This is a genomic window from Stenotrophomonas sp. GD03794, assembly GCF_029842145.1.
GTDB lineage: Bacteria > Pseudomonadota > Gammaproteobacteria > Xanthomonadales > Xanthomonadaceae > Stenotrophomonas > Stenotrophomonas riyadhensis.
This window is the reverse complement of the sequence record NZ_JAOCFV010000006.1, coordinates 1-56,930: the sequence shown is the minus strand read 5'-3', so window position 1 is coordinate 56,930 and position 56,930 is coordinate 1. Positions and strand designations below refer to the sequence as shown.

Here is a 56,930-nt window from a genome sequence, read left to right as displayed (position 1 = left end):
GAAACCGGCGTAGTGCGCATTCCGGCACGCGGCCATCTACTGGATGCGCACACCGTGGCCTGCAGCGATGGCGTGCGTTACAGCGCCGAGCACATCCTGATCGCCACCGGCGCACACCCGTTGCGTCCGGACATTCCCGGCGCGGAACTGGGTCTGGTCTCCGACGATTTCTTCGACCTGCGTGCCGCGCCGGCCGAGGTGGCGATCATCGGAGGTGGTTACATCGCAGTGGAACTGGCCGGCCTGCTGCAGGCACTGGGCAGCAGGGTGAGTCTGCTGGTGCGCGGCAAGCGGCTGCTGGAGCGCTTCGACTATGAGTTGACCGATCAGCTGGCCGAGAACCTGAAGCAGCAGGGCGTGCGCATCCATTTCGACTACCGGCTGCGCGAGCTGCAGCGTGATGGCGAACGCGTGCGTGCGTTTGGTCATGACGGCCCGCTCGACAACGTGTTCGATGCAGTGTTCTTCGCGACCGGTCGCCGCGGCAACAGTCGTGACCTCGGCCTGGAAGCGCTCGGTATCGGCATCGGCGAACACCAGCAGGTGCAGGTGGACGAATGGCAGACCACCAGCGTGCCGAGCGTGCACGCGGTGGGTGACATCGCCGGCAAGGTCGGCTTGACCCCGGTGGCGGTGGCGGCGTCGCGGCGGCTGATGGATCGCCTGTTCGGTGGCCGCCCGCAGTCGAAGATGGACTACGAGAATGTGGCCAGCGTGGTGTTCTCGCACCCGCCGCTGGGTGCGGTGGGCATGAGCGAGGAAGAAGCGCGCGCGCGGTTTGACCAGGTGAGTGTCTACCACAGCCGTTTCCGCCCGATGCTGCAGGCACTGGCCAACGGCACCCAGCGCAGCCTGTTCAAGATGGTCTGCGCGGGCCCGGACGAACGGGTGGTGGGCATCCACCTGCTGGGCGAAGCGGCGGACGAGATCCTGCAGGGCTTCGCGGTGGCGGTGAAGATGGGCGCGACCAAGGCCCAGTTCGACGACACCGTGGCGATCCACCCGACCTCGGCCGAGGAAGTGGTGCTGATGCGCTGACCTGCGGTTGCTGCAGAGCCGAGCCCATGCTCGGCCGTCGCTCTTTGTAGAGTCGAGCCATGCTCGACTGCGGTGGAAAGACAGTCGAGCATGGCTCGACTCTACAAGGCGGGCACCGGACGCCCCCGTGCGACAATGGCCGCCCCCACGCCTTCCCGGGCCGCTCCACGCGGCCCGCCGTCGTCCTGATGTCCAGCCCCACTTCCCGTATCGCCACCGCTTCTCCTCGCGTCGCGCTGGGGGGTATCGGCCTGGCCGCGATCGGCGCCATCGCTGCTTCCGGCAAGGCGATCATCGTCAAGCTCGGCCTGCGCCACGGCGTTGATGCCACCACCTTGCTCGCGCTGCGCATGCTGATGGCGCTGCCGCTGTTCGTACTGATGGCGCTGTGGGCCGCGCGCCGGGCCGAACCACTGTCCTGGGCCGACCGTGCCCGCGTGCTGTGGCTGGGTTTCACCGGCTACTACCTGTCCAGCCTGCTCGACTTCCAGGGCCTGCAGTACATCAGCGTGACGCTGGAACGGCTGATCCTGTACTTGAACCCGACCCTGGTGCTGCTGATCAACGTGCTGCTGGCGCGCCAGCGGCCGGGCCGATGGCAGATCGGCGCGCTGGTGCTGAGTTATCTGGGCGTGCTGCTGGCGTTCGGCCATGACCTGCAGCGTGAAGGCGGGCAGATCATCGTTGGCAGCCTGCTGGTGCTGGGCAGTGCGCTCAGCTATGCGCTGTACCTGTTCGGCAGCGGGCAGGTGGTCGCGCGCATCGGCGCGGTGCGGCTGACCGCTTACGCCAGCTGCGTGGCCAGCGTGCTGGTGCTGCTGCATTTCGCGGTGACCCATCCGCTGCCGTTGTTGTGGCAGGCACCGGCGCCGGTGCAGTGGTTGTCGCTGGTCAATGCCACCGTGTGCACGGTGTTGCCGGTGCTTGCGATCATGCTGGCGGTGCAGCGCGTGGGTTCGTCGCTGGCCGCGCAGGTCGGTATGCTGGGCCCTGTTTCCACCATCGTGATGAGCCTATGGCTGCTCGACGAACCGATGGGGCCGGCGCAGATCGCCGGCACCGTGCTGGTGCTGATCGGCGTATTGCTGGTAACCCGCCTGCGGCGCTGACGCCGGAGCAGGCGCGTGCGCGCATCCTGGCAGTGATCCGCGCGATCCCGGCGGGGCAGGTGATGGGCTATGGGCAGGTGGCGATGCGCGCGGGCCTGCCCGGGCGTGCACGCCTGACCGCGCGCATCCTGGGCCAGAACGACGACCCGGACCTGCCCTGGCATCGCGTGCTGCGCTCGGATGGGCGCATTGCCATGGAGGAAGGTTCGGCCGGTTGGCGCGAACAGTCGCAGCGGTTGCGCGCGGAGGGCGTGGTGGTGGAGAACGGCCGGGTGCGGATGCCGGCGGCTGATCCGGCGGCGGCACTGGATGCCGCCGTGTGGGGACCGGGCTGAGCACCGCTGGCGACTGAACGGGCCGCGCCTGCCGGTCGCCAACAAGACACGGTGCTGCGGCTATGATGGAGACCGTTCCATGCCGGTGCTCCCATGTTCCCGCGACTGCCAACCGTCACCAAGGCCCTGCTGATCGCCAACGCGATCCTGTTCCTGCTGCAGCAGCCGTTCCTGCTCGGCATGCAGACCTTCGAGCCGTTCATGCTGCAACCGCTGCAGCAGGGCTTCGATGCGTTCTCGCCGGGCGGCAACTTCCAGCCCTGGCAGCTGCTGACCTATGGCTTCCTGCATGGCAGCTTCGGCCATCTGTTCTTCAACATGCTGGCGGTCTTCATGTTCGGCGCGCCGCTGGAGCAGACCTGGGGCGAGAAGCGCTTCCTGCTGTATTACCTGGTGTGCGTGGCCGGTGCAGGCGTCTGCCAGCTGTTGGTGGGCACGCTGCTGGAAAACCCGGCCACGGTGCTGGGCGCCTCCGGCGGCGTGTTTGGCCTGCTGCTGGCCTACGGCATGCTGTTCCCCAACCAGCGGGTGATGCTGCTGTTCCCGCCGATCCCGATGAAGGCACGGACCTTTGTGATCCTGTTCGGTGTGGGCGAGCTGGTGCTGGGAATGACCGGCTGGCAGCCCGGCGTGGCCCATTTCGCGCACCTGGGCGGCATGCTGTTCGGCTGGTTGCTGATCCGCTACTGGCGCGGGCAGCCGCCGTTCAACAAGCGCCGCCCCCCCGGCCCGCCGAATCGCCCGAACCACCTGCGCAGCGTCAAATGATCCGAAGGATCATTTGACGCTGTAGGTGCCAACCTTGGTTGGCACGCTTTGAATGGGATCATTTGACGCTGTAGGTGCCGGCCGTTGGTCGGCACACCTTGTCCCACGCGGGTAGGTGCCAACCTTGGTTGGCACGCTGTAGATGTTGTAGGTGCCGACCGTTGGTCGGCACACCTCTACAGATCCTGCAGCACCACCTGCGCGGCGTTGTGCCCCGGCGCACCGGTGACGCCACCGCCGGGATGGGTGCCCGCACCGCACAGGTACAGGCCGGGCAGGGCGCCGCGATAGCCGGCCTGGCCGACCATCGGCCGTGCCGAGAACAGCTGGTTGGCACTTAGTGCGCCGTGGAAGATGTCGCCACCGACCAGGCCGAAGATCCGCTCCAGATCCAGCGGTGACAGTACCTGCCGACCGAGCACGCTGTCGGCGAAGCCGGGCGCATACCGTTCAACGGTGGCAATCATCAGGTCGGCCACGGTTTCCCGGTGATCATCCCAATGGCGGCCCTCAGGCAACACCGGTGCCACGTGCTGGCAGAACAGGCTGGCCACATGCTGCCCGGGCGGTGCCAGTGAATCGTCCAGCGTACTGGGTATCAGCATTTCCACGATCGGTTCGCGCGACCAACCGTCGCGGCGCGCATCCAGCCAGGCGCGGTCCATGTAGTCCAGGCTGGGGGCCATGATGATGCCGGCGCTGAGGTGATCGCCGGGGCCGGGCAGGGCGCTGAAATCCGGCAGCCGCGACAGCGCCACGTTCATCCGGAGCGTGCCCGAACCACAGCGCCAGTTCGCCATGCGTTCGCGCGTTGCGTTGGGTACCTGTGCTGGTTCCAGCAATTGTTCGTACAGTAGCTTCGGATTGACGTTGGCGACCACCGCGCGTGCGCGCAGGATTTCGCCGTTGGCCAGTTCCACGCCCACCGCGCGGCCCTGTTCGATCCGCACGCGCTGCACCCCGGCCTCCACGCGCAGTTCCGCACCGGCCTCGCGTGCCGAGGCCGCAATCGCCTGGCTGATCGCGCCCATGCCACCAATCGCATGGCCCCACGCACCTTTCACGCCATTGCACTGGCCGAACACGTGGTGCAGCAGCACGTAGGCGCTGCCCGGTGCATAGGGGCTGGCGTAGTTACCGACGATGCCATCGAAGCCAAACAGGGCCTTGATCGGCTCGCTCTCGAACCAGCGGTCCAGATACTCGGCCGCTGAGAGCGTGAACAGGTCCAGCAGTTCCTGCCGCAGCGAGGCATCCAGCGTCGCCAGTTCACGACCAAGGCGACCCATCTGCCACAGGGCGGGCAGGGCGCGCCAACCGCCTGCTGCACCCAGGTCCGGCGGCGCGCGCAGGGCCCATGCGCGCAGTACGTCGGCGAAGATCTCCAGGCGTGCCTCGTACGCGGGCAAGTGCTGCGCATCCCGCTCGGAGAACTTCGCCACCTCGGCCTGGGTGCGACCGGGTGCCGACAGCAGATAGCGGTCATCAGGCAACGGCAGGAAGTTGTTGGCAGGACGCGCGACGATGCGCAGTCCATGGGCATGCAACTGCAGGTCGTCGATTACCTTCGGCTGCAGCAGCGATACCGTGTACGACGCCACCGAGTTGCGGAAACCGGGATGGAATTCCTCGGTGACTGCGGCACCGCCGAGAACGCCACGACGTTCCAGCACCAGCACCTTCTTTCCGGCGCGCGCCAGATAGGCCGCGCAGACCAGGCCGTTGTGGCCACCACCAACGACGATCGCATCCCAGGTCATCAGCACCTCTGAAAAGGGGACGGAGGGGATTAAGTCGCAATCTGCATCTGCGCACAGGACATGGGGAGAAACGACTTAATCCCCTCCGTCCCCTTTTTTGATTGCCGCTTCGATGGTGGCGATGTCGATCTTCTTCATCGGCATCATTGCGTTGAAAGCGCGCTCGGCCAGTGCCTTGTCCTTGCTGGTCACCGCTTCGATCAGCATGCGCGGGCTGATCTGCCAGGAGATGCCCCAGCGGTCCTTGCACCAGCCGCATTGGCTCTCCTGTCCACCGTTGCCGACGATCGCATCCCACAGGCGGTCGGTCTCGGCCTGGTCTTCGGTCTGGATCTGGAAAGAGAAGGCTTCGCTTTGCTTGAACGCGGTGCCGCCGTTGAGGCCGACGCAGGGGATGCCACAGACGGTGAATTCGACGGTCAGCACGTTGCCTTCCTTGCCGTCGGGATAGTCACCGGGGGCGTGATGCACGGCGGTCACTGCGCTGTCTGGCAGGAGGCTGGCATAGAAGGTGGCGGCTTCGAGTGCGCAATTGTCGTACCAGACACAGATCGTGTTCTTGTGCGCCATGTCGGGGCTCCGCGATGGACGAAGCCGCAGCGATAGCACGCCGGGTGTTAACCCGGGATCTCCACGCCGGGGCATCACGCACCGTTGATGGAGACTGCAATCTGGAAGCCAAGTCGCTAATTTTCAAACAGAACGTGAACGGAGTTCACGTTTGTATCGAAATTTCTCTTTTAATTTCAATTGGTTGTTTTTGTTCAGCTGGCATTGCAAATTGAGGATTGGGGAAATTAATATTTGGTTCAGCTGAAACAGAAGCGTCGCTTCTGTGCAGCGCTTCTGCAACAGCAGCCTGATCTCCGTCGAATCAAGGAAACTCAATGAGCAGCAGCAAGCACGTCACAAGGTTGAAGCGCACCGCGCTGGCGGTGGTCATGACGTCTTTCATTGGCGCCGCCGCGGCACAGAGCACGACCGGTTCGTTGTTTGGCAATGCGCCTGCCGGTACCACCATCGTCGTGCAGAGTGACACGGGCCTGACCCGGTCGGCGACCGTCGACAGCAGCGGCCGCTACAATCTAGGTTCCTTGCCAGTGGGTAAATACACCATTACCCAGCAGCGTGATGGCCAGACCATCGAGCGACGTGAGAATGTGCTGCTGAGGGTAGGCGGTGGCACCGAGGTGTCGTTTGGCGGCGGTGCGGCCGGAGCAACTACGCTTGGCACTGTGAACGTTGTTGCGGCCAACGTGCCGAAGATCGACGTCAGCAATACTGTCTCCAAGTCGGTGATCACCTCCGAGCAACTCGACGTGTTGCCCCTGGGCCGTAGCGCCGAAGCCATTGCGCTGCTGGCGCCGGGCGTGGTGTCTGGCAGTGGATCCTTTACCAATGGTTCGCGGTCGGTGCTGTCGTTCGGTGGCTCCAGCGTTACCGAGAACGCCTACTACCTCAATGGCTTCAACGCCTCCAACCCGCTCAGCAACCTCGGTGGTGTCAGCCTGCCCTATGGCTCGATCGACCAGCAGGAAACCTACATGGGCGGCTACGGTGCCGGCTATGGTCGCTCCACCGGTGGCGTGATCAATCAGCTGGGCAAGCGCGGTACCAACGAATGGCATTTTGGTGTCCAAGCTACGTGGGCACCTGACTCGTTGGCCGCCTCCGCAGCGACGGTGATGTATCCGGACCGCGAGTTGCCTGCAGGCTATGCCTATACCAAGGACTCGCTACGTGGCAGCCTTTATCGCTACCGCAAGGACGATGCCGCGACTCGCACCACCTACAGCGGTTATGCCAGTGGCCCGTTGATCGAGGATCGCCTGTTCATCCATCTGGCCGCCGAGAAGGACCGTACGGAAGGCGTGTCGACGAACAGTGCGGCGGCTTCGCAACAGGTTCGCAACCACTACACGATCGACACGCCAAAGTTCTATGGCAAGATCGACTGGAACATCAACGACAGCAATACCCTTGAGTACACACGTGTGCAGAACACCGATCGCACTGGTGGCTACTACCGGTCGTTCGAGTACGACGACCTGACCGAAGGCGATCGCACCGGTACCTTCCCGAACACCACGAAGGTCAAGGACGATTTCGATATTTTCAAGTACACCGGCTACCTGACTGATGACCTGACCCTCAGCGCGGTCTGGGGACGCAGCAAGCAGATCAACCTGGAATCCAACCCTGCCTCGTCCGGCATCCCCTATCTCAGTGCTCCGGGTAACCAGGACCCGGCCATCACGGGTGGGCGTCCCATCCGCAACAGCCAGCCTGAGCTCTATGAAAAGGCTGCAGATGCGGGCAGCAAGACTCGCGGCTTGCGACTGGATCTGCAGTATCGCATCGGTGACCACGAGCTGACCGGTGGTATCGACAACATGTATTACCAGGGGCACAACGAAGGCCAGAAGGTCACGGGCCCCGGCTATGCGTGGATCTATGGCCGTGTCGAACCCGGCGAATCGCCGAGCCCGCGCTTCGACATCGCGCCACCGCCAGGTGATGGCTACTTCGTGCAGAAGTACATCCTCTCCACGACCACCAGCATGTCAGTCAAGCAGAAGGCCTACTACCTGGAGGATCGCTGGCAAGTCACGCCGAACTGGCTGCTGACCATCGGCGTCCGCAACGACAAGTTCACCAACTACAACAGTGATGCCAGGCCCTATGTGGAGAGTGGCGATCAGTGGGCGCCGCGCCTTGGAGCAAGCTGGGACGTGTTCGGCGATTCGTCGCTGAAGTTGTTCGCCAATCTCGGTCGCTACTACCTGGCACTTCCGAACAGCGTGGCCATTCGCGGTGCTTCGGCATCGACCTTCACCCGCGAGTACTTTGCCTACAGCGGTATCGATGAGAACGGTGTTCCGACGGGCCTCACCGCGCTTGGCCCGGGCCCCGTGTCGTCCAACAACGAGTACGGCCAGACCCCGGATCCGCTGTCGGTAGCTCCAACAGACCTGAAGTCGCAGTACCAGGACGAACTCATTCTTGGTTTCGAGAAGACGCTGGGTGAGCGCTGGAACTCCGGTGCTAAATTCACCTATCGCCGCCTGCAGTCAGCTATCGACGACACCTGTGACTCGGACCGCATCATCGACAAGCTGGACGCGATGGGTGTTGATTCAAGCGATCTGGTGATCCCAGGTTGCGTGATCTTCAATCCCGGCAAGACGAACACCATCATGCTCAAGCATGCCGATGGTTCGGGCTATACGCCGGTACGGATGAGTTCGGCAGATTGGGGTTTCGGGAACAAGAAGGCCAAGCGCGATTACATTGCTGTGGACCTGTTCATCGAGCACCCGCTGAGTGACAAGTGGTATGGCCGCCTGGACTACACCTGGTCGCGCAACTTCGGCAACACCGAAGGCCAGGTGAAGTCGGACATCGGACAGGATGATGTTTCCAAGACGCAGGACTGGGATGCTGGGGCGTTGATGGAATACGCGGGCGGGTACCTCGCCAACGACCGGCGCCACCAGCTGAAGGGCTATGGTGCATACATGTTCAATGACGAGTGGTCGGCGTCGGCGACCCTGCGTGTCATGTCTGGAATGCCGAAGAGCTGCCTGGGCTACTACGGCACCGATGAAAGCGATCCTTTGGGTTACGATGCGGCGTATCACTATTGTGGTGGCACGCCGTCGCGCCCGGGTGATGCCGGCCGTACGCCATGGACCACGCGCGTGGATCTGGGTGTGATGTATCGCCCTGCGTTTGCCGATCACAAGTTGGCTTTCGGTCTGGATGTCTTCAATGTGCTCAATCAGCGTCGTGCCGTGCAGACCGATGCGGTATATGAGGATGCTCCCTACACCGTGTCGAACACCTACGGTATGGGCACGTTCTTCAGCGCACCGCGTTCGGTCCGTGTCAGTGCGTCCTACGACTTCTGATCGTAGTCACGTGTCGACCTCTCCATGAGATGAATTGGGCCCCGGCAATGCCGGGGTCCTTTTTTTGGAGTGACTCGCATGACCCGGCCTACCATAGGTTGACATCTACGGGGGGGGGGGGATGGTCCGGCCGCCGGCAGGCGGCCAAGGACGCCCGATGCATCGCATCGGGCGTCTGCACTTTAAGGCACAGGTGGGGCGCTCAGCGTTGCCGCGCATGGATCTTCTGGTAGTAGTCCGAACAGTACTGGATGCCGCGATCAGAGTGATGGATCAGCTTCTGCTGTGTCTTTCTTCCTTTCAATGTCATCTCCAGTGCCTGAGCTACCTGCTCTGTCTGCAGCGTTTCATGCACGTTCCAGACCACGATCTTGCGTGACCATGCATCCGTGATCAGGCTCAGTTACACGAATTTCCACTGCGACGGCAGATAGGTGATATCCGCTACCCATGCCTGTTCGATACCGGTGGGTGTCACGCACCCTTCGTCCGGTTCGAGCAGGTTCGGATGCCTCCGGAAGCGATGATGGCTGTCGGTGGTCTTGTGATAACGGATCTGTTGGCACCAACAGGCGTGCTTCTTGAAACACCTCAGACACGCGGTCGCGCCCCAGGGCGATGCCCACCGCCTGTAGCTTCGGTTCGATCAAATGGTGCAGTTTGCGGGTAACGATCCGCGGCTGGCGTACGGCAATCGCTCACCAGTGCCTGTGCCGTGGCATCGACAGCGTGTCGCCGCTGATGACGGCGTCCAGTCTGACAGAACGCCTGCCGACTGATTGAAGGTCAGCGAGTAATCCCGCTGGCTGCGCCTGATTGTTGATTTCATTGAACATTCCTTTTCCAGAGGGAAAAGGTGTCAACTCAATTCAGGACGGGGCAGCACAAGGAAAAAGGCGCCCTGAAGGCGCCCTTTTCCTGTTGTCGCTATAGCCGCACGATCAGCGCCAGACTTTGATCTGGTCGGCTTCGCTGCGCTGCATCGGCTGGCCGGCCTTGCAGCTGAAGGTGGCACCGAAGGCCGGCAGGTTGGCCAGCGTGCCGTTGCTGCGCCACACGCCCGGTGCACGGATGTCGGCGGTCAGGCGGCGTACGGCCTCGTTCGGCGACAGCTGCTGTGCCCACAGCGCCGACCAGGCACGGAAGAAGCCCTGCTGCTGCGCCTGCTTGGCCTTTGGCTCCTGTGCGACGTAGGCCGCCCAGGCCAGTTCCAGGCCCGCGATGTCGGCCAGGTTCTCTTCCTGGGTGAGCGCACCGTTGACCTTGGCGCCCTTCACGCCCGGGAAGTCGTAGGCGCCGTACTGCGCGGCGACGCGGTTGCCGAGCAGGGTCCAGGCGGTCTTGTCGGCCGGAGTCCACCAGCTGCGCAGTTCGCCCTTGGCGTCCACCAGCGCGCCCTTGGCATCGATGGCTCGGGTCAGCTCGTGGCCGACCAGACCACCGAAGCTGCCGAACTTGTCAGCCGCATCGGCCTTGGCATTGAACACCGGGCCCTGCAGGATCGCGGCGGTGACGATCAGGCGGTTCTGCGCCAGGTCGTAGGCCAGCGACGGCTGCTGCGGCAGCACGTCCCAGCGGCGGTCGGCGTTGCCCTTGCCGATGCGACGCATTTCTTCGCGATGACGCCAGGTCGAAGCGATCAGCATGTTGCCACCGAACGAACCGCGGCCCATCGGCTGCACGGTGTAGTCGAGATCGCGCAGCGGGGTGCCGATCTCGATCTTCAGCGCGGCCAGCTTGGCCTGTGCTTCGGTCTTGGCCTCGGCACTCATCCAGCTGCTGTTCTTGACCGCCTCGATCTGCACTTCGCGCACCTTGTCGACGATCCACGCGGCCTGGCGGCGGTCTTCGGCAGACAGGTAGCGGGCGGCGTACTCACGACCGACCATCGGGCCGGCGGCCACGTTGATCGCATCCAGCACGTCTTCCCAGCGCTGCGGCGGCAGGGTTTCGCCACGCAGCACGCGGCCGCGGAATTCGAATTCGGCGTCGCGGTAGGCCTTGGACAGGTAGGGCGCCATCGAGTCGCCCACGCGCCAGCGCAGGTAGGCCTTCCACTGGTCCGGCTTGAGCTTGGTGACCATGCCATCGAGCTGCTTGAACAGGCCCGGGTCGGCCAGCGAGACCAGATCGTCGTCCACGCCCTGGGCCTTCAGGAAGGCATCCAGCTGCAGGTTGCGGTAGCGGCTGTTGAGCTCCTTGGTGGAGATCGGCGCGTAGTTGTTGAACGGGTTGTTGATGCCGGCCAGCGACTGCGCATTGCGTGCCAGCTCGGTTTCCAGCGCGATCACCGCCTGCGACTCGGCATCCAGCTTGGCGGCCGGGGTGCCGGTCAGCGCCAGGATCTGCTTGACGTAGTTGCGGTAGCGGCCCATCAGGGCCACGGTATCGGCGTCGGTGCGGGTATAGAATGCCGGATCCGGCAGGCCCATGCCGCCCTGCATGAAGTAGCCGATATGGCGGTCCAGCGCCTTCAGGTCGACGTCCGGGCCGAAGTTGAAGGCCACCGGGATACCGACCTGATGCAGCGCAGCGATCGATGCCGGCACATCCTTGGCCTTCTTGATGGCGTTGATGCGGGTCAGCAGCGGGGCGATCGGGTTCGAGCCGTCCGCTTCCACGGCGGCTTCGTCCAGGCCACTGGCCCAGAAGTCGCCCAGCAGTTTCTGCACGTTGCCCTGCGGCGACTTCATCGCGGCGTCGAGCAGTTCGCGCTGCTGCTGGCGGCTGCGATCAACCAGCTGGCCGAGTGCGGTGGTGGCACCGGTCTGCGGCACCGGGTTGGCCTTCAGCCAGCCTGCGTTGGTGGCGTCGTAGAAGTCGCTGCACTGGGCACTGACGGCCGGGGCGCGTGCAGCCTTCTTCTTGGCGGCGGCGAACGCATCGTGGGTCGGGACCAGGGTCGCCAGGCTGATGCCCAGGGCGATGGCAAGCGGACGGAAGTTGGGCATGTGGAACGAATCCGTGATGGATTGAGGGCGCGCGCACTATAGCAAGCCGGGCATCGACGCGGCATGCACGCATCACACCGCTTTCGCAGGACACCGGCATCCATAGATCCACCCCATGCGTGGGTGACATGCGAGGCACCGCAAAAAACAAAGGCCCGGGAATTCCCGGGCCTTTGCAGGTCTGCCGCAGCGTCAGCCAGGGCTTACCAGATCACCACCTGCTGCTCGCCGGTGCGGGCCATCGGCGAACCGGCCTTGCACTGGAAGGCCGCGGCAAAGGTCGGCAGGTTCGACGGCGCACCCATGGCGCGGAACTGCGCCGGGGCGTGCGGGTCGGTCGCCAGGCGGACCTTGGCGTTTTCCGGGGTGTACTTGGTGCGCCACACGGTGGCCCAGTTGAAGAAGAAGCGCTGGTCGCGGGTGAAGCCGTCAACCTTCGGGTCTTCCTTGCCGGCGGTGGCCTTCTGCAGGGCGTCGTAGGCAGTGGCCAGGCCACCCAGGTCGGCGATGTTCTCGCCCAGGGTCAGGTGACCGTTCACGGCCTGGCCGTCGACCTTGTACTGGTCGAACTGCTTGACCAGCTTGCCGGTCAGGCCTTCGAAGTTCTTCTTGTCAGCCGGGGTCCACCAGTCTTCCATGTTGCCGGTCGGCCCGAAGCGTGCGCCCTGGTCGTCGTAACCGTGGGTCATTTCATGGCCGATCACCGCACCGATACCGCCGTAGTTCAGCGCGTCGTCGGCCTTCGGATCGAAGAACGGCGGCTGCAGGATGGCGGCCGGGAACACGATCTCGTTCTGCAGCGGGTTGTAGTAGGCATTGACCGTCTGCGGGGTCATGCCCCACTCGGTCTTGTCCACCGGCTTGCCGATCTTGGACAGGTTGAACTTGTAGTTGAACTCGTTGGCGGCGCGCACGTTGCCCAGGTAGCTGTCACGCTGGGTCTGCAGGCCCGCCCAGTCACGCCACTTGTCCGGGTAACCGATCTTCGGGGTGAAGGTTTCCCACTTGGCGATGGCCTTGGCCTTGGTTTCCTCGCTCATCCAGCTCAGGCCCTGGATGCGTTCCTTCAGCGAGGCGGCCAGGTTCTTCACCAGCTCTTCCATCTTCGCCTTGGCTTCCGGCGAGAAGGCTACCTTCACGTACAGCTGGCCGAAGGCTTCACCGGCATCGTTCTCGATCGTACCCAGCACGCGCTTCCAGCGCGGCTTCTGTTCCTTCTGGCCGTTGAGGGTCTTGCCGTAGAACTCGTAGTTCTCCTGCACGAAGGCATCGGCCAGGTACGGCGAGGCGCTGTCCACGGTGTGGAAGCGCAGGTAGGCACGCCACACCGACGGATCGGTGTCGCCCAGCGCCTTGCTCACTTCCTCATGGAAAGCCGGCATGGCCAGCGAGAACTTCTCCGGCGCGGCTACGCCCTGCGACTTGAAGAACTCGGTCCAGCTGAAGTTCGGGGTCAGCTTGTCGGCGTCGGCCAGGGTGACCGGGTTGTAGAACAGCTCGACGTTGCGCGAGAGCTCTACGCGCGACTTGGAGGCCTTGGCCAGGCGGGTCTCGAATTTGACGACTTCCTCGGCCTGCTTGGCCGCATCGGCGGCGGCGACACCGGACAGTTCCAGCACCTTGGCGACGTGCGCCTGGTAGGCCTTCAGCTTGTCGGCGTTCTTGGCATCGGTGTAATAGGTGGTGTCCGGCAGGCCCAGGCCGCCCTGGCTGGCGTAGGCCATGTTCACGGCCGAATTCTTGAAGTCGGCTTCGGCGCCGAAGCCGAACAGGACGTTGTCGCCCTTGGCGGCGCTGCTGCGCAGGTAGTTGGCGATGGCCGCCTTGTCCTGCAGACCGTCGATCGCGGTCAGGTCGGCCTTCAGCGGCTCGATGCCCTGGGCATTGATCTTGGCTTCGTCCATGCCGGTGGCCCACAGGTCGCCGACGATCTTCTCGATATGGTTCGGGTTCTTGACCTGCGCGACCTGCTCGGCCAGCTGGTGCTGCACGGCCACCGAACGCTCGTCGAGGATGGTGAATGCGCCCCAGCTGGTGCGGTCGCCCGGAATTTCATTGGCGGCCAGCCACTTGCTGTTCACGTAGTCGCCGAAGGCGCCGCAGGCGTCCTTGCTGGCATCCAGGTCGCTGGGCTGGAAGGCGTTGTAGGCCGGCAGCTTGCTCTCGTCCAGCGTGTAGTGGGTGGCTTCGGCCGCAGCCGGCGTGGAGGCGGTGGCGTCCTTGGCCGGGGTTTCAGTCTTGCCGCAGCCGACCAGCGCGGCCGAAACGGCCAGGGTCAGCAGCACGATCTTGGGAGTACGGGTCACTTTGATGGCCTCCAGGCCGAGTGAGTCAGGGAAGGGCCGCGGGGACGGCCGTGGGCCGAACAATACGCCGCCGGCCTGCCCTGCAAGGGTGTCGAAGGTCATGGCCGGACGCAAGGGGGGCTTCGCGGGCACAAAAAAGCAGACCCGGCACAAAGCCGGGTCTGCGGGTTGCAACAAGTTCGGACGGATCAGAACTTGTAGTTGACGCCCATGTACATGAATCGGCCGATGTTGTCGTAGTAAGCCGAGCCGAGGTCCGCGCCGAAGTAATTGACCGGCGGATCCTTGTCGAACACGTTGTCCACGCCCAGGTACACCTCGACACCGGAATCAGCCATTTTGTAGCCGATCTGCATGTTGTGGTAGGTGAACGACGGGTTCCAGATCGGGCTCTGCGAACCCGGGTTGCTGTTGTAGCTCTCCGGGAACACGCGCAGGTTGCGATGGATGTACACCATGTCCCAGCTGGCGCGGAAGTTGCCCAGCGTGTACTTGGCGGTGAACTGACCGCGCCAGCGCGGATTGGTCACGTAGTTCGAGCGTTCCTTGTACTCACTCGGGAAGTCCTGGAACTCCCATTCACGCGATTCCAGCAGGCGGCTACCGACCAGGCGCAGGTTGGTGTGGCCACCGAACATGCCGAAGTCGTAGTTCATTTCCAGATCGATGCCGGTGCGGCGCTTCTTGGCCAGGTTTTCCTGCAGCGCGGTCCAGTCATAGATGCTGTATGCCGGGAACTCGGCACCGTTGGCCCCGGTTGCGCCGCCGACCGGGGCGCGCTTGATCTTGCTGCAGAACGAGTTGTTGATACCCCCCGGCGAATCCACGCAGCGGGTGGCGAGGGTTTCGGCGGTAACCGCACCGATGGCGTCCTTCAGCGTGATGCGCCAGTAGTCGACCGACATGCCGAAGCCTTCGAAGAACTCAGGCTGCCAGACGAAGCCGATCGAGCTGGTGGTTGCACGCTCCGGCTTCAGGTCCGGGTTGCCGCCGCTCAGGCCGGGACGGTTTGCGCTGTAGGAGTCGATCCAGTTGGCCGGAATGCCCAGAGCTGCGCAGTTTGCGGCGCGCAGTGCCGGGTCGCCGGCAGTGCCGGGGCGGTTCGGGTTGGTGCGGTTGGTATTGCAGGGGTCGCTGATGGTCGCGAAGTTCTGCGACTGCTCGTCATACAGTTCGCCAATGTTGGGAGCACGGATGGCCTTGGCCAGGGTGCCGCGGACGCGCAGGGATGGGATGACTTCCCAGTCCAGTCCGACATTCCAGGTCTTGGTCGAGCCGATGGTGCTGTAGTCCGAGTAACGGCCAGCCACGTCCAGCGACAGGCGGCGGATGCCGGGAATGTCAGCCAGCAGCGGAATGTTGGTCTCGGCAAAGACTTCCTTCACGTTGTAGGAACCGCCACCGCCGTTGATGGCGTTGAGGAAGGTGGCACCGGAGGCGGCCAGCGGATCGGTGCGCTCCAGGCTCTTCTCCTTCCGGTACTCCACACCGGCGGCGATGCCCACGTCACCGGCCGGCAGCGAGAACAGCGCGTTGTTGTTCACCGATGCGCTGAACACGGTCTGCTGAAGCTTGCCGAAGTAGTGCGAACGGGTATTGAACCAGTCGGCTGCTTCCTGCGGCACAGCGCCGTTGCCGAAGATGCTGAACGGAATGCAGCCCGAACCGATCAGGCTGCGGTTGTAGGCGCGGCCGCCGGCGTTTGCATTGGTAGCGTTCGCATCGCGATCGACGCGGCAAACGATATTGCCGTTGGCATCACGCACGGCATCCAGACCGGCCTGCCAGCGCTCGTTGATGCGGTTGTTGACGTTGACACGGTTGATCTCGGTCTCGCCGTAGTTGCCGGAAGCCTCGTAGTTCCAGTTGTCGCCAAACATGCCTTCGACGCCGAAGACAAAGCGCTTGGTTTCGCGCTTGACTTCTTCACCACGGCGGCCGGCGTCGACGTTGAAACGAGCGATCTGCAGCTGGGGGAGCCCGTTGGCATCCATCAGTGCGCCCAGTTCCGGGCTGATGAACGCGTTGTCGCGTCGGATACGGATGGTGCTGTCGAAAGCCGGCTGGCCAAAGAAGGTCGATTCAGTCTTGGTGTACTTGCCTTCGAAGAACAGGCGGTGCTTGTCGTTCAGATCGAAGTGGGCAACGGTATTGACGCTGACGCGATCGAACTTCGGCTGCAGGTCGGCAACGGCATTCAGGTCGGCGAAATCACAGTTGACGCACGAGGACGGACTGACCACAGGACCATCGAAACGGTTGCGGCTGAAGCTGCCATCCGGATTGAAGTGGTACCGGTACTTGTAGGTCTCCGGCTTGGTGAAGTCGAACGTACCGCCGGCCTGGAAGGAGCCGCCATAGGACGTGGAATAGTTGCCGCCAGGACGGGCCAGGATGTTCTGCGGGTTGCTCTCGCTCGGCGGCCTGGAGCTGTCGAAGTTCGGGTTGGGCACAGTCACGTCGTAGCGCTGGCCGATCGAACGGTCGCCACGGCCGAAACGATCCTGCTGGCTGTACTCGACGGCGACGGCCACATTGCCGCGGCCGTCGGCGAAGTTGGTGCCTGCCGTAGCCGACACGAAGCCGCGGTTGAAGCCACCTTCACCCGCGATGCCCTTCTGGGCGCGGGCTTCGAAACCTTCGTAGTTCTTCTTCATGATGAAGTTGACCACGCCGGCCACGGCATCCGCACCATAGATGGCCGATGCGCCACCGGTGATGACTTCAACGCGCTCGATCCACTCCACCGGGATGGTGTTGACGTCGACTGCGGTGCTGCCCGGGCTGGCGCCGACGTGGCGGCGGCCGTTGACCAGCACCAGAGTGCGGTCGTAGCCCATGCCACGCAGGTCCATCAGACCCAGGCCAGCGGTACCGATGTACCGGGTGGAATTGCCCAGCGTGAACGACGGTGCCAGCTGCGGCATCTTGTTCATCAGGTCGCTGATGGTCAGCGCGCCGGTCTGGCGGATTTCTTCGGCGGTGATGGCGGTAACCGGCGAAGAGGTCACGAAGCCCGTACGCGCAATGCGCGAGCCGGTCACGCTGACGCGGTCCAGATCGACCGGGTTGGTGCCGGAGCTGGCTTCCTGGGCCAGGGCCGGGCCTGCAGCAGCCATCATCAGACCGGCCAGAAGGGCATTGGTCAGCGGGTGGCGACCGGGAGTGCGGTGGTGCGTCATCGAGTGGATCCCCCTAGTGGACAGAATTCTTTCGCTTCCGTGCAGTTGTTATGTTGATGTTCAGATATCGTCCTGACTTGACGCGAACCTAACATGTCCTTAACGCAAAGTGGCCATTTGCGGCATGCATTGACACATTCTGTATCGCCTTGATACACAAAACTGCAATAAATACAGTTACTTGGTATCAGTTGTAATTGCCTTGTCGAGATCGTGAGGCGAATGCTGAATGGGCTGTTAAGGGCAGCTTTGCGCAAATTGGTGGTTCGCTTTGCATGGACAAGGCCTTGGAAGAGGGGCTGCGCGATCTCTTCCCCGCGTCCTTTCCCCTGCATTCAGCTGCAGGAAGGCCATGGTCGAGGTCTGAGCGGTTCGCGCTGCTGGGCGGGCATTCCGAGACACGCATCCGGTTCGCGCAGGTCGCATTGCGGTGTCACCTGGATCTTCAGAGTGTTGAAGATCGGCCAGCGTCCTGGAATCACAATGGTGCCGCGGGTGGCGGTACCGCCTCCGAAGCTGATCCCGATGATCATGTTGGCCACCTTGGCCGAGCCAGGATGGTCGAAGCGCCTTCGCGCAGCTGGCGCGCCGGCTGCGGCCGCCCGAGAGCTCTTCGTTCCGCGCCGAGCCAGTGAACAGGCCCGGGTTGAAGAGGTAATGTTCAATGAAATCAATGATCAGACGCGGCCAGTGGGACTATCCAGGGGCCGTCAGGTTGTCGGCGGCCGATCATCAGGTCGAACGCGCGGAACCGACCAGCAGAAAGGCTCGGGGAACCCTATGGGATCCCAGGATCCAGCACGATGCTGGCGCGGCTTCGCCGACGTGGCCGGCAAGCTGGGTCAGGGGAGACATCATGTCCTCCCATGACGACTGCCCCGGAAATGGAACAGCCAATGCAGACGCCCGATGCAGTGCATCGGGCGTCCTTGGTCACCTGGCGGCGGCCGGACCCTCCACGCCACAGGTGCCAACCCATGGCGGGATGAGTCATTCACTACGGGATCAGAACTTGTAGGACACGCGCGCGAAGAACGTCCGGCCGTACCAGTCGTACTGCGAGGCGTAGATCGGCACGTTGCCGTAGCGATCACCGGCACCGGCCGAGATCAGGTCCGGTGCCTTGTCGAACAGGTTGCGCACGCCGACCATGATGTTCCAGTCATCCATGTCGTAACCCACCGAGACACTGTGGCGGAACTGCCAGCTGGCCTTGATGTCGCGGGTGGCGTTCTGGTAGCCGGAATAGGTGAAGTTCGGGCTCAGGTCCTTGTTCTGCGTGCTGCTGACGTAGGTTCCCTGCCAGTTGAACGTCCAATCGCCGCGTTCCAGGCTGACGCTGGCCAGGCCAACGGTCTTCGGACGGCCGATGTAGCCGACCTGGTCGGAGGTGCTGATTCCGCTTTCAGCAGCCGAATCGAACAACTGATAGGTGTCCTCCAGGGTATAGGTCACCTGTGCTTCAGCGGAAAGCTTGCCGAACGCGAAGTCGTTGTCGTAATTGATCTGCAGGTCGTAGCCGCGGGTGCGCTCGCGGTTGATGTTGATGTACTTGTTGTAGATCGTGGTGATGTTGTTCGGCGACGTTGGATCCGTGGGGCTGTTGCGGACCAGCTGGTTGCAGAACGCGTTCGGGAAGACCGCCGAGCCGTAGCAGCCGGCGACGATGTCATACTCGTCAAGCTGGGTGATTTCGCCGCGTACGTCGTAATCGAAGTAGTCCAGTGCGACGTTGAGGTTGGCAAAGGTCGGGCTCCAGACCAGGCCCAGAGTCTTGGCCTTGGAGGTCTCCGGCTTCAGGTTGTTCTTGCCGCCACCACCCGAATAGATGGTCGCGCCGGTGCCGCCACCGACGTACGTTTCGGGAATGCCGGCGGCAGCGCAATTGGCACGGATAAAGGAGTTGTTGCTGTCGGCCCACTGGATGCATGGATCGATCTGGTTCTGTGCCTTGAAGCCGGTCTGGTCACCCAGGTACAGCTCATACAGGCCAGGGGCGCGGAACGAGGTGCCAATGGTGCCTCGCATGCGCAGTGACGGGACGATCTGCCAGTTCAGGCCGGTTTTCCAGACATGGTCTGAACCCGGTACCGAGTCGTACTCGAATACGCGACCGGACAGGTTGAGCGAGAGCGACTCGATGCCGGGAATGCCTTTCAGCAGCGGCACATCCACCTCGGCGAAAGCTTCCTTGACCTTGTCCGTGCCACGGGTCACACCGGCCGAGGTCGAGTTCCAGGAGCGGTCAGCCAGCGCAAAGTCAGACGGGGTGTCGTTGATCTTGTAGTGACGGAATTCGACACCGAACGCAGAAGCGACATCACCAGCAGGCAGCTTGAACAGGTTGCCGCTGAAGATGGCGTTGGCGCTGGCCTGTTCATAGGTCGTCTTGCCGGTATGCCATTGGCCGACCGCAGCGATCAGCTCGTTCATGCGGGCGCCGCTCAGGAAGCCGGGGTCGAAGTAATTCACCGGCATGTCATCTTCGGTGTAGTTCAGATCGCCGGCACGATCGACGTCGATCGAGAGCGCGCTGTACTTGCCGCGCGAACGGCTGTAGCCCGCATTGACTTCCCAGGACCAGCTGTCGGTGGACTTGAACTGGCCATCGAACTTGGTGGTGCCGTAGAAGTAGTCGACCGTGACTTTCTGGTCGCTCGGGAACGGCATGATGGTCTGGAAGTAGTCGTCCTCCGCTTCGTTGTACACGGTCGGATAGAACTGGCGCCAGCTGTGTGCCTTGGTTTCGCGACGGTTGTACAGGAACTGGGTCTTCCAGTTGAAACTGTCAAAGCTGAAGTCGGTTGCCCCGTAGAACGATGCGCGTTCACGCTGGTTGATCACTTCCTGGTCATGGAAGAACGGGTAGTTCAGCACATCCTGGTAGTACGCGGTGCCGCCATTGGCGTACGTCGGGGTCGGGCGCGGGCGCGGACGATAGCCCGGGAAGGGGCCGACCGTGCTGCCATCCGGCGAAGGTACATAACGGATGGCTGAGTTGCTCAGCTGGATGATGGTGTTTGCATACAGATTGGCAGAGTTGCAGCCGGCAAGATTGGTGCCAGCCAGAATCGACCGGTCTTCGCGATCGATGCGCTTGCCATCCGTGCCCCATACCCGGTCCTGGGCGCAGCTGAAGAAGTCGCGATCGCCAACAGTCAGCGCGTTCAGGCGATCCCATTGCACGGCAGCCACGATGCTGCCCTTGTCGAAGTTCCAACCATTGGCGATCGATGCCGAGAACTGCTCGCCACCACCGTGCTCCGGCACGCTCATCGCGTACGTCATCTCCGGGCGGTCGAGGCTCTTGCGGGTGATCAGGTTGACCACACCAGCCAGTGCATCCGAGCCGTAGATCGAAGAAGAGCCGTCCTTGACGATCTCGATACGTTGCAGGATCGACTGTGGGATGACGTTGAGATCGAAGGCGGCAACCTGACCGCGCGTACCCGCTGGGCCGGGGCGCTGTCCGTCAAGCAGGATCAGTGTCCGGTTTGCACCCAGGCCGCGCAGAGAAACGGTCTGTACACCCGTGCCGCCTTCGACGACATACCCGCCGAACTGGTTGTTCATCTGGGTGGAGCCAGCGGCGATCGCAGACGTCTGAAGGAAGTCGGCCGTATCGAACTGGCCGGCAGCGACACCCTTGTCGATCGAGATGACCTGCACCGGTGATGTGCTTTCATACTCGGGACGCTTGATCAGCGAGCCGGTAACCGTGACGGTGTCAAGGTTGGTGGCGCGCTTGGAGCTGCTGCTGGTACTTGACTGGGATGAATCCTGCTGTGTTGACTCCTGGGCAAAGGCCGGCAGCGCGGCGAGAGACGCCAGAACTGCAAGGGTCAGCGGAATCCGGTTCGGCATGGAAAGGCGGAAAACGTCGCGCATCGTTGAATATCCCTATTTGTTACGCTTCGGTTAATCGAGTGTATGGCTGGCGTAAAATAAATGCAACATGAACAATTGCGGCGATTATGGCTCAATTGTTAATGTCCAATTCATTATCTGGCCGGGCGCGCAGCCACGCCTGGTCACGTGGCCAGGCGTGGCGTGGGAGGGTCGAGCGCGGCGGCTCAGAGTCCGCCAGGTCCGCAGTCCTTCTTCAGGAAGCTCTCGATCAGGCCGAGCGTTTCGCGCTGTTGGCGGGGATACCACGGCATGCTGTGCTGCTGGTCAGCGATCAGGTGGAACTGTGCAGGCACCTTGTCCTTCACTGCGTCATAGAAACCCTGTGCGTGGAAGGAGGGAGTACGCACGTCACGGTCACCGACGAACAGCATCACCGGGATGTTCGCGCTGGCGGTGTTGCGCATGGGATCCATGCCCTTGACTGTCTGTCCCTGCAGGATGCGTTGCAGGCGGTTGTCACTCCAGGTCGTACCCAGCCGGGCCAGATCGGTAACCGGTGCTCCGGCGATCGCACACTGGTACGGAGAGTTGGGGCGTACGGTTGCTGCTGCGGCGGCGAATCCGCCGTAGGAATAGCCGAAGATCGCGATGCGGTCCTTCGCGGCAAGCTTCTGCGAGACCAGCCATGCGGCGCCATCGTCGTTGTCGTCGGACATCTTCTGGCCCCATTCGCGGTCGCCGGCGATCCACAGCTCACGACCCAGCCCGGATGAACCGCGGTACTGCGGGCGCAGCACCGCATAGCCGCGTGACGTCAGCAATGCGACCCAGCCTGAAGGATCCCATTGCATGTAATCCCGGGCCCAGGGGCCGCCGTGGGGGTGAATGATCGCCGGCGGCGCAGCGTCACCTTCCTTCCATCCAGCGGGAAGGTCCAGGATGGCCGATATCTCCTTGCCATCACGTGCCTTGTAGGTCACCCAGCGTTGCTCGCCTACGGCTCCCTTGGCAACCCATGGCCGTTCGCTGCCCAGGCTCACCACCTTCTTGCGATCAAGCAGCAAATAGTAGTTGGGTGGAGCATCTGAACTGGACGCGCGGAACAGGATGCGCGAGAAGTCGTCGTTGAGCCGGGTGATATCGATCTGCCTGCCCGGAGCCGCCTGTTTGAGTGTGTCCTGGATGGATTTCAGCGTCGGATCGACATAGATGGTTTGCAGCGCGGGTCCATCGAGGGTGAAGCCGACCACCTGGTTGAATGTGCTTGGGCGGGTGCTGAACACCAGGCTTGCGATGGAGAAGTTCGGGTTGGCCAGAACCGGTTCGCGGTCAAACGCCTGGGCTTTGGCGTCATACAGGTGCACCTGTACCTTGTCCGAGAACAGGTCGGTGAGCACGTAATATTTGCCGGTGGCATCATCCACGCCGGCCACTTCCACCGTATGGCGGTTGGACAGGCGTGATAGCAAGGGCTTCTGCAGGACGTACTGGCCACTGGTCGGGTCCAGGATGAGAATCTGCTGGTCGTAGTCGCCGCTGACCGGCTCGATCTGGGTCTTGGCCAGCACCTTGCCGGTGCGCGGGTCGAACAGTGCTGGCTGGGCACGCGTACCGCCGCGGAACAGGAGCTCGGTTTCCTTGGTCTTGAGGTTGTAGAGGTAATAGTTGGCGGTCAGTGAGATCTCGCTGAGCTGGCGGATGATGACCCGATCGGGGTCCAGTGGCAGCATGTTGACCAGTGACGCGCTGCCGCCCAGTTCCAGACAGCGCTGGGTCTGCTCGCTCACGCCGAGCTTGCGTGTGTTGTCGGTGAACGCCTCGTTGAAAGTCTTCTGTGACTGATCGGTCAGGTAGGTTTTGACCACGAAGGTCTTGGTTGCACCCGATACACTGCCTTCACCGCACCCACCCAGTTGCCCCGTCCATTCCTGGCGGCCAACGGCAAGAATCTGGTCGGACTTCAGTGCGCCAGCGGCGATGAACTTCATTCGTTCGCCGGACGGCGTGACGACCTTCGGGGCGCCGCCCAGCGCATCGGTGTCCCAGCTGGCCAGGGCGGTCTCCTCTGGATTGCCCGGTGAGGGGATCAGGGCGACCAGATGCTTGCCATCTGGGCTCATCGACACGGACTGCAGGGCTGGCTGGCGTGCCAGATCCTCGATCGGGATGGGGCCGGCATAAGCGGCCGTGCAGGCCAGGGCCAGCGAGAGGGCGGCGCACAGGGGGCGGCCATTGATCACGTGCATGTCTTGTCCTTTAGCTGCGCGTTGATTGGGTGAAGCTGACTGAAATATGAACGAGATCGGACGTTAGCAGATGTGCCTCTGCGGTGGCAGTGCCCCTTCTTCGGCCGGGGAGGACCGGCAGGGGAGGCGACCGGCGTCCCCGAAGCAAAAAAAAGGCCCCGCCGAAGCGGGGCCTGGTCCAGACACGAAGTCCGGAAAACGACGGGATCAGAAGTTGTACTTGACCTGGGCCGAGATCTGGCGGCCGTAGACGCTGTAGAAGCCGTCATTGAACGGGGTCGATTCGTTGCCCGGGTAGTTGTAGCGCTGGCCTTCCGGCAGCTTGTTGAACACGTTGTTGACCATCAGCGACAGGACCAGATCGTCCTGTGCCTGGTAGTTCATGCTCAGGTTGTACGTGGTGTACGAACCCCACTTGCCGGCCTTGGCGCCGGAAGAGTGGACGTAGCCGTAGCTGCGGCCGGTGTAGGCCAGGTAGTTCGGGGTGCTGCCGACGTAGTTGGCGTACACGGTGGTGGTGAACTTGGCGATGTTCCAGGCCACCGACAGGTCGCCGCGGACCTTGGCGAAGTTGTCGTAGTACCACATGTTGTACGGATCGCTCAGCAGATCCAGCTTGGCGGCACCCGGCATCGGCTGCACTTCACGCTTCAGCATGTTGGTGTAGTTGCCGGAGAACATCAGCGAGCCGAAGCGGCCGATATCCTGCTGGTACTTGGCCGCCACGGTCACCGCTTCCAGGTTCTGGCTGGCAACGTTGAGCTTCGGCGTGTACACGCGGGTCAGGTTGCCACCGGTATCGCGGGACACCCAGTTGGTCACGTCGCCGCAGCTGGCCGAGGTGTTGTTCGGCAGGCCGTTGTGGCACTGGTACTCGGCCAGCAGCAGCTGGTCGCTGCTGAGGGTCTTGACCTCGTTCTTGATCTTCCAGTTGTAGTAGTCCGCCGACAGCGAGAAGTTGCTGACCGGGGCCCACACCACGCCTGCACTCCAGACGTCGGCGGTGATCGGCTTCAGGTCCGGGTTGCCGGACTTTTCGCTGTACACCGAGGTCCCCTTGTAGAACGAGCAGGCCTCGTCACGCAGGCCATAACCCAGCTGGCTGCAGCGGTAGTAGTCGTTCTGGTTGGAGGCGTACGAGCCGCTCATGCCCTGGAAGGCATCGGACAGGGTCGGCGCGCGGAACGCGGTACCGTACTTGCCGCGCAGCAGCAGGCTTTCGATCGGACGGAATTCCAGGCCGATGCTGTAGGTCGCCTTGTCGACGGTCTTGTCGGCGATCTTGAAGGCGTCATAGCGGCCCGATGCACTGACGGTCAGCGTGTCATGCAGCGGCATGCGCAGTTCGCTGGTGACCGCATAGTTGCTGCGGTGGCCGGCGCCGGCGACAGCGGTGGTGCCCCACACGTTGCTGTTCGGGCCGCTGAAGGCCTGATCCGGCGAATAGTCCCAGCCTTCGCTGCCACCTTCCAGCACGACGGCCAGGCCGGCGTCGCCGCCCGGCAGGCTGAACAGCGAACCATTGGTCACCTGCACGCGACCCAGGTTCTGCCAGGTCTTGCTGCGGTGGGTGCCGTAGCCGGTGAAGCTGGCGAACTGGTCCGGGGTGATCGGCGAGTAGAAGGCCGCGTAGTTCGGGTTGTAGATGCCGAACTTGGCTTCCGGGTCCTTCGGGTCGTTGTAGGTGCCCAGACGCTGGCCCATCACGTTCTGGCCGAAGAAGCCATCGATCTTGTCCTTCCAGCGCACGAAGCGGTTCTGGTCCAGGCGGTACTCGCCGCGGGTGAAGCTGGCGCTGTAATCCCAGTTGCCGACCATGCCCTTGCCGCCCAGGGTGACCTGGTAGGCGCGGCTCTCATCGGAGTTGAGGATGTTGTTGTAGTCGCCTTGGCCGATTTCTTCCGGAGCGAAGGAGCGCTGCAGGTTCACGACCTTGCCGGAGTTCTGGTCGTAGAAACCGCCCATGCTCGACTTGGTGCCCCACCACAGGGCGCTGGCGCCGGAGGTGAACTCGGTCTTTTCCTTGCTGTACAGCACGTCGGCGAACAGCTGGAAGTTGTCGTTCACGTCGAAGGTCATCGACGAGTAGAACTGGCCGCTGTTCTTGCCGTTCTTCAGGGTCTTGTAGCCGGCGCTGTACACCGAACCGCAGGACTCGCCCGACGGGCGCTGGCCGACCACGGTGGTGCCGTCGTACAGGCCGGCGACGTTGGCGCAACGGCTCGGGTCCATCATCAGCAGCTTGCTGTCAGCGTTGGTGATGACCGCGAAGTCGTTCGACGGCACCTGTGCGGTGTAGCCGACCGGGTTGTTCTGGCGGGTGATGTCGCGCTGGTAGCCCCAGATCGGGCTGCCGTTCTCGATCTGCACGTTGAACAGTGCATGGAAGCGGTCGTCGAACGCGTTGATGCCCTTGGCAGCGCTGAAGCGGATGTTGCTGCCGCCGCCTTCGGTATAGGTGCCGCCACGGACGGTCATCGTGCCGCCGTCCATGCGCTCCTTGAGGATGATGTTGACCACGCCGGCGATCGCGTCCGAACCGTACAGCGAGGACTGGCCACCCGGCAGCACTTCGATGCGTTCGACGATGTCGATCGGAATGCCGCTGATGTTGTTGAAGGTTTCGCTGCCGTTGTACAGCGCCGGATACGAGAGCATCGGGCGGCCGTTGATCAGGTACTTGGTGTAGCCCGGGTTCAGGCCGAACATGCCGGCGGCTTCGGCGCCCTGGGTGAACGAACCCGAGGTCTGGCCGCCCTGCAGGCCGCCGGTGGTCAGCGAGGACTGCTGCAGCACTTCAGCGACACTGCTGAAACCGCGGGTCTGGATGTCTTCGGCGGTGATGGACATCACCGGGGTCTGGGTCTCGACCTGGGTCTGCGGGATCAGCGAACCGGTGACGGTGATCTTGTCCAGGTTGGTCGCCTTGTCCTGGGCCATTGCCGGTGCGGCGGCCATCAGAGCGGAAATCAGGGCGACGGCGAGCGTGTTGCGACGTGCGGTGTTGCTTACGTATTTCATGTAGTTCCAATGGAGAGCAAAAACAAAAACGGCACTGCGCATGCGCCATCGCGCGGACTGGAAATGCCAGCTCCGCAGCCCAAAACAGTGCGGATCGAACGTAACATGAACTTAACAATCTGTGCACGAATCTGTAGCAATCCTGAATTTCAGTCAGGTTGCGTCCAGCTTGTATGATGCTGGGTTATTCCCCCTGACCCCGCCGGTGCTCGTTGTGAACAGTTCTCCCCGCCGTCCTCATGCAAGCCAGGTCCAGAAGGGACTTACGCCGCATGCCCGCATCCGCAATGTGATCGCGGTTGGTTCGGGCAAGGGCGGCGTCGGCAAGTCCACCACTTCGGTGAACCTGGCCGTGGCGCTGCAGCAGCTGGGCGCCCGTGTTGGTGTGCTGGATGCGGACATCTATGGCCCCAGCGTGCCGGCCATGCTGGGCCTGTCCGGCCGCCCGGAAAGCCCGGACAACAAGAGCATCGAGCCGCTGCGTGCGTTCGGTGTGGATACCATGTCGATCGGCTACCTGATCGAAGAAGACACGCCGATGATCTGGCGTGGCCCGATGGCCACCTCGGCGATGACCCAGCTGTTCAACGACACCCTGTGGGACGACCTGGATTTCCTGCTGATCGATCTGCCGCCGGGCACCGGTGACATCCAGCTGACCCTGACCCAGAAGATTCCGCTGGCCGGTGCGGTGATCGTCACCACCCCGCAGGACATCGCCACGCTGGATGCGAAAAAAGCGCTGAAGATGTTCGAGAAGGTCGAGGTGCCGGTGCTGGGAATCGTCGAGAACATGGCGGTGCATACCTGCAGCAGCTGCGGCCATGTCGAGCACCTGTTCGGCGAAGGCGGCGGCGAGCGCATGGCCGCGCAGTACGGCGTGCCGCTGCTGGGCTCGTTGCCGCTGCAGATCGGCATCCGCGAACAGGGCGATGCAGGCACCCCGATCACCGTGGCCCAGCCGGATTCGGCGCCGGCCCAGGCCTACCGCCATGCCGCACAGCGCCTGATCGAGGAAGTCGGCAAGCGCCCGCGGGCCTCGATCCCGATCCTGTCGTCGCTGCTGTAAGCGCCGTGGCCGGTGCCGCCGGCCGAGGCCGGCCCCCTGCTAGAATCCTCGCGCCCCCTCGTACCCCCAGGACAAAGCATGAGCATCAAGAGTGACCGTTGGATCCGCCGCATGTCCGAGCAGCACGGCATGATCGAGCCGTTCGAGGCCGGGCAGGTCAAGCAGGCCAACGGCGAACGCATCGTCAGCTACGGCACGTCCAGCTATGGCTATGACGTGCGCTGCTCGCGCGAGTTCAAGGTGTTCACCAACATCAACTCGACGATCGTCGATCCCAAGCACTTCGATCCGGGCAGTTTCGTGGATATCGTCGGCGATGAATGCATCATCCCGCCGAACAGTTTCGCGCTGGCGCGTACCGTCGAGTACTTCCGCATTCCGCGCGATACCCTGGTGGTGTGCCTGGGCAAGAGCACCTACGCGCGCTGCGGCATCATCGTCAACGTGACCCCGCTGGAACCGGAGTGGGAAGGCCACGTCACCCTGGAATTCAGCAACACCACGCCGCTGCCGGCGCGCATCTACGCCAACGAAGGTGTGGCGCAGATGCTGTTCTTCCAGGCGGCCGCCGATGACATCTGCGAGACGTCGTACCGCGATCGTGGCGGCAAGTACCAGGGCCAGACCGGCGTGACCCTGCCGCGGACCTGATCGCTCGCGTCATCACCCATCGAAAACGCCGGGACATGCCCGGCGTTTCCGTTTCTGGCGCGTGCCCGGACATGGCCGGGCACTACCCTTATTTGCCGCGACCGAACAGCATCGCGATGCCGACGCCCACCAGGGCCACCGGCCACCAGGTCATCAGCAGCTTGGACAGGTTCAGATGCGTCCAGCCGAGGTTGCTGGCGAGCATGAACAGGCCGATCAGGATCAGCAGGATGGCGGCAACGAGGTTGAATCGCATCGGGTCGGCAAGGGCTCAGGAGTGGGCCGGATATCCTAGCCTTTCCTTCCAGTAGGCGACATGCTGGTCCAGCGCGGCCGGCTCGTAGCGGTGGGCGGGCCCGCTGCCCCAGACCGGGCCCGGCCAGGCCGGATCGCCGTCATGGCGGCCGATCACGTGGAAATGCAATTGGCGCACGATGTTGCCCAGCGCCCCGATGTTGATCTTTTCAACCCCGTCGGAGCCCTTCAGGGCCTTGCAGGCGCGGTTGAGCTCGGTGCGCAGCTTGTCCTGCTGCTCGCCGTCCAGCTCGATCCACTCGGTCACCCCGGCCAGGCGCGGTACCAGCACCAGCCAGGGGAATCGTTCGTCGTTCATCAGCCGCACTTGCGACAACGGTCCTTCGGCCACCAGCACGCTATCGGTGGCCAGGCGTGAATCGAGTTCGAATTCGCTCATCCAAGATGCTCCGAGAAGAAGTCCAGGGTGCGTTGCAGCGCCAGGGTAGCGCTGTCTGGATCATACGCATGTCCGACCTCGCGGTTGAAGGCGTGATCGGCCGGATAGACGAAGGTGGCCATCTGCGGCAGCTTCTCGCGGTGGGCCTGGACCGCCTCCGGTGGGATGCTCTTGTCCTGGGCGCCGAAGTGGAAGATCACCGGGGCCTTGGGCGCCTCATCGAGGAACTGCACGTTGCGCGCACCGTAGTAGCTGACCGAGGGCAGGCCCAGCCGCACTGCCGACAGCATCGCCACGGTACCGCCCCAGCAGTAGCCGACCGTGCCGACCTTGCCGTAGGGAGCCAGTCGGGTTGCCGCGGCGCGGACCACTTCCAGTGCCTTCTCCATGCCCAGTGCGGCGACCCGTTCCAGGCCGTCCTTCACGCCCTCGGGGCTGTAGGGGAGGGCGTCGGGGTCGGCATCGGGGCCGTCGATCAGGTCGAAGAACGACGGCGCCAGCACCGCGTAGCCCTCGGCGGCGAAGCGCTCGGCCACGCTGCGGATGTGCGGGTTGGCGCCGAAGATCTCCTGCACCACCACCAGCCCGCCACGCGGGGTACCTTCCGGCAGGGCCTGCCAGGCCCGTACCGGGCCGTGATGCGTATCCAGGGTGATCCACTCGGCCATCGTCATCTACCTCGTTGCGGGGAACAGGACTGCATTGTCGGTGCTGCGCGGGTTAGCGCGGTGTCAGCGGCTGTGCGTGATCGGGCGACTGGGCGTTCAGAGGGCGGCTGCCAACCCCGGTATACTGGCGCCCTTTCAGGCCCCGGCCCCCAGGAACCCCTGCCATGGCGGCAGGGGCCCAGGCCCCCAGAGTCCCGCGATTCCATGTCCCAGCTGAACCCCAAAGTCGGCTTCGTCAGCCTTGGCTGCCCGAAAGAGGTCTGAAATAGACTTTGGGCGCGTTAGACTTGCTGTGTTCATAACAACATGCGGAGCAAGGATGAACCCATCGAACCCGGCAAAGCTGTACAGCCACGTCGTAGAGTGGTTGGAGCGGAAAGGCGTCGACAAGGGCGGAAAAGTCAATGTGGATGACGTGGTTCACGGGGTGGGCTTTCCAGTGCGCCCTTCCCGGGATTCGGTTGTGAGTGTTCTGGAAACGCTCTACGAGGCCGGTTCCCTGGCGCGCGATGGCTCCAACTACACGCTCACGGAAAAGGGGGAGCGCGATCTTTACTTGGGCACTGACAAGGATCTAGTCGAGGATGTAATTGCAGACCTCAAAAATTACATGCTTCTGCAGTCTTCGCGAACATTCGACTTCAAGGTCTATCGTACGGAGATGCGTACGCGCTTGAACCCCAGGCAGGAACGTATGGTGAGCCCAGCCATCAATGTCCTTGTTAACGAGGGCTACTGGACTCATTCTGGTCAGTTGGTCTACACCTTGACCGGGAATGATTAGCGAAGCCGCAGAGCCTTTGGGGTTATGGGTGCTTGATTGCACGCAGGTGCCCGTGCCCCCGCAAGTGATTGCGATAAGCCTCAACCGCTGCTGACCATGCGGCCCGTGCCACTTCGGGACCGGCAGCGATGACATTGCCGCGGCTGTCGATCACAGCGAGCTGGGCCGGTCGGCCCTCGCCGTCGGTGACCGTGATCCCTTCAAAGATCACGGCACCGATAGTCGGCGGTTCTTCGATCTTTTCAGCTGCGCCCATGGCGACCCCCTATCGCGCGCTGTTGCTGCGATTGTTCGGCCAAGCCCAGTTTGAACTGCACCACGTTGTCGGCGACTGCCGGCGCTGGCGACGGCCGCGCGCTGCGCGCGGGGCGGTTGAGCCTGCGCCAGGCAGCAATGGCCGCATCGGGATCAGCATGCTTGCTGGTCGACCTGCAGGCGCACTCGACCAGGTGGCCGCCACCGGCGGACGCACAGCGCTTGTCGTGGATGTGGCGCGCGCGGTGGCCGGCGGCGCAGTTCGGCAACCCTTCCGGGTGGCTGATATGTTCCTGGGTCATGGCTTGTTGCACTCCTCGATGTGGGCTTCGAGCTTTTCGATAAGGAAGGTGGCTTCGGTGGCCCTGCGGCGGCGTTCGTGTGTGCTGACCGGCGCGGGACCGGCATCGCGGATCCACTTCAGCGGCTCAAGGAGCCAGCTCGGGTCGACAGGCAGCAGCTTGCGAGGGTCGGGCTTGTTGTCAGGCGGGAAACAATCCGGCCCCGCCCAGTCCTCGCTCATTCCGCAGCGTGTGCACACGCGCCGCTGGAAGTCGTGGACCTTCTCTGGCTGGATTACGCGCGGCGTCTCGAACAGGGCGCGGACAACGAGGCCACGCTGGTGGGCAGCGTAGACGTGCCCTGCGTCGGCCTGCATCCAGCAGCCTGGCCGGTGATCGTCCTTGTGGCGGTACTCCCAGCGCACTGGCTGTGCGGTGTAGAGCGCTTTCAGCAGGGTGTCAGCCCAAGCACGCACCTCGCGGCCTTCAACTGCGGTGGCCGGATCGACATGACGCATGGCAGAGACAACCGCGGCAACGGGCGACGATGCCTTGGTGGCCTCGACAGCCGTGGTCGGGGAAATGGGCAGTGGTGCGGTCATGCGAACAGATCCAGTTGGGCCGGCGCGGCCGGCTGAGGGGCGGCGATGGCCAAGGGCGACGGCCTTACGCGGATCAGGCACTCTCCCTCGCCACGCATCTGCCACGGTCTGCCGGCGATGGGCACAAGGTCGTGGAAGCCACCACCACCGCCCACGCGGTCCTTGATCTTCACCTGGTAGTAGTCCCTGCCGCCGAACTGTGTGTGGTGCCCGACATGCGGCCGCACGGCGACGACCGTGAAAACGGGAATCAGAAGGTGCCACTCGCTGGCCCGAACTTCATCGTCGTAGTGCCACGAGCCATCCAGATCGCGGTCCATCGAGATAACCTGATCGCCCACTCTGAAAGGCTCCAGGCTCTCGACGTTGCCGTGCGCAGACTTGTGGACCGGCGGGAAGAAGTCGCAGATGGGGAAGAAAAGCCCGCGGCCGTTAGCGTCAGTGAACTCGGCAATAGGGAAGTAGGCAACGGCGATGCCGCCATCCCGCATCAGGTAGAAGGCAGTGCCGCACGGGGTCGGCCCGGCCGCCTCGTGCTTCCGCAGCGACTGGCGCGACCAGCCGCTTTCCAGCAGGTCTAGGATGACGCGCTCTGCGAGATCCATTCCGATCTCCCGATGCATCACGCGTTCGCGCTGGTGGAACACGTGGACCATTGCAGCGGTGAGCAGCTGGTCAGCCATGGGCTTCGGGCTCCTGCGTCGTGGCAGGCTGAGCCATCTCGGCGTGCCGCTTGAAGATGCGCATCTGCAGCGCGATGCATTCGGCTGCCATGTCCAGAGACTCGACGCCGATATGCTCGGGCACATGCAGCACCACCTCGCTACCCTCGGGGATCGAGCAGCGCATGGTTCGGTAGACGACAGGAGCGCGGCTCATTTGCCCACCGCCTGGCTGTCCGTCAATGCCTGCTCGGCGCAATTCGCGCGGCTGTTGGCATAGGCCCTGATCTCACTGGCGGTTTCAAGGAACTCGGTTTCCTTGGTCGAGTCCGCAATCGTCCTCAGTGACCTTGCTGCGGCCCACAGTGCTTCACGCATCTTCACCTGCAAGGCGGCGTCCGCGAGCGCAGCCTGCCAGAGCGGCTCAGCCCAGTGACCGGCCGGCGGCGGCGTGTGGCCCTGCGCGCCGACCATCAACGTGCCGGTGATCACGTCGCACACGCGGGCGCGGATACCTGCCGGGTCGGCATCGAGCGAGTAGGGCAGGTCCACGGCCTGCGCGGGCGGGGCGATCATTTCCGTGGTGCCACGAAGATGATCCGGCTCCCCCACCGGCTGGCGGGCGGCGAGGGCGTCAACTACGCAAGCCAGCAGCTCCGGGCGACCGCCAATGTCGTATTCGTGGTGGCACAGGTGGTCGGTGATGTGCTCAGCGAGTGAGCGCGCATCCCCCTGACCACCCGGGGAGGGCTGGGCGGAGAGGGCGGCGCGCGGAATGTTCTGCTCTACGATCACCACTCTGGGCTTGTACATTTCCAACGCACCGATCCAGTCGGCGTGGGTCACGCGCTTTTCCTCATCGCCGTTGACCCACTCGACTTCCAGGCCAAGTGCTTTGCACAGGATCTCGATCTCGCCAGCAATGGCGCTCTTTCCGCTGCCGGTTAAGCCCGAGACTTCGACGCGGACCTCGCCATCCTTTGGGCGATCCCCCAGCCTCACCCTCCCACCGGGCTGCGCGTTCGCCAGGGTAGGGGCAGCGATAGGCCAGTTCATTGCAGCGATTGCCAGCGGCCGCACGAACCATGCTGCTGGGCCATCTTCGGTATCACCTAGCCACACCAGGCGCCAATCTGCGCCGGGGCCAATGGGCTGCCACGCGCGCATCTCGTCCCAGTAACGGTGGTCGCCGGTCTCCACGGCTTCGTCGGTGAAATCGCCAAACGTCACCTGCAGGTCGAATCCCTGTGCGAGGAACAACGGCCGCAGCGACACCTCGCGACCGTCAGCCCACATCGGCACATCCGGATGGCACGGGATCTCGCCGTCGGCGTTGCGCGCCGGGAGGCGACTGGGGTGGTACAGGCCGCGCCATGGGTCGGCCGGATCGACCACGGTGCGAGTCTGATTCCTGACCAGCTCCAGCAATTCAGTCGCCTGCGCCAGCCGGGCACGGGTGGTATCGCAGAGCGGCGTGTCGCCGTCCTGCAGGCTGCTACGCAGCGTCGAGAAATACGCGGCTACGGGGGCTTCGAACACGCGCAGATCCTGCAAGCGAGGCAGGCGGTGATGCAGGTCGCGCAGCGCGGTTTGGGCTTGGGCGAGCGTGATGGCCTTCGCCTGGTTGGGCAGCCACACAGCTTCGACAGCGATCGCACTGATCGTTTCGAATGCCTCGCGCAGAACGGGGCAGTTTGTTGGAAGAATCGTGAGATTCGCGGTCATTGGGTGGCCTGATCGAATTGAGTGAAGGTGTTCACGAAAGCGCCGGCCAGCGGCGCATCGCATCTGGCGGGCGCGTCTTCGGTAGGGCGGTGGGGAAACGGCGGCATGCGGCGGTAGCGGCAGTTGGGATCGGCTGCGTACTGCCCGTCTTTGAGCCGGATAGCTTGGTACTGAGGGAAAGCCTCATCAGGCAATGTCCGGCGCGCCTCCTGGATCAGCGCGACAAAACGCGCTTGCCAGTCCAAGGGCATGGATTGCAAGGTGCGGCGCGGCAGCACCAGGTAGGCAGCACGACTGAGGCCGAAGGCGTGCCATACCGGGCCATCGGAATAGGTGCTACCCGGCCTGCCGGGCTCGATGACAGTAGCTGTGTGCGATTCGCTGCTCATGCAGGCCTCAGTCGATCTCATGGGCTGCCGTGCACATGTCGCGCATCGCGGAGCCATGATCGAGGACGCGCGACGAATGGTGCGCGATTGCGTGCGGATTGTTGGTCAGGACGAGCGTGCCCTCCAGTGGATACGCGGTGTGGCCGTCCCAGTCGTCCAGCACCTCCTGCAGGCCGAAGTGTGCGCGCAGCTCCTGCGCGTTAGAGGTCTTGCCGCAGCGTTGCGGCCCGTAGATGACAACAGAGCGGTTCATGCGGCGATTCCTCGCGTGCGGCGCGTAGCGCGGTTGTTGGGGGAGATCGAACGAACACGCACGCCCTGGCGGTCGAGCCAGCGGTGCGCGGCCTGTGCGGCAAGTCGGTTGAGGGAAAAGGAGACGCCGCCGAGGGTGAGCGAGTGGTGCGATACCCCCACGCTCCGGCTGGCGCTAGCGGCGACCTTCAGGAGCGACTCGCGCGGCGCGGCGGTGTAAAGGCCGGCCCAGAGCCAGCCCTGGCACACCATCAGGACGAGCGACTCGCCCTGATGGCCGGTGGCGAATTGCTGCTCCACAGGCAGCGTGGTCTGCACGCTCATGCCGTCAGCGCCAGGTCGCGTGCCTTGGCGATCTCGGCCTCGGCTGCGGCGATGCCAGAGGCGGTCAATGTCGCCTTGCGCGGCAGCTGCGGATCGTCGTAGCGGATCAGCACGCGCTCATCCAGCCAGTTCATGACGCGGCGCGTGAACAGCTTCTCGGGGCGGTTGCGGGGCGCGAATCCGTTGGCGGTGCGGTGGAGGGTGAGGTCGGAAGCGCCATGCGCTGCGAGCAACGCGGCTTTTTCCTTCGGTTTCAGTGGAGCGGCCATGGGCAGTTCTCCTGGTCAGGCAGCGATGGACGTGCAAGGGGAAGCGGCGGCGATCTCGGCCAGGACTTCCCCGCGATGGCGGGCGAGCAGGGAGATCGGGATGCGCAGGTGGACAAGGCTCGGATCGGTCCAGCGCAGCTCGGCCAGCGCGGCCTTTTCCATCGGTACCGGACGCGTGGCGAGGCCACACCGATGGCATTCGATGTGCAGCAGCGGCGGGCAGGGCGCGCCCAGGCGATGGCCGGTCGGGGCGCCTTCGGTCACGACGAGTTGCGGTCGATGGCCGGGCGCGCACAGGGGCACTGAGTCGGGAAGCGGGCGAGCGGTCTGGCGCATGGTCAGCCCCTCACCGAAGTGCTGAGCGTCCAGCGCGCCTTGGCCGCATCACGGTCGGCGTTCGCCTGGTTGATCTCAGCGATGCGCAGCGGTACGACAACCGCGGCCAACAGCGCGACAGCTGCCCAGGCGAGTCGGAGACGGCGGCTCACGGGGCACCCCCTTCCTGGTCGTGGGACGGTGCGTGCGGCGAGGTAGGCGCCGCCCCCCTTGCGGTAGGCTGGATGTGCCAACAACACAGCCCGCAAGGAGGGCGACATGAGCACGAAGGATCCGCAGCAGGAACAGATCCGGAATCAGCGCAATGAGGCGCGGAAGAAGATGTATGAGGTTCAGGGCAGCCTGAGCTACTTCCTGGAGGTGTTTGGGGATGGCCTTGCTGCTCGCCAAGGTTGGAAGAACGATCTCGATGGCATCGATGCTGTGCACTACTTCTTGATCCAGAAGCACAACTGGACACCAGCGCAGGTGCGGTCGATGACGCACGAAGACTTGCGATTTGCGCTGAGCGAAGAGATGCAAGGCTGGACTGTGCCGAAAGGCACGCCCTGACGTGGGGTTCAGCGCTTCGTTCTGCACGTAGCGCCAGCAGCTGGCTGCGCAGTTCATGGGACTGCGCAGTCAGTGTCTGAAGTTCAGTCGGCGCGCTCATGCCCGCACCTCGGCCGACATGTCCCGTGAGCAGGCTTCCAGGCGGAGGCTGGCGACACCCATGCGCCGGGAGCGGCGCAGCTGGTTGCGGCTGTGTTCGCCCTTGCTGCGAACCCACAGGGTCCGGGCGGTGCTGTGATCGCGTGCTGCCACTGCCCGCAGGGCCTTCACGGCCAACAACGGCAGCAGGCAGGGGCTTGGATCGGCGTAGCGATGAGACATGGCGCGCTCCTGGTCGAAGGAGGGCACCGGCGGGTCACTGGCCGAGGGGGCAGCTGCTGCCGGCCAGGGAGAGGCCGACAGGGTGGCGACCCGCCGGTCGCCCGCCGGTCATTGGCCGGCGAGAGAATTTATCCCATAGCTAAATTTGCATTGCAATAGCTGTCGGCTAAATTTGTCGTGTGATGCTGAAAAAGGGATGGGCACGCCCGATAATTCCCACGCATACAGGGGCCAGGGAGGCTGCAATGTTGAGCAGGTTGGTGGTGCTAGGGGTTGCGCTTGCGGTTTCGCCTTGGGTTTCGGCAGAGGTGTTCAAGTGCAAGGGGGCAAACGGGGAGACGGTCTACTCGCAAGCCCCTTGTTCCGCAGGCGCAGCGCCGATGAAGCTGCGTCCTAACCGAGCTTCCACGGAGAGTTCGGGCGAGGCTGCCAATCGCGCGGCGGTGTATCAAACGACTGAGCTTGCGGATGCCGGCATAGCCGAACGCAACTGCCTGTCTTCGGAGCAAAGCAGGATCTACGGCCCGGTCAACGCGCGGGGCCGGGATATGTCACGCCAGATCTCCGCTCTAAACCGTGAACTGGCTACCGCAATGAATAACCTTGCAGGCGCCACGTACGCGTCTGGGATACGCTCTCAGATTGCGAGCCTGCAGCAGGCCCAGACAGCGGAAAGGATTTCGGCCGACAGCCAGATGGCCGAAGCCAGGAGGCGATGTGGTGAAGCTCGTAGTGAACGTGAGCGCGCCACGCGGGAAAAATACTCGGGTGCCGGCACGCCATAGGAGTGGGCGCTTAGCGCGCCCACTTGCCTTGGTTCAGATCCAGGTGTCCTGGATGGAAACGTCTCTGATGAAGCCAGCTTCATCCAAAGGAACGCCATCCATGCAACACTCCCTGGCGGCTTCCATTTCCCGATGCAGACGCACTAGTGCATCGTTTTCAAGGCAGTCGATTCCTGGCGTGTTGAACGTTGCCTGATCGATCAGGCAGCCGAGGTTGTAGTGATCGCGGAGCCAGCGGATACGACGGAGTATGCTGTCTCGCGTAACATTATCGACGGTTGATGGCCTGGGGGCTTCGACCAATCGCAGCTTGGGCTTTTGCCCATCACGCCTTGCGACGCGCTGGGCGATCACCTGGGCCAATGCTTCGAGTGTCCCGGCGGCCGGGGGTTCCTTCTTCTGGTTCTCCATCCTTCTCCCTGAGCCTTTGCGCAAGAGCCTTGCTGAAGTCGATCAGGTTATCGGGTGTTACCGTCGCCTCACCTCGGTGATAGAGGTACTCGTAGGCGTAAGCCAGTGGCGTACCGTCTTCTTCATTGCTGAAGTCATCAATCCCGAGGTTGGCGAACGTGAGCCTAACGAGCCTGATCGCGGAGGCGATGATCTCAGGGTCGATTCGCAGATCCTGAGAACCGGCAGCAGCCGCACCTGCAGCAGCGTCGTCGGACCTTGGTTGGTCCAGCCAGCCATGTGATAACCCGGCTGCGCGCTCGATCTTGCGCGCGGCGTCATCCCCTAATTTCTTTCCGCTCAGAAGCTGGTTGAGGTAAGAGGGGGCCATATCCAGATGGATGGCGATCGCCTTCTGCGTCCCCAGTTGGGGTTTGAGTGTGGCGACCAGGGCCTGAAGGTTGATGTGTCTGGCGGTGATGGCATCCATACCGGAAGCGTAGCTAGTAGCTAAACACGGTTGTTTCGCCATCAGGTTGACAATGTCATATAGCTGCGGGCTAAATACTGGCCCTATGGACCTACTCACCTTCATTTCGGATCCCGAACGTAAGCGGCGCCTCGCTGCCATGACCGGCAGTTCTGAGGGCTACCTGTGGCAGTGCGCAACTGGATGGAGGAACAAGAAGCCCAGTCCGAGCTTGGCGCGAAAGATTCAGCTGGCGTCGGTTGAGATCGGCAATTCGTTGGGGTGCGAGCCGTTGGCATTGGCGGCAATCCGCCCCGACATCTGGCCGGCTGAAACGGTATGAAGTCCCCGGCCTACGAGAGCCAGGCTCGCCGGTGCGAACAGCACCGCGACCACACCGCCGCAACCCGAAACGGCGGAGTACGTGCGGATTGCGGTGAAGCGCATTCGCTGCGGGAAGCTGATGATCTCTGCCATGGCGCCAATGATGCGCCGAGCGCCGCCCGCCTTCCCACGATGATCGATGGCGCACTTCAGGGGGCAACGTGACCTGCCTCCGCTCTGACCTGTACTGGCGGGATGCGCTGCACAACGCGGTGGCCCGCGCCCCTGGTGGTCTACAGGATGCGGCCGCGCATATCAGCAGGCGCCGAGGCAAATCGATATCGGCCGAGACGCTGCGGAAGAAGCTTCGGGGTATCGATGGTGAGTCGATCTCCATGGAGATGGCCGAGATCCTGACGGACTACCTGCAGCTGTTCGTTGGTACGCAGGGGATTGCGACCGACTGGGTGTGCTCCCTCGCAGGGCAGTACGACCTGATGGTCGACTACGTGCCCCCGCCGCCCCTGGGCGGTTGGCCCGACGAGCTGGCGGCGATCCAGTCAAAGCTGCTGGAGCTGCACAAGCTGACCGGGGCATTGGCCGGTGCGGGCATCGATGCGATAGCCGATCAGCGCCTGACCGTTCCCGAGGCGGATCGAATCCAGGACCTGTCGCGCGAGGTTCGCCGGCTCTGCTACCGACTGGAGCGAAACGCTTGCCGTGCTGCTGGTCAACAGGGGATGGAGGACTGACGTGGCAACCCACCACGCCCATCGATCCCGATATCGACGGCGTGGCATAGCCAGCGCGTCTGCGCGGCAAGCGATGGAACTTGCAGCCCTGGCGCTGACTGATGCGGTGCCTGGGTTGGTTGGTGAAGAAGCTTTGGCAGAGCGCGAGCGCATCCGCCAGCGACAAGAGCAGCAAGACAACCGGCAGCACAGCCTGCCTTTGGGGAACCCTGATGTACCAAGCAAGCATTGATCTGGCCCCATCCCCCCGGGTGGCTTGTGAAAGGCCGCGTGCTGCCCGTGCTACTGAATCCGCCGTGGCATTGCGAGCTATTCGCGATACCAGCGATGGGTCCTCCCTGGATCTGACGAACGCGGGTATTCGGACGCGCATTTCCTGGGTAGATAGCGGCTCGGGAAACTACTGAATGTCTGAGAACTATGGGGATGTGCTGCAGCAGCTGCAGTCTGCCGGCCTGCTGGTCACCGATCTGGACACCACCGGGCGTATGGTCCGCTGCCGCGTCGAAGGCTCACGCGAGCGCCGCGGCTGGTATGCGCTCCACGAGCTGAACACGTCGGCCGGGGAGGTCCTGGTCGTCGGCACGTACGGTGTCTGGCACGGCAACGAAAATGGCGCGACCAAGGTCGATCTGCGCAAGCGCGACAAGACCTTCTCCGAAGAACAACGCGAAGCGCTGCGCAACCGGCTGGCCGAGGATCGTCGCAGGGCCGAGTTCGCTCGCCAGTCACAGGCGAAGCGGGCGGCAGAACGGGCCTCGTCGGCCTGGGCCAAGGCCAACGCTGTTGGCGAGGCCGACTACCTGGTCAGCAAGGGCGTGCAGGGTTTCGGTCTGCGCTATGGCACCACGGGCGCCGCACTTGTCCCGCTGCTGGACGTCAACGGCCAGGTGCACGGCCTGCAGGTGCTGCGCAGCGCGAAGCTGGCGGCGGCAGGGCGCAAGCCAGCCAAGGAATACTGGCCGGCCGGTATGGTCAAGAAGGGCCACTTTCACCTGATCGGCGGAAGCCCGCAGTGGATCCTGCTGGTGGCAGAGGGCTATGCGACTGCGGCCACGCTGCACATGGCGACGGGCTACCCGGTGGCCGTGGCGTTCGATGCTGGCAACATGCTGGCCGTCGCCTCGGCTCTGGCGAAGCGCTATCGCGGCATCAAGATGCTGCTGTGCGCTGACGACGACGTGCTGCAGAAGTGCCGGCATTGCAAGAGCCGCCTGGTGCTGGCCGACCATCCGCAGTTCTGCCCGTCGTGCGCGCAGCCGCATGGCGCGTCGAATGCCGGCCTGCTCGGTGCCGAGGCCGCAGCGCTGGACGTGGGCGGCGCGGTGCTGCATCCGCTCTTCGCCGATGAGCCGGCCAGGCGTGAGCGCTTCATCGACAGCGGCCGAAAGATCAGCGACTTCAACGATCTGCACGCCCAAGAGGGCCTGCATGTCGTGCGGGCGCAGGTCGAGGCCCGTCTCACGGAGCTGTCCTGGAGGGTGCCAGCAGAAAAACGCGCGCCTTCCATCACCAGCAACGGGGGCGCGGGGAAAGACCGCCTGACTCCTATCCACGCTCTCGGCGAGTTGCTTGAGCGGTTCGCGCTGGTCTATGGGCAGGGCGGTACTGTTTTCGACCACAAGGAACACATGCTGGTTGCGCTGGGCGACATGCGCGATGCCTGCGTGCGCAAGGAGTTGCACCGGGCGTGGATGGAGCATTCGGATAGGTCCATAGTGCGGGTTTCTGAGGTGGACTTTGATCCGTCGGGAGAGAAGCCGGGCGTTACCTGCAATCTGTTTGCTGGCTGGCCAACCGTGCCGCAGGAGGGCAACTGCGAGCGCCTGCTGCAGCTGCTCTGGCACATGTGCGGCAACGAAGCCAACCAGAAGGCGCTGTACGACTGGGTGGTCAAGTGGCTTGCCTACCCGTTGCAGCATCCTGGTGCCAAGATGAAATCGACCATCGTCATTCATGGTCCGCAGGGCACCGGAAAGAACATGTTCTTTGATGAGTACATGAAGCTCTACGGGGAGTACGGACGGGTCCTTGACCAAGCGGCGCTGGAAGACAAATTCAACGACTGGGCGAGTCGCAAACTTTTCCTGCTGGCCGACGAGGTGGTTGCACGCACCGAGGTGTACCACCTCAAGAACAAGCTGAAGGCGTTGATCACGGGTGAACGCATCCGCATCAACCCGAAGAACATCCAGGCCTACGAGGAAGACAACCACGCAAACCTGGTGTTCCTCTCCAACGAGGCGATGCCTGTCGTGCTGGAGGAGGATGACCGGCGCCACGCGGTGATCTGGACGCCGGACAAGCTCAGTCAAGAGTTCTACACCGAGGTTCTGGCGGACATCCGCAATGGCGCGACGGCAGCGCTGCACCATTATCTGCTGCAGGTGGATCTGACCGGCTTCACCAATGGCACCAACCCGCCGATGACCCAGGCGAAAGAGGAGCTGATTGGCCTGAGCCAAGACAGCCCGCAACGGTTCCTGGACGAGCTCTACGGCGATGACATTCCTGGGCTCAAGCCGATGCCGGCGCTCTCGAAGGAGTGGTACGAGGTCTACAAGGTCTGGTGCGCGCGGGAGGGCCTGCCACGTCCTGCGCCCTCACCAAAATTCATCAATGCGCTGGTACGCAAACGCCAGATCATCCACCCCGACCGGGCCCGGAAGCGCTACCAGATCGAGCAGAGCGTGAACGGGCCACACGGCTTCCTGATGCTTGGCAACTGCACCGTGCCTGACGGGCAGACAGAGGCGGCGTGGCTTGGAGACCAGGTCGTGTCCTTCCGCCGCATGTTCTCTGACTACAAGGGGCGTGCGTGATCACTATGCCCATCAATGTGCGGAGTGTGCGGGATGTGCGGGCATATGTGCGGGCACGGGATTTCCGTGAATCGCCCGTCGCAGTAGGCATGTGCGGGACGTGCGGGCATCGGCATACATGGGCGGGCGCGGGCGCGAACGGGTATAGGGCTACCTCATCAGGATGCGTCTCGCGTGCGTATGTAGGTGACCGCACATCCCGCACGCGACGCACACGCCTTGTGCCACAGCGATTCGGCGCCAATGGCGTCCCGCACACACCGCCGCACAGCCCGCACATGCTCGCGCGCGCGCGTTTTTCCGCTTTAACGATCTTCGAAGGAAATGGAGTGGGGGTAGTAATGGCTGAGGAAGACGTGACGATCACTGGCAAAGAGCTGGCCTCCCTGATCGGCTGCAGGCCGTCCTACGTGGTCGAGCTGAGGAAGAAGGGTAGGGTAGTGGTGGGGGCCGGCGGCAAAGGATTCCTGAAGACCGCCTCCCTGGAGCTCTACGCTCGTACCGCTGACCCGGTCTATGCCGGTGTCGCCCAGCGACACGCAGATGAGCGTGGCAGCCCGCTGGTGGGGAGCGTGGAGGGTGCCAACGCCGTCGACGCCGAAATCGAAGACGATGAAGAGGACGGCGATGACGACGATGCCAGGCCCTCACGCGCCGGCCGCCCCCAAACCCCGGATTCCGCGCGCAAGGCCAAGGCGCTCGCCGACAAGGCGGAGACCGACGCGCACATGGCCCACATCGCGCTGCAAAAGGAGCTGGGGTTGCTGCTGCCGCGCGCGGACGTGGAGGCATTCCTGGCTGAGCACGCAACGATGTTCCGGGGAGCGATGGAGCGCCTCGCCGATACGCTGGCGCCGCAGCTCGCCGCGACACTGGATGAGGCTGGGTGCCGGCGTTTGGTCTGGGATGAGGTGAGCCACGCCCTGGAAGAGCTCAGCCAGGGCTTCCGCACGCTGGCAGCCAAGGCGGCGGAGGCTTCGGAATGATGCAGGCACAGCACTGCCTGGCATCGGTGTTGGCGCGCTCGCTGCAGCCGCGGCGGCCCATGAGCGTGTCGCAGTGGTGCGATGAGCACATGCGCCTTTCCACCAAGAGCGGCAGCAAGCCCGGGCGCTGGGTGACGGACCGCAACCCGCCGCTGCGCGAGCCGATGGACAACATGTCCGCCCGTAGCCCGGTGCATGACCAGGTCTGCATGTTCCCGATCCAGTTCGGCAAGAGCCAGCTGGCGACCAATGCCATGGCCTACTGGATGGACTACGCGCCCGGCCCGATGATGTATGCGCTGCCGGGTGAGGTGTCCATGAACAAATGGATCGCCCAGAAGCTCAATCCGATGATCGAGGTGTGCGCAGCGGTGAAGAAGGCGCTGACCAGCACCGCCAGCCGCGACAGCGCGAACCAGCGCACGTTCAAGGATTTCGCCGGCGGCCAGCTGTTCGTGGAGCACATGGGCAGCCCGCAGCGCCTGAAGTCCTCGACGGTGAAGTACCTGCAGGTGGATGAGATCGATGAGGCGCCGCAGCAGCTGTCCACGGGTGACGATCCGGTCAAGATGCTTGATGGCCGCACGTCCTCGTTCCCAACGACGTACAAGCGCCAGTACATCAGCACCCCTGGCATCGCCGGACTCAGCCGTATTGCCAAGCTGTACGACAAGAGCGATCAGCGCCGGTACCACGTTCCGTGCCCCCACTGTGGTCACTACCAGGCTCTGCAATGGAGCGGTCTGGTGTGGTCGCCCGACAAGAGCCACGCGTGGTATGCGTGCTGCGAGTGTGGTGTCGCCATCGAGGAACACTTCAAGACCGAGATGATCGCCAACGGGCGCTGGGTCGCGGCCAACCCTGATTCGCCCATTCGCGGCTACACCATCAACTGCCTGTACTACCAGTTCGGTCTGGGGCCGCGGTGGTTGGACTTGGTAAAGGAGTGGTTGGAGGCACAGGGTGATCCTGCTTCCCTCAAAACCTTCGTGAATGACCGGCTTGCCGAGACCTGGGAAGACCCGTCGATGCGCGCGGTCAAACACAACGTGATCAAGGATCGTGCTGAGCCCTATGCCTTGCGCCTGGCTCCACCTGGGGTGCTGGCAATCACCGTGGGTGTCGATACCCAAGACGGCCGCCTTGCGGTTCACACCGTTGGCTGGGGGCGTGGCATGACCGCTTGGACCTTGGACTACGTGGAACTTCAGGGTGACCCGGCGGAGGAAGCCGTGTGGGTTGCTCTGACGGACCTGCTCAATCGCGCCATTGAGCGAGAGGATGGTGTGCTGCTGCGCGCGATGGCGGTCGCTATTGACGCCGGTGGCCACCGGACCGAAGCGGTCAAGAACTACGTCCGTCAGCGACGTGTCACGCGGCCGATGTGCATCTTTGGTGCCGTGCCAAATAACGCCCCGGTACTATCAAAAGGGAAGTTGGTTGACGTGACCTGGAAGGGGAAAACCGACAAGCGCGGCATCGTCATTCACCATGTGGGCACGGTCAATGCGAAGCACTACCTCTACAGCAGGCTCTCGGCCGACGCCGAGCGCGCGGTGGCGATGCGGATGGTGCATTTCAGCGATCAGCTTCCGGAGGAGTTCTTTCCTGGATTGGTTTCGGAGGTCTACAACCCGGTGAAGAATCGATTTGAGAAGAGAGTGACCCGCAATGAACCGCTGGACACTTGGGTGTACGCCTATGCAGCGACGCATCACCCGGAGGTACGTTTGAATCGCTTTACCCGAGCGGATTGGGATCTGGTGGAGCAGCGCTTGTTGTCCTCGGTCACGCCATTGGACGACGTTCCACGCGAAACGAGCGGGGAAACCGTCTCGCCGGTCGAAGAATCCGATTCCCGTGAAACATCCCTCCCGCCGAGGAAGGTTCGCTCCACGTCTGCGCAGCAGTTCCGGAGGCAGTGGTGAGCCGGAACACTATTCGCCAGCGCATCCGTATCAACGAGCTGACGGATGAGCTGACCATTGGGGCGGCGCTTCGCCTTCGCTGCGACAGCGACGAAATCCGCGACGTGGTGGCGGCGGTCGTGGCCTACCTGGTCGAGGAGTATCCAGCACAGGATCTGTACATTCCGGCTAGCCTCCAGGCAGCCCAATACCCTGTGGGCGAAATCCGGAAAGGGTTGGAGCGACAGGAATCCGTTCGTTCCCTCTGCAAGCGGTTCCGGATCGATCGACGGACGCTGTACCGGCTGTTGGATGAGCCTTCTGCCAATGGGTGAGGGGTGCGGGTGAGTTCCCCGAGACTCACCCGCACTTGGTACGGAAACTGGCATCCATGGAATCGCGGATGCCCTTGCCATGAGCTGGACCCATGACGATGTGAAGCGCCTGAAGGCCGCTATCGCCAGCGGCCAGCTTTCGGTGCGGCACGGGGATCGTCAGGTCACATATCAGTCCGTCGAGGCAATGCTGACGGCGCTGGATCGTATGGAGGCGGAGCTTGCCGCCGCTGCACCTGTGCGGAAACCGGCGACGCGCCGCTATCGATTCACGACGTTGAGGGGATTCTGAGGTGGCGATTCCCTTGCTCGAGCGTGCCATCGCTGCGGTAGCCCCCGGCTTCGCGCTGCATCGCCACCGGGCGCGTGTGATGCTCGATGCTGCCAGAGCCTACGAAGGTGCTTCGCGTGGTGATGGCTGGCGGGTGCGCCGGGCCGGTGCCAGTGCCAACACCGATCACATGGCTGATGCGCGCGAGCTGCGCAATCGCGCGCGTTCGCTGGTGCAGAACGTCCCGTACTGCGCACGGTCGCTGCAGGTGCTTGTGAGCGCAACCATTGGCACGGGCATCACCCCGAAGGCTGAGGGTCCAGACGCTGCACGCCTGGACAAGCTGTGGTCGCGCTGGGCGGACGTTGCTGACGCTGACGGAAAGTCCGATATCTACGGGCTGATGGCAACCGCATATCGAGCGATGGAGCAGGATGGTGAAGTCCTGATCCGCCGTCGCACGCGTCGCATGTCAGATGGCCTTGCGGTTCCGCTGCAGCTGCAGGTCCTGGAGATCGACTGGCTGGACGGCAGCAAGAATGGCTCGTTGCGTGGTGGTGGCCAGATCATCAACGGGATCGAGTACGACGTGCTCGGCCGCGTACGGGCGTACTGGCTGTTTGCTGCCCATCCGGGCGAGGCCGTTCGCGGCTCCGTACGTATGACCAGCGCTGCAGTTCCCGCTGCCGACATTATCCATCTGTTCAACCCCGTGCGCCCCGGTCAGGGCCGCGGTATCAGCCGGTTTGCGCCAGTCATTGCGCGCGTGCGCGACCTGATGCTGTACGAAGATGCTGAGCTGGCGCGCAAGAATCTTGAGGCTCGCCTGGGCGTCATCGTCAGTGGCGATCCAGAAGCCATGGCGAACAGCGAAGAGGACGGTCCTTCCCAGCTGAGCGGGGACCGGGAGTCGATGACTGACCTCGGGCCGCTGCCGAGTGGCGGTATCACGCATGTTTCCGGCGCGACTGGCTTCCAGACCATCGAGCCTAAGCCGGCTGGTGGCTACGTGGAGTACTGCAAGTACAACGCGCACATCATCACTGCGGGCATCGGGGTTCCCTACGAGTCTGCAACGGGCGACATGCGCGAGGTCAATTTCTCCAGTGCACGCATCCGCCAGATGGAGTTCCGCCGTGACACTGAGCAGCTCCAGTGGCTGGTTCTGATCCCGCAGATGTGCAAGCCCATCTGGCGTTGGTTCGATGAGGCTGCGGCGCTGGGAGGCGAAGTACGCAACCCGGGCAGCTCGGCCGACTGGAGCACTCCGCGCTGGGACTACGTCAATCCCAAGCAGGACATCGACTCGGAGATTGCTGGAATGGGCGCAGGGCTGCTGTCGCCCAGCGAATCCCTGCGGCGGCGCGGCTATGACGCCGACGCTGTCTTTGTCGAGATGGGCAAGGACTACGCCCGAATGGAGCAGACGGGCGCGCTCAAGCTCATGAGCTTCCTGCAATCCAGCGCTGCCCGGTCGATGCCGGCCGCAGCCCCTTCACCCAACGAGGAATAGTCATGCCTCAGGCAACACAGCCTTCGGCTATCGAGGGAACCCGGCTGATGCCACAGCAGCTGCGCGAGGCGCGGCTGCTGCCCGCCAGCTTCAACAAGGAGGCGCGTACGGTCGAGCTGGTGTGGACCGAGGGTGCTCGCGTCCGGCGCTACGACTGGTGGAACGATACGGCCTATTGGGAAGAACTGGTCGTCGACGACGCTTCCGTGAACATGTCGCGCCTGGAGTCGGGGACCGCGCCTGTCCTTGACAGCCACAACACCTGGAACCTGAGGTCGCAGATGGGCGTGGTCGAGCGTGCGTGGCTTGCCGATGGCAAGGGTCATGCGCTCATCCGTCTTTCCGAGCGCGAAGAATTGGCCGGGGTCGTGGCCGATATCAAGGCCGGGATCATCCGCAACATCTCGGTTGGCTATAGCGTCCAGCGCTATGAAGTCGAGCGTGCGGTGAACCCGGGTGATCTTCCCGTGTACCGCGCGGTGGAATGGACACCGACCGAAATCAGTTTCGTCACCGTGCCCGCCGACCAGGGCGCAGCCACCCGCAGCAACCAACCCGCGCAGGGAACCCCTTGCGTGTTCACCCGTAGCGCATCGTCGCAGGAGACCGTTATGCCCCAGCCCACCGCCCGTGCCGCCGATCCGGTGGTGCAGCAGGAGCCCACCCCCAGCACCTCTACCCCGACCGCAGCAGCTCCTGCCGCGCCGGTTCAGCCGCCCCAGGCTGACACTCGCGCAGCGGACATCGTCGATTTGGCCCAGCGCCACGGCCAGAGCGAGCACGCCGCCGACTGGATCCGAGCGGGTCACAGTGTCGACCACGTGCGCGGCCTCATCCTCGACAGCTTGGAGCGCGCGGACAAAGCCGCCGGCGGCAATATCAACCGCATCAGCGTCACCGAGGATGAAAGCGAGCTGCAGCGGGCCGCAGTTACCGATGCGCTGCTGTCGCGTGCACAGGTCATTGATCCCAGCACGAAGCGCACGTTCGTTCTGACCGGCGACAACCCGGTACGCGGGCTGACGCTCATGGACCTGGCACGACGCAGTCTGGAGCGCAGTGGTGTGCGCACCGATGGTATGTCGAAGCTGGAGCTGGTGGGCCGCGCCTTCACCCAGACCGGCAGCGATTTCCCGATCCTGCTGGAAGCGACCATGCACAAGGCACTGCAGTCGGCCTACGCCGTGGCGCCTGATACCTGGTCGCGCTGGTGCGCTACCGGCACTGTCAGCGACTTCCGCCAGCATTCCCGCTATCGCGTGGGCAGCCTCGGCAACCTGGACGCCCTGACCGAGGCCGGTGAATTCAGGAACAAGACGATTCCGGATGGCGAGAAGGCGACGGTCACTGCTGGCACCAAGGGCAACATCATCAACCTGACCCGCCAGGCCATCATCAACGATGACTTGGGTGCGTTCATCGGATTGGCAACGGCATTCGGTCGCGCGGCCAAGCGAACCATCGAAGCGGATGCCTATGCGTTCCTGGCCAGCAACCCCAAGCTGGAATCTGGTAAGGCGCTGTTCCACGCCGACCACGGCAACATCCTGGCTGCTGCCCTGCCGGGCGTTGAATCGGTGGACGCCCTGCGCGTGCAGTTGGCTGGCCAGAAGGATGTGGGTGGGAACGATGTGCTGGATCTGTCGCCAGCCCTGTGGCTGGGCCCGACCAAGTATGGCAGTGCGGCACGGGTGACCAACAAGGCCGAGTACGACCCGGACACGGCAGGGAAGCTGCAGCGCCCCAACGCAGTGCAGGGCTTGTTCCGCGACATCGTGGATACCGCGCGAATCAAGGATGACAAGTGGTACCTGTTCGCTGATCCCGCCGACTGCCCGGTTATCGAGGTGGCCTTCCTGGACGGTGTTACCGAGCCGTTCCTCGACTACGAAGAAGGCTTCACCGTGGACGGCGTGCGCTGGAAGGCTCGCTTGGACTTCGGCCTGGCTGCCCTCGACTACCGTGGCGCGCAGCGCTGCGGCTAACCCCTCTGGAGCACAACGACATGGCAAAGAACTTCGTTTCCGATGGGGACGTGATCCTCTGGACCAACAACAGCGGGCAGGCCGTTGCCTCCGGCCAGGCGGTGGTGATCGGTCACCAGCTGGGGGTCGCCCTGGTGGCCATTGCCGTCGGTGCCGCTGGTAGCGTGGCACTGGGTGGTGTCTTCACCCTGCCCAAGGTGCCGGCTGCGACCTTTGAGCAGGGCGAGAAGCTGGTGTGGGATGCCAGCGCCAATGCCTTCGACGGCAGTGACGCGACCGCTGCGGCTGGCGATATCACGGGTGCGGCGTTTGCCTGGGCTGCTGGTGCTGCCGGGCAGGCCACCGCCGAGGTGCGCCTCTCGCCGGGTAACGCCACCAAGGCGTAACCGAATAGGCCGGCACCGCTCACAGACGCCCGGGTGGCATGGGCGGTGCCGGTTCTTCCACAGCGACCACAGGGGATCGCATGAGCACCACCAGCGCGCCGCGCGGCGTACGCAACAACAATCCTGGCAACATCGACCGCACCAGCACGCCGTGGCAGGGTGAGGATCGATCCGCCGCGGCCATCGCCCGCGAACAGCGCTTCTGCGTGTTCCTGACCCCGCAGGCCGGGTTCCGCGCCCTGGCGAAAACCCTGCTCACCTACCAGCGCAAGCACGGCCTGCGCACGGTGAAGGAGATCATCGGGCGCTGGGCTCCGCCGGTGGAGAACGATACTGGCGCATACGTGCAGCAGGTTGCAAATGCCGTAGGCGTGTCTCCGTCCGAAGTCATCCGGTTGGACAACCCTGTGACGCTGGGTCGTCTTGCGACCGCCATCGCAAAGCACGAGAACGGTGGCATGTACTGGAACGCCGACGTAGTTGCTTCAGGCATCGCCGAGGCGCTGAAGTGATCGGGGGCGCCGAGGCTGCTGGTGCTCCTTGGTGGCTGGCTGCCAGCGCAGTCGCGCTGTGGCTGCTCCGGGAAACGTGGGGTGCGGTTCTGGCGCGTCGCAAAGAGCGCACCGAGACCGATGCCAACGTCGATCTGCTCAACGGGCTCGTTGAGCGGGTGAAATCGTTGGAAACCTCCCAGGCGGAGGTGGTCAAGCAGTACAACGAGGAGGTCCGCTTGCGTATGAAGGCGCAAGAGGATGCCCATAGGTTGAGGCTTCGTGTCATCTCGCTGGAGTCCGCTCTCAAGCAGTTGGGAGTGGTCGTCCCTCCCGTCGAGGAGCCTGTGGCATGAATCGGGTGCTTCTGGCGCTGCTGCTTGGCTTGAGCGTCCTGGTCATTTGGCAGAGGGGTTCGGTTGCTCAAGCGCGCCGGGTTGCCGACATCGCATCGGCTGCCCGAGACAAAGCTCGCGATGAGCGTGATGCCGCTGCCACGGCACTGGCTGACGCGAATGACGTGCTTGCGGCGGAGCGCGGAAGCGCTCAAGCAGCCAATCACCTGGCTGCCACATATGAAAAGGAAAAGAACGATGCACAGAAAGCATCTGATCGCCTTATCGCTGATCTTCGCGCTGGCAACCAGCGCCTGCACCAGCGTTGGCAAGCGTCCGTCGCTACCGCCGAGCTGTCCGCAGCCGCCGCTGCCGCCAGCCAGCCTGATGGTCGAGCCGACGACCGAATTGAGAGTGCGGGCCGAGCTGTTGGCGCCGCCGCCCAGTGCGACGCCCAAGTGAGGGCTCTGCAGGCATATGCGTTGCTGTGTTCGGGAGGTGCCCAGTGAGCGAGGTGGATTTCCTTCGTGACATGGACGCAACCATTCACGCGTCGCTGGCCCTCGCGGGGATGGCTTCCACCGCCAAGGTGACTGCGCTGAAGACGGGGGTGGTTACTGAAGGTGTGCGGGTCTACATCGATCGCGACGTAGAGACCATTGGCGATCTGCGGCAGTTCGTCTCGGGCCGTATCGAAATAGCCTTTCTGCGTGCGGATGTCGAACCGGAACAGGGCGATCTTGTTGAGGTTGGTGGCGAAGTGTTCGTGAATTCGAAGAGGCTCAGTGATGACGGCTCGCGCAGCCTCTGGTTGGTGCGCCGTGGTTGAGCTGGTCGAACCACTCTCCTGGCAGCTGGTCGAGTTCCTGCGCGATCGCGTGAAACTGATCCGTACCTCGGCCGGTTTCCGCACCGATATCGGCAGTGGGCTGATCGTGGTGGACGATGATGAGGTGAGCGAGGACGAATCCGAGCCCGCCACCGTCATCTCGGTCCCGCAACTCTCGCGTAGCGGCGGTAGTAGTGCCCAGGTCAGCTCCGATGCGGCAATCACCATCGAGTTCGAAGTGCCGCGCGGAAGTGGACAGGCGAATCCGAAGCTACTTGTGCACCGTGCCAGGCACGACTTGATCCGGGCACTGACCTTCAACCCCAAGCTGCTGCCGAAGGGCGTCACTGCGTTCGAGCTGGTTTCAACCCAGATGGCAACCCTGGAAGACGACGCAGGGCATACCGCCGTCGTCGCTCAGATCACCGCGCGGGCTGGTCTGACCGAGACCTTTGAGCCCGTCCCCAACCCGTAGGAGCAATACCATGGCACAGCCCAAAGTCCGCAAGTTCGCAGGCGATCTGCGTTTCTGGGAGTACGGCGCGAACGGCGCCCGCATTCCTGTCATCCCTGAGCCGGCCGACAAGTTCGGCAATCAGCCACTCGAACAGTCGTCGCTGACATTCAGCTACGAAGCTGGCGATTCGGTGGAGATCAAGAGCAAGCGCCGTGATGCGCGGTATCAGCAGATCATCCACAAGGACTCCAATCCCGGTGTCACCAGCGTCTCCATCACTGCGCTGGAGGTGCCGACCGCCATCCTGGCCCGCATGCTGTACGGCACACTGGTGTCCACGCAGGTCGCTGCCGGTACTGCCACCGACGTTTCCGTAATCGTGGGTAGCTTGGACACGCCGGTGAAGCTGCCGCACAACTTCCTCTTGGCCGATACCGAGCCGACTTTCAAGAAGGGCGCTGTCGACCTGGTCAAAGGCACGGACTACACCCTGGACTCGGTGCATGGCCTGCTGATCCCGAAGCCCGGCGGCGCACTGCAGGCCGGTGACACCGTGGTGGCCAACTACAAGTACGACGCGTACCTGGAAACGGCCATCAGCGGCGGCACCACCCCGAGCAAGTCGTTCCAGATCCTGGGCGACATGCAGGACCGCATCAGCGGCGACGAGGGCCTGCTGACGATCCCGAACGTCGACCTCACTGTGGATGGTGACGTGGACTGGTTCAGCGACGAGCCGATCCAGGTGACCCTGACCGGTCCGGTGATCTTCCAGTCCGGTGAGGCCGATCTCTACACCTTCAAGATTGCCGCGCAGTCGGCGGGCTGAGCGAGCTGGTGACCTTGGCAAGGGGAGGGCGCCCGTACGGCGCCCTCCCCGCATGAATCAGGAAGGGCTTAGTGGCATCCAATCGCGCCAACAACCTGCTCAAGTACTACGTCAGCGGTCGGCGGGCTAAAGGCTTCCACGGCCTGACCGACCTGGCCGGCGAGGTGCTGAACCGGTATGACCTTTCGGTTCAGCGGGCCTTTGTCGGTCTGCAGCGCCGTGCAGGGCCGGCCACCACGCAGGAGGTCCGGGCGTCCTACAACATCCGTGCTGCGGCCCTCCGCGGGAAATACCGCGTGGAGACGGGTGAACGGGGCTACAGCACCGGCAAGCGCAGCAGGGATGACTTCCTGTCGATCTGGGCCAGCACCCGGCAGATCTCGCTGATCGAGTTCGGTGGCCGCTGGGCTGGCAGGAAATCAAAGGGCGCGACGGCCAGCATCGGCCTAGGCGAATCAAAAACCTACGACGGCGCCTTCATCGCCACGATCAAGGGGCGCAAGGCCATCCGGGTGCGCAGCTGGGATCGGGCGCAGCAGAAGCGGTACGGCCGTGGGCCGGTTCGCATCCTGCGCGGGCCTAGCCCCTTCGAGATGCTCTCCGGCGCCGACGGTAACAGCCGCGCCCTCACCGCACGTGGCCGGCTGATGGACCGCCTGCACACCACCTACGTGACTGAACTGCGCCGCCAGTGGCGCATCAACGGAAATACCAATGGCTGATCGGCTGGAAGAAGCAATTCGGGTTGTCATTGAAACCCAGGGCCGCGAGGGTGTGGACGAACTGCGCGCGGCGTTCGGCGACCTGGGTGACGTATCGGTCGAGACGGCCGGCAAGGCCTCGAAACTGCTTGACTCTCTCACCGGGCTGAACGCCGCTGCAGCGAAGGCGGATGCCTTTGATGGCATGTTGACCGACCTGGCCGAGTTGGAACGGCAGTTTGGCGACAACCAGAAGGCCGCGCTTTCGCTCAGCCTCAGTATCGGCGAGATGGAGAAGCCCTCGCGCGAAGTGCTGGCGGCCCAGCGCGACTTGCGCAAGGAGGGTGAGCGGCTGCAGAAGGCACTTACCGAGCAGTGGGATGCGGTTGCCAAGGCTGATGACGAACTGTCCTCGCTTGGCGTCAACACCGCCAACCTGGCTGACCACCAGCAGCGCCTGCGTATCGAGGCAACCCGCAGCGCGGCGGCACTCACTGAGCAGGCGCGGGCCGCTGCGGCAGAGGCCGAGGCGGGGCGTCGGCGCAAGCAGCAGATCGAGGAAGGCGAGGCTGCCTTCCGCAAACAGGCCACCACCAGTAAGGCGGCGGCCAAATCGCTGGCCGAATACCGCGAGCGCGCCGCTGATGCTGCAGCCGGCAGCGGCGACCTGGCCTCGGCTACCGAGAGCACGGTCAGCTGGTTCGGTAAGCTGAAGGCTGTGGCTGCGGGTGCGATCGCGTTTGTCGGCCTGAACCGGGTGGTCGAGGGCATCAAGGCCATCGTGAAGGAAGGCAGCGACGCCGAGCAGGAGCTGGCGCAGCTGGAAGCTGCCTTGCACGCCACGGGGCGCACCAGTGAATTCACGGCGCAGAGCCTGGCCGCCATGCGGAAGGAGCTTCAGGGTGGGTTGTTTGACGATGGGGAAATCAGTGCAGCTCAGGTGCGCCTTCTGTCCTACAGCAACATCGTCGGTGAGCAGTTCCCGGCGGCGATGCAGATCACCATCGATCAGGCCCAGCGGTTGGGTATGTCGCTGGAGCAGTCGGCCGAGGTGGTGGGCAAGGCGCTGCAGACGCCGTCCAAGGCCATGGAGAGTCTGAGCAAGCAAGGCTTCACCCTGGATGACAGCCAGAAGGCCCTGATCAAGAGTCTGGAAGCGACGGGTCAGGTTGCGCAGGCACAGTCCATCATCTTGGACCTGCTTGCCGAGTCGTACGGCGGCGCGGCCGCAGCGGCGAAGGTGGGCACCATCGCCGGCCTGTGGAAGGCGGCCACTGATCGGTTCAAGGACTGGAAGCAGGAAGTCGCCGACCAGGGCGTCCTGACCTACTTCAAGGAACAGCTCACCACGCTTCTGGAAACGCTGGACCGTCTGGCCAAGGACGGTAGTCTCACCCGATGGGCCAGGCAGACGGCCCAGGCCATCATCACCATGGCCGAGGCGGTAAAAGGCACGACGCAGTTCGTATTCGAACATGTTCGTGTTATCGGAATGATGATTGCCGTATACGCCCAGTTCAAGATTGTTGGTGCATTGCTTCAGCTCAACGCATGGCGCTTGGCGTTGATCGCGACGACCCAGGCTCAACTTGCGAACAATGCAGCAGTTGCGACTGGTCGGCGGGGGATCAGCAGTTTCGGGGCGCTGCTAAGCAGTCTTCCGAAGACTATCAAGATCAATCTTCCTCTTCTATTCATATGGGCCGCGATTGAAGGGTTGAAGCGGCTGAAGATATTCACCGAGGACGTACTTCGTCACAACAGCACTGAGTTGAAGGCAGCGGGGGAGGCACAACGCGCCTACATCAGCCAAGTGCGTGATTCCGCGTTGCAACTCCGCCAGCAGGCGGTGTCCTTCATTGCTTACCGTGACGTGGTCATCAAGTCAGCCGAGGAAGTCACTAAGCTGGGAGAGGCAGAGCGGCTGGCCTATGAAAAGCGTCTGTCTGGACTTGAACAGTACCTGACCGCGCAGGAGGGCTTCCTGCTAATGCAGAAGAAGTCCGGTATGGCGACGGCAGAGCAGCTGCAGCAGTTGGGCCAGGTGACGCAGCAGCTGCTGGACGTCTCGACAGGTTTTGCAGCGCTGCGGACCGCTGTCCGGACGGCGTCCGACGCGATGAAGAACGGCATCGGCGGCGCGGCGCAGCTGGTTGTCCAGCAGCTGGAGGGGATTGATGGCAACGCCAAGCTGGCGGCCGAGTCCATCCGCAAGATGTTCTCCGGGCTCAATTTTGCCGATACGGCTAGCCTTGCCTCAGTAGGAGAAGCGCTGGGCTTCATCGCTACTCAGGGTGCTGTGGCCGAGCGGAACGTGCGCGATGGCCTTCTCGCTACGCTGCAGCAGTTGTCGGGTGAAGAGCTCGCCCGGTTCCAGGGTGCGACGCAGGCGGCGTTCAACTCGCTGCCACAGGGCGCTGTGAACGCTGCTGCGGTACTGCAGACCACTCTGCTTGCCGCGATGACCAAGCTGGGCGTCGCCTCGGGAAAGCTGGGGGTCGGCTTCACCCAGGCCGGCCGTGATGCTATCGCCGCATTCGGGGCAATTACCGAGAACGCGGTGGCGACCAGCGCCCAGATCGAGGCTGCCTTCAAGGCTGCGCTGGGCAACGTCGCCACGCTGGACGAGGCGCGCACTCTCGGCAATCTGCTGCAAGCAGCGGGCGAGCAGGGACGGGTCGGCTTCGATTCGGCGGCCCGCGCGGCTGCGGCGCTACGTGCGCGGCTTCGCGAGATCGAGGCGGGCCTGAACCCGCTGGCCGATGAATTCCAGCGTCTCGGTATTCAGTCGCAGCAGTCGCTGAATGCTGCACGCGACTCAGCCTGGGAAGCGTTCGAGACTATCCGCAAGGGGGCCTCCAGCGGGAAGGCCTCTGTTGATGACGTGCGCCGTGCGTTCCGCGCGTATGCCGATACCGCCAAGGCCGCTGTGGCCGACAGTGATGCATGGCGCCGGAACCAGGTGCAGTCGCAGCTGGATGTGCAGGGCGCCATCTACGAGACGGGTGACGCGTTGGGTGAACTCGGCACGAAGGGCGAGTCGGCTATGGGGCGCGTGGAGCAGGGAGCGCAGAAGGTCACGGGTGCGCTGAAGGAAGTCAAGCAGGCGTCTGATGAGGCGGGTAGTGGCGTGGAGCGGGTGGCTGCCGGCGCCGCTGCGGCTGGCGACAACCTCGGTAGCGCATCCACAGCTGCCCGTGGATTCTCCCTCAACATGGGAGAAATCTCCGACAAGACCCGAGAACTGTTGGGTCAAATGAACGGGCCGAACAGCCTGCAGCAGTTCGCGAACATCTGGAATTCTCTCTACAGGCAGCGTCAGGACCTGGCGAAGTACACGGAGGAACAGAAGAAGCTGCTGGACGGCATGGACGAGATTTCCGGCAAGCGGAAGGAGCTGGCCGAGCGCTTCGACTTGGTTGGAGCGGGTGAGCTGGATGCCATCGTTCAGCTCGAAAACCAGATCGAGTCCAAGCGATTGGAAAAGGAGAAAGCGGCACAGCAGGCTGCCCAAGAGCGCCGCAAGGCGGCGTTGGCCGAGGCCGAGGCGCAAGCCAAGGCCGATGCTTCTCGCATTCAAGCAGGCGATACGAAAGAGCAGGTTCTGACCATCGATTGGAAGGCTCCCAGCAAGGAAGTGGTAGCGGGCGCGACGGCGGCAGAAATCCAGCAGGCCGAGCGCATTGCAGGTCTGGTTGCCCCCATCGTGCTGCGAAAGATCGAGCGAAGCCGTGCGGTGTCGGTCAGGGGGGCGCGATGAGCCGAGTTGTCCTGGCCGGGGTTGAGCTTCCGGCAGATCTGCAATGGACGGACGAATTCACTGCTTGGCGCGTCGGGCAGCAGGTTCGTACCAGCCTGACCGGGGCGCTGATCGTCCAGGAGTCTGCGCGACAGGCCGGTCGGCCGATCACGTTGCAAACCACCCGGGATGGCCAGGCGTACGTCGGCCCGGTGCGGTTGGATGTGCTGCGCCAGCTGCAGGAGCTGAGCGGGCAGCTGCAGGTTGCCCCGTTGACGCTGATCCTGCCGGCGCACAACGGCGGTGACCGCACG

General features: G+C 63.5%; 57 protein-coding genes and 1 pseudogene (1 of these 58 running past the window's edge). 29 read left to right on the top strand and 29 right to left on the bottom strand.

The window, feature by feature from the left end:
- From gorA to N5D91_RS05330, 4 genes are all read left to right on the top strand, one after another.
- A protein-coding gene (gorA, locus tag N5D91_RS05345) for a glutathione-disulfide reductase (RefSeq protein WP_180853801.1) crosses the window boundary here: on the top strand, nt 1–1,038 show its 3' portion. 321 nt of this gene lie to the left of the window's left edge; 1,038 of the gene's 1,359 nt are visible here — the last part of the coding sequence; its start codon lies beyond the left edge, outside the window; the stop codon is at nt 1,036–1,038.
- Between the two features lie 188 nt (nt 1,039–1,226).
- Nucleotides 1,227–2,147, top strand: coding sequence for a DMT family transporter (locus N5D91_RS05340; RefSeq protein WP_110713035.1), 921 nt, complete (start codon nt 1,227–1,229; stop codon nt 2,145–2,147).
- The gene (locus N5D91_RS05335) at nt 2,120–2,482 is read left to right on the top strand and encodes an MGMT family protein (protein WP_180853815.1); all 363 of its coding nucleotides are present in this window, start codon (nt 2,120–2,122) and stop codon (nt 2,480–2,482) included. Before N5D91_RS05340 ends, N5D91_RS05335 begins: the two co-directional genes overlap by 28 nt.
- 93 nt (nt 2,483–2,575) lie before the next feature.
- Nucleotides 2,576–3,250 (top strand): rhomboid family intramembrane serine protease, encoded by a 675-nt coding sequence (locus N5D91_RS05330; protein WP_008267505.1) that lies wholly within the window; start codon nt 2,576–2,578, stop codon nt 3,248–3,250.
- 176 nt (nt 3,251–3,426) lie between these two features.
- Here the strand turns inward: N5D91_RS05330 and N5D91_RS05325 are convergent, their stop codons facing one another.
- The gene (locus N5D91_RS05325) at nt 3,427–5,010 is read right to left on the bottom strand and encodes an NAD(P)/FAD-dependent oxidoreductase (RefSeq protein WP_180846276.1); all 1,584 of its coding nucleotides are present in this window, start codon (nt 5,008–5,010) and stop codon (nt 3,427–3,429) included.
- 75 nt (nt 5,011–5,085) lie between these two features.
- Complete coding sequence (locus tag N5D91_RS05320; protein ID WP_180853814.1) at nt 5,086–5,580, bottom strand: VOC family protein; 495 nt, start codon at nt 5,578–5,580, stop codon at nt 5,086–5,088.
- 317 nt (nt 5,581–5,897) lie between these two features.
- Here N5D91_RS05320 and N5D91_RS05315 point away from each other — a divergent pair, with 317 nt between their 5' ends.
- Entirely contained in the window at nt 5,898–8,921 is a 3,024-nt protein-coding gene (locus tag N5D91_RS05315; protein WP_110713032.1) for a TonB-dependent receptor, read from the top strand.
- A gap of 205 nt (nt 8,922–9,126) precedes the next feature.
- Here the strand turns inward: N5D91_RS05315 and N5D91_RS05310 are convergent.
- From N5D91_RS05310 to N5D91_RS05275, 8 genes and pseudogenes are all read right to left on the bottom strand, one after another.
- Nucleotides 9,127–9,626: pseudogene (locus tag N5D91_RS05310) on the bottom strand (DDE-type integrase/transposase/recombinase); the annotation flags it as partial.
- A 236-nt stretch (nt 9,627–9,862) separates the two neighbouring features.
- Nucleotides 9,863–11,872 (bottom strand): M13 family metallopeptidase, encoded by a 2,010-nt coding sequence (locus tag N5D91_RS05305; RefSeq protein WP_110713029.1) that lies wholly within the window; start codon nt 11,870–11,872, stop codon nt 9,863–9,865.
- Between the two features lie 203 nt (nt 11,873–12,075).
- Complete coding sequence (locus N5D91_RS05300) at nt 12,076–14,178, bottom strand: M13-type metalloendopeptidase (protein WP_164161518.1); 2,103 nt, start codon at nt 14,176–14,178, stop codon at nt 12,076–12,078.
- 188 nt (nt 14,179–14,366) lie between these two features.
- Nucleotides 14,367–17,369: a TonB-dependent receptor gene (locus tag N5D91_RS05295; RefSeq protein ID WP_164161534.1), complete on the bottom strand. Its 3,003-nt coding sequence runs from the start codon at nt 17,367–17,369 to the stop codon at nt 14,367–14,369.
- A gap of 326 nt (nt 17,370–17,695) precedes the next feature.
- Nucleotides 17,696–17,893, bottom strand: coding sequence for a hypothetical protein (locus tag N5D91_RS05290; protein WP_164161519.1), 198 nt, complete (start codon nt 17,891–17,893; stop codon nt 17,696–17,698).
- 472 nt (nt 17,894–18,365) lie between these two features.
- Nucleotides 18,366–21,248 carry a TonB-dependent receptor gene (locus tag N5D91_RS05285; RefSeq protein ID WP_180853799.1) on the bottom strand — a complete coding sequence of 961 codons (2,883 nt, stop codon included), beginning with the start codon at nt 21,246–21,248 and terminating at the stop codon, nt 18,366–18,368.
- 185 nt (nt 21,249–21,433) lie between these two features.
- On the bottom strand, nt 21,434–23,455 hold the full coding sequence (locus N5D91_RS05280; protein WP_180853798.1) for a prolyl oligopeptidase family serine peptidase: 2,022 nt from the start codon (nt 23,453–23,455) through the stop codon (nt 21,434–21,436).
- A gap of 207 nt (nt 23,456–23,662) precedes the next feature.
- On the bottom strand, nt 23,663–26,476 hold the full coding sequence (locus N5D91_RS05275; RefSeq protein WP_180853797.1) for a TonB-dependent receptor: 2,814 nt from the start codon (nt 26,474–26,476) through the stop codon (nt 23,663–23,665).
- Nucleotides 26,477–26,690: 214 nt separating this feature from the next.
- Between N5D91_RS05275 and apbC the strand changes: the two genes are divergently transcribed.
- Both apbC and dcd read left to right on the top strand, forming a co-directional pair.
- Nucleotides 26,691–27,545 (top strand): iron-sulfur cluster carrier protein ApbC, encoded by an 855-nt coding sequence (gene apbC, locus N5D91_RS05270; protein WP_110714355.1) that lies wholly within the window; start codon nt 26,691–26,693, stop codon nt 27,543–27,545.
- A 78-nt stretch (nt 27,546–27,623) separates the two neighbouring features.
- The gene (gene dcd, locus N5D91_RS05265; RefSeq protein ID WP_010483020.1) at nt 27,624–28,196 is read left to right on the top strand and encodes a dCTP deaminase; all 573 of its coding nucleotides are present in this window, start codon (nt 27,624–27,626) and stop codon (nt 28,194–28,196) included.
- Nucleotides 28,197–28,284: 88 nt separating this feature from the next.
- Here dcd and N5D91_RS05260 read toward each other — a convergent pair whose 3' ends face one another.
- From N5D91_RS05260 to N5D91_RS05250, 3 genes are read right to left on the bottom strand one after another with little or no spacing between them, the layout of a single operon-like run.
- A complete protein-coding gene (locus tag N5D91_RS05260; protein ID WP_180846270.1) occupies nt 28,285–28,452 on the bottom strand; it encodes a DUF5668 domain-containing protein in 168 nt (55 codons plus the stop codon).
- Between the two features lie 15 nt (nt 28,453–28,467).
- Nucleotides 28,468–28,890 (bottom strand): HIT family protein, encoded by a 423-nt coding sequence (locus tag N5D91_RS05255; RefSeq protein ID WP_110713023.1) that lies wholly within the window; start codon nt 28,888–28,890, stop codon nt 28,468–28,470.
- On the bottom strand, nt 28,887–29,558 hold the full coding sequence (locus N5D91_RS05250; RefSeq protein ID WP_180853796.1) for a dienelactone hydrolase family protein: 672 nt from the start codon (nt 29,556–29,558) through the stop codon (nt 28,887–28,889). Before N5D91_RS05250 ends, N5D91_RS05255 begins: the two co-directional genes overlap by 4 nt.
- A gap of 319 nt (nt 29,559–29,877) precedes the next feature.
- Between N5D91_RS05250 and N5D91_RS05245 the strand changes: the two genes are divergently transcribed.
- Nucleotides 29,878–30,342 (top strand): hypothetical protein, encoded by a 465-nt coding sequence (locus N5D91_RS05245; RefSeq protein WP_279907076.1) that lies wholly within the window; start codon nt 29,878–29,880, stop codon nt 30,340–30,342.
- 22 nt (nt 30,343–30,364) lie between these two features.
- Here N5D91_RS05245 and N5D91_RS05240 read toward each other — a convergent pair whose 3' ends face one another.
- The 12 genes from N5D91_RS05240 to N5D91_RS05185 all read right to left on the bottom strand — a co-directional run bounded on the left by N5D91_RS05240 (nt 30,365) and on the right by N5D91_RS05185 (nt 35,589).
- Nucleotides 30,365–30,598, bottom strand: a complete 234-nt coding sequence (locus N5D91_RS05240) for a hypothetical protein (protein WP_279907075.1) — start codon at nt 30,596–30,598, stop codon at nt 30,365–30,367.
- Nucleotides 30,585–30,899, bottom strand: a complete 315-nt coding sequence (locus tag N5D91_RS05235) for a hypothetical protein (protein WP_279907074.1) — start codon at nt 30,897–30,899, stop codon at nt 30,585–30,587. Before N5D91_RS05235 ends, N5D91_RS05240 begins: the two co-directional genes overlap by 14 nt.
- A complete protein-coding gene (locus N5D91_RS05230) occupies nt 30,896–31,480 on the bottom strand; it encodes a hypothetical protein (protein ID WP_279907073.1) in 585 nt (194 codons plus the stop codon). The genes N5D91_RS05235 and N5D91_RS05230 overlap by 4 nt, the downstream gene beginning before the upstream one ends.
- Nucleotides 31,477–32,163: a hypothetical protein gene (locus N5D91_RS05225; protein WP_279907072.1), complete on the bottom strand. Its 687-nt coding sequence runs from the start codon at nt 32,161–32,163 to the stop codon at nt 31,477–31,479. Before N5D91_RS05225 ends, N5D91_RS05230 begins: the two co-directional genes overlap by 4 nt.
- On the bottom strand, nt 32,156–32,359 hold the full coding sequence (locus N5D91_RS05220) for a hypothetical protein (RefSeq protein WP_279907071.1): 204 nt from the start codon (nt 32,357–32,359) through the stop codon (nt 32,156–32,158). The genes N5D91_RS05225 and N5D91_RS05220 overlap by 8 nt, the downstream gene beginning before the upstream one ends.
- Entirely contained in the window at nt 32,356–33,867 is a 1,512-nt protein-coding gene (locus N5D91_RS05215) for a hypothetical protein (protein WP_279907070.1), read from the bottom strand. The genes N5D91_RS05220 and N5D91_RS05215 overlap by 4 nt, the downstream gene beginning before the upstream one ends.
- Nucleotides 33,864–34,256 carry a hypothetical protein gene (locus N5D91_RS05210; protein ID WP_279907069.1) on the bottom strand — a complete coding sequence of 131 codons (393 nt, stop codon included), beginning with the start codon at nt 34,254–34,256 and terminating at the stop codon, nt 33,864–33,866. Before N5D91_RS05210 ends, N5D91_RS05215 begins: the two co-directional genes overlap by 4 nt.
- 7 nt (nt 34,257–34,263) lie before the next feature.
- Nucleotides 34,264–34,509, bottom strand: a complete 246-nt coding sequence (locus N5D91_RS05205) for a hypothetical protein (protein WP_180847299.1) — start codon at nt 34,507–34,509, stop codon at nt 34,264–34,266.
- Nucleotides 34,506–34,832, bottom strand: coding sequence for a hypothetical protein (locus N5D91_RS05200; RefSeq protein ID WP_180860007.1), 327 nt, complete (start codon nt 34,830–34,832; stop codon nt 34,506–34,508). The genes N5D91_RS05205 and N5D91_RS05200 overlap by 4 nt, the downstream gene beginning before the upstream one ends.
- Entirely contained in the window at nt 34,829–35,101 is a 273-nt protein-coding gene (locus tag N5D91_RS05195) for a hypothetical protein (RefSeq protein WP_180860010.1), read from the bottom strand. The genes N5D91_RS05200 and N5D91_RS05195 overlap by 4 nt, the downstream gene beginning before the upstream one ends.
- Nucleotides 35,102–35,116: 15 nt before the next feature.
- Nucleotides 35,117–35,365 carry a hypothetical protein gene (locus N5D91_RS05190; RefSeq protein ID WP_279907068.1) on the bottom strand — a complete coding sequence of 83 codons (249 nt, stop codon included), beginning with the start codon at nt 35,363–35,365 and terminating at the stop codon, nt 35,117–35,119.
- A gap of 74 nt (nt 35,366–35,439) precedes the next feature.
- The gene (locus N5D91_RS05185; protein ID WP_153856539.1) at nt 35,440–35,589 is read right to left on the bottom strand and encodes a hypothetical protein; all 150 of its coding nucleotides are present in this window, start codon (nt 35,587–35,589) and stop codon (nt 35,440–35,442) included.
- Nucleotides 35,590–35,695: 106 nt separating this feature from the next.
- On the opposite strand from N5D91_RS05185, the gene N5D91_RS05180 reads away from it, so the two are divergent.
- The gene (locus N5D91_RS05180; protein WP_279907067.1) at nt 35,696–35,989 is read left to right on the top strand and encodes a hypothetical protein; all 294 of its coding nucleotides are present in this window, start codon (nt 35,696–35,698) and stop codon (nt 35,987–35,989) included.
- Nucleotides 35,990–36,085: 96 nt separating this feature from the next.
- Here N5D91_RS05180 and N5D91_RS05175 read toward each other — a convergent pair whose 3' ends face one another.
- A complete protein-coding gene (locus N5D91_RS05175) occupies nt 36,086–36,310 on the bottom strand; it encodes a hypothetical protein (protein WP_049400533.1) in 225 nt (74 codons plus the stop codon).
- 182 nt (nt 36,311–36,492) lie between these two features.
- Here N5D91_RS05175 and N5D91_RS05170 point away from each other — a divergent pair, with 182 nt between their 5' ends.
- Nucleotides 36,493–37,095 (top strand): DUF4124 domain-containing protein, encoded by a 603-nt coding sequence (locus tag N5D91_RS05170; protein ID WP_343238090.1) that lies wholly within the window; start codon nt 36,493–36,495, stop codon nt 37,093–37,095.
- Between the two features lie 33 nt (nt 37,096–37,128).
- On the opposite strand, the gene N5D91_RS05165 is transcribed toward N5D91_RS05170, so the two are convergent.
- From N5D91_RS05165 to N5D91_RS05155, 3 genes are all read right to left on the bottom strand, one after another.
- Nucleotides 37,129–37,449 (bottom strand): hypothetical protein, encoded by a 321-nt coding sequence (locus N5D91_RS05165; RefSeq protein ID WP_279907065.1) that lies wholly within the window; start codon nt 37,447–37,449, stop codon nt 37,129–37,131.
- Complete coding sequence (locus N5D91_RS05160; RefSeq protein ID WP_279907064.1) at nt 37,421–37,975, bottom strand: hypothetical protein; 555 nt, start codon at nt 37,973–37,975, stop codon at nt 37,421–37,423. The genes N5D91_RS05165 and N5D91_RS05160 overlap by 29 nt, the downstream gene beginning before the upstream one ends.
- 225 nt (nt 37,976–38,200) lie before the next feature.
- A complete protein-coding gene (locus N5D91_RS05155) occupies nt 38,201–38,431 on the bottom strand; it encodes a hypothetical protein (protein WP_279907063.1) in 231 nt (76 codons plus the stop codon).
- Nucleotides 38,432–38,499: 68 nt separating this feature from the next.
- Here N5D91_RS05155 and N5D91_RS05150 point away from each other — a divergent pair, with 68 nt between their 5' ends.
- The 19 genes from N5D91_RS05150 to N5D91_RS05060 form a co-directional block, all read left to right on the top strand.
- Nucleotides 38,500–39,030 (top strand): hypothetical protein, encoded by a 531-nt coding sequence (locus N5D91_RS05150; RefSeq protein WP_180847308.1) that lies wholly within the window; start codon nt 38,500–38,502, stop codon nt 39,028–39,030.
- A gap of 73 nt (nt 39,031–39,103) precedes the next feature.
- A complete protein-coding gene (locus N5D91_RS05145; RefSeq protein ID WP_219629383.1) occupies nt 39,104–39,262 on the top strand; it encodes a hypothetical protein in 159 nt (52 codons plus the stop codon).
- Between the two features lie 175 nt (nt 39,263–39,437).
- Nucleotides 39,438–41,852: a DUF5906 domain-containing protein gene (locus N5D91_RS05140; RefSeq protein WP_279907062.1), complete on the top strand. Its 2,415-nt coding sequence runs from the start codon at nt 39,438–39,440 to the stop codon at nt 41,850–41,852.
- Between the two features lie 341 nt (nt 41,853–42,193).
- Entirely contained in the window at nt 42,194–42,838 is a 645-nt protein-coding gene (locus tag N5D91_RS05135; RefSeq protein WP_279907061.1) for a hypothetical protein, read from the top strand.
- Complete coding sequence (locus N5D91_RS05130; protein ID WP_180847311.1) at nt 42,835–44,766, top strand: phage terminase large subunit family protein; 1,932 nt, start codon at nt 42,835–42,837, stop codon at nt 44,764–44,766. Before N5D91_RS05135 ends, N5D91_RS05130 begins: the two co-directional genes overlap by 4 nt.
- The gene (locus N5D91_RS05125; protein ID WP_219629384.1) at nt 44,763–45,080 is read left to right on the top strand and encodes a hypothetical protein; all 318 of its coding nucleotides are present in this window, start codon (nt 44,763–44,765) and stop codon (nt 45,078–45,080) included. The genes N5D91_RS05130 and N5D91_RS05125 overlap by 4 nt, the downstream gene beginning before the upstream one ends.
- 79 nt (nt 45,081–45,159) lie before the next feature.
- Nucleotides 45,160–45,372, top strand: coding sequence for a hypothetical protein (locus N5D91_RS05120; protein WP_153856533.1), 213 nt, complete (start codon nt 45,160–45,162; stop codon nt 45,370–45,372).
- 1 nt (nt 45,373) lies between these two features.
- Nucleotides 45,374–46,864 (top strand): phage portal protein, encoded by a 1,491-nt coding sequence (locus tag N5D91_RS05115; RefSeq protein ID WP_279907060.1) that lies wholly within the window; start codon nt 45,374–45,376, stop codon nt 46,862–46,864.
- 47 nt (nt 46,865–46,911) lie between these two features.
- Nucleotides 46,912–48,849, top strand: a complete 1,938-nt coding sequence (locus tag N5D91_RS05110; protein ID WP_258015110.1) for a prohead protease/major capsid protein fusion protein — start codon at nt 46,912–46,914, stop codon at nt 48,847–48,849.
- 20 nt (nt 48,850–48,869) lie between these two features.
- The gene (locus N5D91_RS05105; RefSeq protein WP_279907059.1) at nt 48,870–49,235 is read left to right on the top strand and encodes a DUF2190 family protein; all 366 of its coding nucleotides are present in this window, start codon (nt 48,870–48,872) and stop codon (nt 49,233–49,235) included.
- Nucleotides 49,236–49,315: 80 nt separating this feature from the next.
- Complete coding sequence (locus N5D91_RS05100) at nt 49,316–49,747, top strand: structural protein P5 (RefSeq protein WP_180847315.1); 432 nt, start codon at nt 49,316–49,318, stop codon at nt 49,745–49,747.
- Nucleotides 49,744–50,082, top strand: a complete 339-nt coding sequence (locus N5D91_RS05095) for a hypothetical protein (RefSeq protein WP_180847316.1) — start codon at nt 49,744–49,746, stop codon at nt 50,080–50,082. The genes N5D91_RS05100 and N5D91_RS05095 overlap by 4 nt, the downstream gene beginning before the upstream one ends.
- Before the next feature lie 63 nt (nt 50,083–50,145).
- The gene (locus tag N5D91_RS05090) at nt 50,146–50,523 is read left to right on the top strand and encodes a hypothetical protein (RefSeq protein WP_180847317.1); all 378 of its coding nucleotides are present in this window, start codon (nt 50,146–50,148) and stop codon (nt 50,521–50,523) included.
- A 43-nt stretch (nt 50,524–50,566) separates the two neighbouring features.
- Nucleotides 50,567–50,890 carry a hypothetical protein gene (locus N5D91_RS05085; RefSeq protein WP_180847318.1) on the top strand — a complete coding sequence of 108 codons (324 nt, stop codon included), beginning with the start codon at nt 50,567–50,569 and terminating at the stop codon, nt 50,888–50,890.
- The gene (locus tag N5D91_RS05080; protein ID WP_180847319.1) at nt 50,883–51,365 is read left to right on the top strand and encodes a hypothetical protein; all 483 of its coding nucleotides are present in this window, start codon (nt 50,883–50,885) and stop codon (nt 51,363–51,365) included. Before N5D91_RS05085 ends, N5D91_RS05080 begins: the two co-directional genes overlap by 8 nt.
- A gap of 10 nt (nt 51,366–51,375) precedes the next feature.
- Nucleotides 51,376–52,176 (top strand): hypothetical protein, encoded by an 801-nt coding sequence (locus N5D91_RS05075; RefSeq protein WP_279907058.1) that lies wholly within the window; start codon nt 51,376–51,378, stop codon nt 52,174–52,176.
- A gap of 71 nt (nt 52,177–52,247) precedes the next feature.
- Nucleotides 52,248–52,898 carry a hypothetical protein gene (locus N5D91_RS05070; protein ID WP_279907057.1) on the top strand — a complete coding sequence of 217 codons (651 nt, stop codon included), beginning with the start codon at nt 52,248–52,250 and terminating at the stop codon, nt 52,896–52,898.
- Entirely contained in the window at nt 52,891–56,637 is a 3,747-nt protein-coding gene (locus tag N5D91_RS05065) for a phage tail length tape measure family protein (protein ID WP_279907056.1), read from the top strand. The genes N5D91_RS05070 and N5D91_RS05065 overlap by 8 nt, the downstream gene beginning before the upstream one ends.
- Nucleotides 56,634–56,930 (top strand): hypothetical protein (locus tag N5D91_RS05060; protein WP_279907055.1); only part of this gene is annotated, 297 nt, incomplete at its 3' end. The genes N5D91_RS05065 and N5D91_RS05060, both read left to right, overlap by 4 nt.

Coding starts and splice junctions, on each gene's coding strand:
- N5D91_RS05340 (WP_110713035.1), top strand. CDS start 1,227: ATGTCCAGCCCCACTTCCCGTATCGCCACCGCTTCTCCTCGCGTCGCG.
- N5D91_RS05330 (WP_008267505.1), top strand. CDS start 2,576: ATGTTCCCGCGACTGCCAACCGTCACCAAGGCCCTGCTGATCGCCAAC.
- N5D91_RS05325 (WP_180846276.1), bottom strand. CDS start 5,010: ATGACCTGGGATGCGATCGTCGTTGGTGGTGGCCACAACGGCCTGGTC.
- N5D91_RS05320 (WP_180853814.1), bottom strand. CDS start 5,580: ATGGCGCACAAGAACACGATCTGTGTCTGGTACGACAATTGCGCACTC.
- N5D91_RS05315 (WP_110713032.1), top strand. CDS start 5,898: ATGAGCAGCAGCAAGCACGTCACAAGGTTGAAGCGCACCGCGCTGGCG.
- N5D91_RS05305 (WP_110713029.1), bottom strand. CDS start 11,872: ATGCCCAACTTCCGTCCGCTTGCCATCGCCCTGGGCATCAGCCTGGCG.
- N5D91_RS05290 (WP_164161519.1), bottom strand. CDS start 17,893: ATGATCATCGGGATCAGCTTCGGAGGCGGTACCGCCACCCGCGGCACC.
- N5D91_RS05285 (WP_180853799.1), bottom strand. CDS start 21,248: ATGCGCGACGTTTTCCGCCTTTCCATGCCGAACCGGATTCCGCTGACC.
- N5D91_RS05280 (WP_180853798.1), bottom strand. CDS start 23,455: ATGCACGTGATCAATGGCCGCCCCCTGTGCGCCGCCCTCTCGCTGGCC.
- N5D91_RS05275 (WP_180853797.1), bottom strand. CDS start 26,476: ATGAAATACGTAAGCAACACCGCACGTCGCAACACGCTCGCCGTCGCC.
- dcd (WP_010483020.1), top strand. CDS start 27,624: ATGAGCATCAAGAGTGACCGTTGGATCCGCCGCATGTCCGAGCAGCAC.
- N5D91_RS05260 (WP_180846270.1), bottom strand. CDS start 28,452: ATGCGATTCAACCTCGTTGCCGCCATCCTGCTGATCCTGATCGGCCTG.
- N5D91_RS05255 (WP_110713023.1), bottom strand. CDS start 28,890: ATGAGCGAATTCGAACTCGATTCACGCCTGGCCACCGATAGCGTGCTG.
- N5D91_RS05250 (WP_180853796.1), bottom strand. CDS start 29,558: ATGGCCGAGTGGATCACCCTGGATACGCATCACGGCCCGGTACGGGCC.
- N5D91_RS05245 (WP_279907076.1), top strand. CDS start 29,878: ATGAACCCATCGAACCCGGCAAAGCTGTACAGCCACGTCGTAGAGTGG.
- N5D91_RS05240 (WP_279907075.1), bottom strand. CDS start 30,598: ATGGGCGCAGCTGAAAAGATCGAAGAACCGCCGACTATCGGTGCCGTG.
- N5D91_RS05235 (WP_279907074.1), bottom strand. CDS start 30,899: ATGACCCAGGAACATATCAGCCACCCGGAAGGGTTGCCGAACTGCGCC.
- N5D91_RS05230 (WP_279907073.1), bottom strand. CDS start 31,480: ATGACCGCACCACTGCCCATTTCCCCGACCACGGCTGTCGAGGCCACC.
- N5D91_RS05225 (WP_279907072.1), bottom strand. CDS start 32,163: ATGGCTGACCAGCTGCTCACCGCTGCAATGGTCCACGTGTTCCACCAG.
- N5D91_RS05220 (WP_279907071.1), bottom strand. CDS start 32,359: ATGAGCCGCGCTCCTGTCGTCTACCGAACCATGCGCTGCTCGATCCCC.
- N5D91_RS05215 (WP_279907070.1), bottom strand. CDS start 33,867: ATGACCGCGAATCTCACGATTCTTCCAACAAACTGCCCCGTTCTGCGC.
- N5D91_RS05210 (WP_279907069.1), bottom strand. CDS start 34,256: ATGAGCAGCGAATCGCACACAGCTACTGTCATCGAGCCCGGCAGGCCG.
- N5D91_RS05205 (WP_180847299.1), bottom strand. CDS start 34,509: ATGAACCGCTCTGTTGTCATCTACGGGCCGCAACGCTGCGGCAAGACC.
- N5D91_RS05200 (WP_180860007.1), bottom strand. CDS start 34,832: ATGAGCGTGCAGACCACGCTGCCTGTGGAGCAGCAATTCGCCACCGGC.
- N5D91_RS05195 (WP_180860010.1), bottom strand. CDS start 35,101: ATGGCCGCTCCACTGAAACCGAAGGAAAAAGCCGCGTTGCTCGCAGCG.
- N5D91_RS05180 (WP_279907067.1), top strand. CDS start 35,696: ATGAGCACGAAGGATCCGCAGCAGGAACAGATCCGGAATCAGCGCAAT.
- N5D91_RS05175 (WP_049400533.1), bottom strand. CDS start 36,310: ATGTCTCATCGCTACGCCGATCCAAGCCCCTGCCTGCTGCCGTTGTTG.
- N5D91_RS05170 (WP_343238090.1), top strand. CDS start 36,493: ATGCTGAAAAAGGGATGGGCACGCCCGATAATTCCCACGCATACAGGG.
- N5D91_RS05160 (WP_279907064.1), bottom strand. CDS start 37,975: ATGGATGCCATCACCGCCAGACACATCAACCTTCAGGCCCTGGTCGCC.
- N5D91_RS05155 (WP_279907063.1), bottom strand. CDS start 38,431: ATGGCAGAGATCATCAGCTTCCCGCAGCGAATGCGCTTCACCGCAATC.
- N5D91_RS05145 (WP_219629383.1), top strand. CDS start 39,104: ATGGAACTTGCAGCCCTGGCGCTGACTGATGCGGTGCCTGGGTTGGTT.
- N5D91_RS05140 (WP_279907062.1), top strand. CDS start 39,438: ATGTCTGAGAACTATGGGGATGTGCTGCAGCAGCTGCAGTCTGCCGGC.
- N5D91_RS05135 (WP_279907061.1), top strand. CDS start 42,194: ATGGCTGAGGAAGACGTGACGATCACTGGCAAAGAGCTGGCCTCCCTG.
- N5D91_RS05130 (WP_180847311.1), top strand. CDS start 42,835: ATGATGCAGGCACAGCACTGCCTGGCATCGGTGTTGGCGCGCTCGCTG.
- N5D91_RS05120 (WP_153856533.1), top strand. CDS start 45,160: ATGAGCTGGACCCATGACGATGTGAAGCGCCTGAAGGCCGCTATCGCC.
- N5D91_RS05110 (WP_258015110.1), top strand. CDS start 46,912: ATGCCACAGCAGCTGCGCGAGGCGCGGCTGCTGCCCGCCAGCTTCAAC.
- N5D91_RS05105 (WP_279907059.1), top strand. CDS start 48,870: ATGGCAAAGAACTTCGTTTCCGATGGGGACGTGATCCTCTGGACCAAC.
- N5D91_RS05100 (WP_180847315.1), top strand. CDS start 49,316: ATGAGCACCACCAGCGCGCCGCGCGGCGTACGCAACAACAATCCTGGC.
- N5D91_RS05075 (WP_279907058.1), top strand. CDS start 51,376: ATGGCACAGCCCAAAGTCCGCAAGTTCGCAGGCGATCTGCGTTTCTGG.
- N5D91_RS05065 (WP_279907056.1), top strand. CDS start 52,891: ATGGCTGATCGGCTGGAAGAAGCAATTCGGGTTGTCATTGAAACCCAG.